The 56976-nt window shown below is 73.0% G+C and carries 50 protein-coding genes and 1 tRNA gene (2 of these 51 running past the window's edge); 31 read left to right on the plus strand and 20 right to left on the minus strand.

Translation table 11 applies throughout. From position 1 onward, the window contains the following. The 4 genes from hrpA to ACFPGP_RS14725 all read left to right on the plus strand — a co-directional run. Window positions 1-3327 carry the 3' portion of an ATP-dependent RNA helicase HrpA gene (gene hrpA, locus ACFPGP_RS14710; protein ID WP_378591528.1) on the plus strand. 573 nt of this gene lie to the left of the window's left edge, so the window shows 3327 of its 3900 coding nt (coding positions 574-3900); the start codon falls outside the window, past its left edge; the stop codon is at window positions 3325-3327. A gap of 45 nt (window positions 3328-3372) precedes the next feature. Then, window positions 3373-3978, plus strand: a complete 606-nt coding sequence (locus ACFPGP_RS14715; protein WP_378591390.1) for a hypothetical protein — start codon at window positions 3373-3375, stop codon at window positions 3976-3978. Between the two features lie 229 nt (window positions 3979-4207). Beyond that, complete coding sequence (locus ACFPGP_RS14720) at window positions 4208-4672, plus strand: type II toxin-antitoxin system PemK/MazF family toxin (protein ID WP_378591391.1); 465 nt, start codon at window positions 4208-4210, stop codon at window positions 4670-4672. A gap of 87 nt (window positions 4673-4759) precedes the next feature. Further along, window positions 4760-6172 (plus strand): ABC transporter substrate-binding protein, encoded by a 1413-nt coding sequence (locus ACFPGP_RS14725; protein WP_378591393.1) that lies wholly within the window; start codon window positions 4760-4762, stop codon window positions 6170-6172. Window positions 6173-6189: 17 nt separating this feature from the next. Here ACFPGP_RS14725 and ACFPGP_RS14730 read toward each other — a convergent pair whose 3' ends face one another. Further along, on the minus strand, window positions 6190-7590 hold the full coding sequence (locus tag ACFPGP_RS14730; protein ID WP_378591395.1) for an HRDC domain-containing protein: 1401 nt from the start codon (window positions 7588-7590) through the stop codon (window positions 6190-6192). A 4-nt stretch (window positions 7591-7594) separates the two neighbouring features. Next, window positions 7595-8230: a DUF3000 domain-containing protein gene (locus ACFPGP_RS14735; protein WP_378591396.1), complete on the minus strand. Its 636-nt coding sequence runs from the start codon at window positions 8228-8230 to the stop codon at window positions 7595-7597. Window positions 8231-8299: 69 nt separating this feature from the next. Here ACFPGP_RS14735 and hemE point away from each other — a divergent pair, with 69 nt between their 5' ends. Beyond that, window positions 8300-9364, plus strand: coding sequence for a uroporphyrinogen decarboxylase (gene hemE, locus ACFPGP_RS14740; protein ID WP_378591398.1), 1065 nt, complete (start codon window positions 8300-8302; stop codon window positions 9362-9364). Window positions 9365-9368: 4 nt separating this feature from the next. Here the strand turns inward: hemE and ACFPGP_RS14745 are convergent, their stop codons facing one another. Further along, on the minus strand, window positions 9369-10367 hold the full coding sequence (locus tag ACFPGP_RS14745; protein WP_378591399.1) for a DUF4349 domain-containing protein: 999 nt from the start codon (window positions 10365-10367) through the stop codon (window positions 9369-9371). 40 nt (window positions 10368-10407) lie between these two features. Further along, on the minus strand, window positions 10408-11196 hold the full coding sequence (locus ACFPGP_RS14750; RefSeq protein ID WP_378591400.1) for an NYN domain-containing protein: 789 nt from the start codon (window positions 11194-11196) through the stop codon (window positions 10408-10410). A gap of 46 nt (window positions 11197-11242) precedes the next feature. Between ACFPGP_RS14750 and hemG the strand changes: the two genes are divergently transcribed. Then, window positions 11243-12667, plus strand: a complete 1425-nt coding sequence (hemG, locus tag ACFPGP_RS14755; RefSeq protein ID WP_378591402.1) for a protoporphyrinogen oxidase — start codon at window positions 11243-11245, stop codon at window positions 12665-12667. Here hemG and ACFPGP_RS14760 read toward each other — a convergent pair. Beyond that, window positions 12634-13737 carry a serine hydrolase domain-containing protein gene (locus ACFPGP_RS14760; RefSeq protein WP_378591404.1) on the minus strand — a complete coding sequence of 368 codons (1104 nt, stop codon included), beginning with the start codon at window positions 13735-13737 and terminating at the stop codon, window positions 12634-12636. The two genes, hemG and ACFPGP_RS14760, sit on opposite strands and share 34 nt — an antisense overlap. Window positions 13738-13796: 59 nt before the next feature. Here ACFPGP_RS14760 and hemQ point away from each other — a divergent pair, with 59 nt between their 5' ends. Continuing rightward, on the plus strand, window positions 13797-14495 hold the full coding sequence (gene hemQ, locus ACFPGP_RS14765; protein ID WP_378591405.1) for a hydrogen peroxide-dependent heme synthase: 699 nt from the start codon (window positions 13797-13799) through the stop codon (window positions 14493-14495). Continuing rightward, complete coding sequence (locus tag ACFPGP_RS14770; protein WP_378591406.1) at window positions 14492-15130, plus strand: hypothetical protein; 639 nt, start codon at window positions 14492-14494, stop codon at window positions 15128-15130. Before hemQ ends, ACFPGP_RS14770 begins: the two co-directional genes overlap by 4 nt. A gap of 27 nt (window positions 15131-15157) precedes the next feature. On the opposite strand, the gene ACFPGP_RS14775 is transcribed toward ACFPGP_RS14770, so the two are convergent. After that, window positions 15158-16909: an FAD-binding oxidoreductase gene (locus ACFPGP_RS14775; protein ID WP_378591408.1), complete on the minus strand. Its 1752-nt coding sequence runs from the start codon at window positions 16907-16909 to the stop codon at window positions 15158-15160. 136 nt (window positions 16910-17045) lie between these two features. Here ACFPGP_RS14775 and ACFPGP_RS14780 point away from each other — a divergent pair, with 136 nt between their 5' ends. Beyond that, window positions 17046-18179: a helix-turn-helix transcriptional regulator gene (locus ACFPGP_RS14780; protein WP_378591409.1), complete on the plus strand. Its 1134-nt coding sequence runs from the start codon at window positions 17046-17048 to the stop codon at window positions 18177-18179. Between the two features lie 228 nt (window positions 18180-18407). Here the strand turns inward: ACFPGP_RS14780 and ACFPGP_RS14785 are convergent, their stop codons facing one another. Next, a complete protein-coding gene (locus ACFPGP_RS14785) occupies window positions 18408-22217 on the minus strand; it encodes a putative inorganic carbon transporter subunit DabA (RefSeq protein WP_378591411.1) in 3810 nt (1269 codons plus the stop codon). A gap of 86 nt (window positions 22218-22303) precedes the next feature. Here ACFPGP_RS14785 and ACFPGP_RS14790 point away from each other — a divergent pair, with 86 nt between their 5' ends. Continuing rightward, window positions 22304-22588: a helix-turn-helix transcriptional regulator gene (locus ACFPGP_RS14790; RefSeq protein ID WP_378591412.1), complete on the plus strand. Its 285-nt coding sequence runs from the start codon at window positions 22304-22306 to the stop codon at window positions 22586-22588. 161 nt (window positions 22589-22749) lie between these two features. Further along, window positions 22750-23370 carry a hypothetical protein gene (locus ACFPGP_RS14795; protein ID WP_378591414.1) on the plus strand — a complete coding sequence of 207 codons (621 nt, stop codon included), beginning with the start codon at window positions 22750-22752 and terminating at the stop codon, window positions 23368-23370. Window positions 23371-23427: 57 nt separating this feature from the next. Here the strand turns inward: ACFPGP_RS14795 and msrB are convergent, their stop codons facing one another. Beyond that, window positions 23428-23829 carry a peptide-methionine (R)-S-oxide reductase MsrB gene (gene msrB, locus ACFPGP_RS14800; RefSeq protein WP_378591415.1) on the minus strand — a complete coding sequence of 134 codons (402 nt, stop codon included), beginning with the start codon at window positions 23827-23829 and terminating at the stop codon, window positions 23428-23430. A gap of 136 nt (window positions 23830-23965) precedes the next feature. Between msrB and ACFPGP_RS14805 the strand changes: the two genes are divergently transcribed. From ACFPGP_RS14805 to ACFPGP_RS14815, 3 genes are read left to right on the plus strand one after another with little or no spacing between them, the layout of a single operon-like run. Next, window positions 23966-25051, plus strand: coding sequence for a ferredoxin reductase (locus ACFPGP_RS14805; protein ID WP_378591417.1), 1086 nt, complete (start codon window positions 23966-23968; stop codon window positions 25049-25051). A gap of 37 nt (window positions 25052-25088) precedes the next feature. Next, window positions 25089-26279, plus strand: coding sequence for a fatty acid desaturase family protein (locus ACFPGP_RS14810; RefSeq protein WP_378591418.1), 1191 nt, complete (start codon window positions 25089-25091; stop codon window positions 26277-26279). Next, window positions 26276-26605, plus strand: a complete 330-nt coding sequence (locus ACFPGP_RS14815) for a hypothetical protein (protein WP_378591419.1) — start codon at window positions 26276-26278, stop codon at window positions 26603-26605. The genes ACFPGP_RS14810 and ACFPGP_RS14815 overlap by 4 nt, the downstream gene beginning before the upstream one ends. A gap of 1 nt (window position 26606) precedes the next feature. Here the strand turns inward: ACFPGP_RS14815 and ACFPGP_RS14820 are convergent, their stop codons facing one another. After that, entirely contained in the window at window positions 26607-27647 is a 1041-nt protein-coding gene (locus tag ACFPGP_RS14820) for a zinc-binding dehydrogenase (RefSeq protein WP_378591421.1), read from the minus strand. 2 nt (window positions 27648-27649) lie between these two features. Beyond that, window positions 27650-28933 (minus strand): GNAT family N-acetyltransferase, encoded by a 1284-nt coding sequence (locus tag ACFPGP_RS14825; RefSeq protein WP_378591422.1) that lies wholly within the window; start codon window positions 28931-28933, stop codon window positions 27650-27652. An 81-nt stretch (window positions 28934-29014) separates the two neighbouring features. On the opposite strand from ACFPGP_RS14825, the gene ACFPGP_RS14830 reads away from it, so the two are divergent. Next, on the plus strand, window positions 29015-30100 hold the full coding sequence (locus ACFPGP_RS14830; protein ID WP_378591424.1) for a DNA polymerase domain-containing protein: 1086 nt from the start codon (window positions 29015-29017) through the stop codon (window positions 30098-30100). A 2-nt stretch (window positions 30101-30102) separates the two neighbouring features. Next, window positions 30103-30612, plus strand: a complete 510-nt coding sequence (locus ACFPGP_RS14835) for a mycothiol transferase (protein WP_378591425.1) — start codon at window positions 30103-30105, stop codon at window positions 30610-30612. Between the two features lie 10 nt (window positions 30613-30622). On the opposite strand, the gene ACFPGP_RS14840 is transcribed toward ACFPGP_RS14835, so the two are convergent. After that, window positions 30623-31174 carry a hypothetical protein gene (locus tag ACFPGP_RS14840; protein WP_378591427.1) on the minus strand — a complete coding sequence of 184 codons (552 nt, stop codon included), beginning with the start codon at window positions 31172-31174 and terminating at the stop codon, window positions 30623-30625. Continuing rightward, the gene (locus ACFPGP_RS14845; RefSeq protein ID WP_378591428.1) at window positions 31167-32291 is read right to left on the minus strand and encodes an ATP-dependent DNA ligase; all 1125 of its coding nucleotides are present in this window, start codon (window positions 32289-32291) and stop codon (window positions 31167-31169) included. Before ACFPGP_RS14845 ends, ACFPGP_RS14840 begins: the two co-directional genes overlap by 8 nt. Before the next feature lie 132 nt (window positions 32292-32423). On the opposite strand from ACFPGP_RS14845, the gene ACFPGP_RS14850 reads away from it, so the two are divergent. Both ACFPGP_RS14850 and ACFPGP_RS14855 read left to right on the plus strand, forming a co-directional pair. Beyond that, window positions 32424-33404, plus strand: a complete 981-nt coding sequence (locus ACFPGP_RS14850) for a sulfotransferase (RefSeq protein WP_378591429.1) — start codon at window positions 32424-32426, stop codon at window positions 33402-33404. 111 nt (window positions 33405-33515) lie between these two features. After that, a tRNA-Gln gene (locus tag ACFPGP_RS14855) sits at window positions 33516-33594 on the plus strand. Window positions 33595-33618: 24 nt separating this feature from the next. Here ACFPGP_RS14855 and ACFPGP_RS14860 read toward each other — a convergent pair. Next, window positions 33619-33792 (minus strand): hypothetical protein, encoded by a 174-nt coding sequence (locus tag ACFPGP_RS14860; protein ID WP_378591431.1) that lies wholly within the window; start codon window positions 33790-33792, stop codon window positions 33619-33621. A gap of 2013 nt (window positions 33793-35805) precedes the next feature. Here ACFPGP_RS14860 and glmU point away from each other — a divergent pair. Both glmU and ACFPGP_RS14870 read left to right on the plus strand, forming a co-directional pair. After that, window positions 35806-37338 carry a bifunctional UDP-N-acetylglucosamine diphosphorylase/glucosamine-1-phosphate N-acetyltransferase GlmU gene (gene glmU, locus ACFPGP_RS14865; RefSeq protein ID WP_378591432.1) on the plus strand — a complete coding sequence of 511 codons (1533 nt, stop codon included), beginning with the start codon at window positions 35806-35808 and terminating at the stop codon, window positions 37336-37338. A 34-nt stretch (window positions 37339-37372) separates the two neighbouring features. Continuing rightward, window positions 37373-38353 (plus strand): ribose-phosphate diphosphokinase, encoded by a 981-nt coding sequence (locus tag ACFPGP_RS14870; RefSeq protein ID WP_465263266.1) that lies wholly within the window; start codon window positions 37373-37375, stop codon window positions 38351-38353. 72 nt (window positions 38354-38425) lie between these two features. On the opposite strand, the gene ACFPGP_RS14875 is transcribed toward ACFPGP_RS14870, so the two are convergent. Then, window positions 38426-39952, minus strand: a complete 1527-nt coding sequence (locus ACFPGP_RS14875) for an APC family permease (RefSeq protein ID WP_378591435.1) — start codon at window positions 39950-39952, stop codon at window positions 38426-38428. A gap of 285 nt (window positions 39953-40237) precedes the next feature. Between ACFPGP_RS14875 and ACFPGP_RS14880 the strand changes: the two genes are divergently transcribed. From ACFPGP_RS14880 to ACFPGP_RS14905, 6 genes are all read left to right on the plus strand, one after another. Beyond that, on the plus strand, window positions 40238-41707 hold the full coding sequence (locus ACFPGP_RS14880; protein ID WP_378591436.1) for an aldehyde dehydrogenase: 1470 nt from the start codon (window positions 40238-40240) through the stop codon (window positions 41705-41707). 29 nt (window positions 41708-41736) lie between these two features. After that, on the plus strand, window positions 41737-42687 hold the full coding sequence (locus tag ACFPGP_RS14885) for a DODA-type extradiol aromatic ring-opening family dioxygenase (RefSeq protein ID WP_378591438.1): 951 nt from the start codon (window positions 41737-41739) through the stop codon (window positions 42685-42687). A 15-nt stretch (window positions 42688-42702) separates the two neighbouring features. Beyond that, window positions 42703-43563, plus strand: coding sequence for a fumarylacetoacetate hydrolase family protein (locus ACFPGP_RS14890; RefSeq protein ID WP_378591439.1), 861 nt, complete (start codon window positions 42703-42705; stop codon window positions 43561-43563). Window positions 43564-43583: 20 nt separating this feature from the next. Continuing rightward, the gene (locus tag ACFPGP_RS14895) at window positions 43584-44315 is read left to right on the plus strand and encodes a gamma-glutamyl-gamma-aminobutyrate hydrolase family protein (protein ID WP_378591441.1); all 732 of its coding nucleotides are present in this window, start codon (window positions 43584-43586) and stop codon (window positions 44313-44315) included. An 85-nt stretch (window positions 44316-44400) separates the two neighbouring features. Continuing rightward, the gene (locus tag ACFPGP_RS14900) at window positions 44401-44664 is read left to right on the plus strand and encodes a DUF2218 domain-containing protein (RefSeq protein WP_378591442.1); all 264 of its coding nucleotides are present in this window, start codon (window positions 44401-44403) and stop codon (window positions 44662-44664) included. Between the two features lie 13 nt (window positions 44665-44677). Beyond that, window positions 44678-45631, plus strand: coding sequence for a TIGR03619 family F420-dependent LLM class oxidoreductase (locus ACFPGP_RS14905; protein ID WP_378591444.1), 954 nt, complete (start codon window positions 44678-44680; stop codon window positions 45629-45631). Window positions 45632-45635: 4 nt separating this feature from the next. Here ACFPGP_RS14905 and ACFPGP_RS14910 read toward each other — a convergent pair whose 3' ends face one another. Both ACFPGP_RS14910 and ACFPGP_RS14915 read right to left on the minus strand, forming a co-directional pair. Next, window positions 45636-46133 (minus strand): MarR family winged helix-turn-helix transcriptional regulator, encoded by a 498-nt coding sequence (locus ACFPGP_RS14910; RefSeq protein ID WP_378591445.1) that lies wholly within the window; start codon window positions 46131-46133, stop codon window positions 45636-45638. Window positions 46134-46143: 10 nt separating this feature from the next. Then, window positions 46144-46950, minus strand: coding sequence for an acetoacetate decarboxylase family protein (locus ACFPGP_RS14915; protein WP_378591448.1), 807 nt, complete (start codon window positions 46948-46950; stop codon window positions 46144-46146). A 127-nt stretch (window positions 46951-47077) separates the two neighbouring features. On the opposite strand from ACFPGP_RS14915, the gene ACFPGP_RS14920 reads away from it, so the two are divergent. From ACFPGP_RS14920 to ACFPGP_RS14930, 3 genes are all read left to right on the plus strand, one after another. Then, window positions 47078-48430 carry a glutamine synthetase family protein gene (locus tag ACFPGP_RS14920; RefSeq protein WP_378591449.1) on the plus strand — a complete coding sequence of 451 codons (1353 nt, stop codon included), beginning with the start codon at window positions 47078-47080 and terminating at the stop codon, window positions 48428-48430. Window positions 48431-48471: 41 nt separating this feature from the next. Then, window positions 48472-49737, plus strand: a complete 1266-nt coding sequence (locus tag ACFPGP_RS14925; protein WP_378591451.1) for a cytochrome P450 — start codon at window positions 48472-48474, stop codon at window positions 49735-49737. Between the two features lie 116 nt (window positions 49738-49853). Next, the gene (locus ACFPGP_RS14930; RefSeq protein WP_378591452.1) at window positions 49854-50318 is read left to right on the plus strand and encodes a hypothetical protein; all 465 of its coding nucleotides are present in this window, start codon (window positions 49854-49856) and stop codon (window positions 50316-50318) included. A gap of 22 nt (window positions 50319-50340) precedes the next feature. Here ACFPGP_RS14930 and ACFPGP_RS14935 read toward each other — a convergent pair whose 3' ends face one another. Continuing rightward, complete coding sequence (locus ACFPGP_RS14935) at window positions 50341-51384, minus strand: Rieske 2Fe-2S domain-containing protein (protein ID WP_378591454.1); 1044 nt, start codon at window positions 51382-51384, stop codon at window positions 50341-50343. Window positions 51385-51398: 14 nt separating this feature from the next. Continuing rightward, the gene (locus ACFPGP_RS14940; protein WP_378591455.1) at window positions 51399-52364 is read right to left on the minus strand and encodes a PDR/VanB family oxidoreductase; all 966 of its coding nucleotides are present in this window, start codon (window positions 52362-52364) and stop codon (window positions 51399-51401) included. A 103-nt stretch (window positions 52365-52467) separates the two neighbouring features. Between ACFPGP_RS14940 and ACFPGP_RS14945 the strand changes: the two genes are divergently transcribed. Next, window positions 52468-53181 (plus strand): type 1 glutamine amidotransferase, encoded by a 714-nt coding sequence (locus ACFPGP_RS14945; protein ID WP_378591457.1) that lies wholly within the window; start codon window positions 52468-52470, stop codon window positions 53179-53181. Here the strand turns inward: ACFPGP_RS14945 and ACFPGP_RS14950 are convergent, their stop codons facing one another. Both ACFPGP_RS14950 and pepN read right to left on the minus strand, forming a co-directional pair. Continuing rightward, window positions 53182-53511, minus strand: coding sequence for a DMT family transporter (locus ACFPGP_RS14950; RefSeq protein WP_378591458.1), 330 nt, complete (start codon window positions 53509-53511; stop codon window positions 53182-53184). Window positions 53512-53690: 179 nt separating this feature from the next. Beyond that, entirely contained in the window at window positions 53691-56126 is a 2436-nt protein-coding gene (gene pepN / locus ACFPGP_RS14955; RefSeq protein WP_378591460.1) for an aminopeptidase N, read from the minus strand. A 225-nt stretch (window positions 56127-56351) separates the two neighbouring features. Here pepN and ACFPGP_RS14960 point away from each other — a divergent pair, with 225 nt between their 5' ends. After that, window positions 56352-56976, plus strand: partial view of a 50S ribosomal protein L25/general stress protein Ctc gene (locus ACFPGP_RS14960; RefSeq protein WP_378591461.1) — the 5' portion only. Its footprint extends 62 nt past the window's final position; the window shows 625 of its 687 coding nt (coding positions 1-625); it begins with the start codon at window positions 56352-56354; the stop codon falls past the right edge of the window.

Here is a 56976-nt window from a genome sequence, read left to right on the forward strand (position 1 = left end):
CCCGAGCGCTTCGCCCGCCACTTCGCCGACCGCCGCGGCCGCCCCGCGCCGATCATCGAGGTGTCCGGACGCACCTACCCGGTCGAGGTGCGCTACCGGCCGCTGATCGACCTGCCCGAGGAGGACGAGGAGGGCGAGGCGGTCGTCCGCGACCAGACCGAGGCGATCGTCGAGGCGGTCAAGGAGCTCTCGGCCGAGGGGTCGGGCGACATCCTGGTCTTCCTGCCGGGCGAGCGCGAGATCCGCGACACCGCCGAGGCGCTCGAGTCGGCGTACGGCCTCGACCGGGCGCACGGCGGCGGGCGGAGGTCGGTCGACCTCGAGGTGCTGCCGCTCTACTCGCGGCTCTCGGCCGCCGAGCAGCACCGGGTCTTCTCCCCCCACGGCGGGCGCCGCGTCGTGCTGGCCACCAACGTCGCCGAGACCTCGCTGACCGTCCCGGGCATCCGGTACGTCGTGGACACCGGCGTCGCGCGCATCTCGCGCTACTCGGTGCGCACCAAGGTGCAGCGGCTGCCGATCGAGCCGGTCAGCCAGGCCTCGGCCAACCAGCGCTCGGGCCGCTGCGGCCGCGTCGCCGCGGGCGTGGCGATCCGGCTCTACTCCGAGGAGGACTACCTCAGCCGCCCGGAGTTCACCGACCCGGAGATCCTGCGCACCAACCTCGCCAGCGTGATCCTCCAGATGGCCTCGCTGGGCCTCGGCGACCTCGCCCGGTTCCCCTTCGTCGAGCCGCCCGACCGCCGCAACGTGCAGGCCGGCCACCAGCTTCTCGAGGAGCTCGGCGCCCTCGGCCACGACGGCCGCCTGACCGCCACCGGGCGTCGCCTGGCCCGGCTGCCGATCGACCCGCGGCTGGCGCGGATGGTGCTCGAGGCCGAGCGGCGCGGCTGCGTGCGCGAGGTGATCGTGATCGCGGCCGCGCTGTCGTTGCAGGACCCGCGCGAGCGGCCGGCCGAGCAGAAGCCGCAGGCCGACCAGAAGCACGCGCGCTTCCGGGCCGAGGGCAGCGACTTCCTGACCTGGCTCAACCTGTGGCGCTACCTGCGCGAGCAGCAGCGCGAGCTCAGCGGCAGCGCCTTCCGCCGGATGTGCCGCGCGGAGTTCCTCAACTACCTCCGGGTCCGGGAGTGGCAGGACTTCGAGTCGCAGCTGCGCCAGGTGTGCAAGGAGATGCACGTCGAGGTCGGCCGGCCCGCCGACGTCCCGGACGCCGACGGCATCCACCAGAGCCTGCTGGCCGGGCTGCTCTCCCACGTCGGGATGCTGGAGGAGCGGGGCAAGAGCGCTCCCGGCGAGCGGCGCGGCCAGCGCGAGTACCTCGGCGCCCGCGGCGCCCGGTTCGCGATCTTCCCCGGCAGCGGCCTGCACCGGAAGAACCCGCCGTTCCTCATGGCCGGCGAGCTCGTCGAGACCAGTCGGCTCTGGGCGCGGCAGAACGCCGCGATCAGGCCCGAGTGGGCCGAGGAGGTCGGGGCCCACCTGGTGAAGCGCACCTACTCGGAGCCGCACTGGTCGCTCAAGCGGGCCGCGGTGATGGCCCACGAGCGGGTCACCCTGTACGGCGTCCCGCTGGTCGCGGACCGCCTGGTGCAGTTCGGCCGGATCGACCCGCCGCTGGCCCGCGAGCTCTTCATCCGGCACGCGCTGGTGTACGGCGAGTGGCGCAGCCGGCACCGGTTCCTCGAGACCAACCGCCGGCTGCTCGAGGAGGCCGAGGAGCTCGAGCACCGCGCCCGGCGCCGCGACATCGTGGTCGACGAGCACGCGCTCTTCGACTTCTACGACGCGCGCGTCGGCGCCGACGTGGTCAGCGGCGCGCACTTCGACCAGTGGTGGAAGCAGCAGCGCCACCGCACGCCCGACCTGCTCACCTTCGACCCGGAGATGCTCACCAACGCCGCGGCCGGCGAGATCCGCGAGGCCGACTACCCGACCGCGTGGCAGTCCGGCGACACCGGTCCGGGCGAGGGGCTGACCTTCCCGATCAGCTACCACTTCGAGCCGGGCTCGGCCGACGACGGCCTCACCATCGAGGTGCCGGTCGCCACGCTCAACCGGGTCGAGGCCGACGACTTCTCCTGGAACGTGCCCGGCCTGCGCGAGGAGCTGGTGACCAGCCTGATCCGCAGCCTGCCCAAGAACCTCCGGGTCAGCTTCGTCCCCGCACCCAACAAGGCCCGCGAGTTCCTGGCCGCCGTCCCGCCGGGGGAGGAGCCGCTGCTCGACGCGCTGGAGCGCTACCTGCGCTCGACCACCGGCGTCGTGGTGCCGCGCGAGGCCTGGGACTGGTCGAAGGTCCCTGAGCACCTGCGCCCCACCTACCGCGTGGTCGACGACGCCGGCCGGGAGCAGGCCCGGGGCAAGGACCTCGAGGCCCTCAAGGCGCCGCTGCGGCCGCGCTTCGAGCAGGCCATGGCCGACGTGGCCGCCGACAGCGGCCTGTCGCGCACGGGGGAGACCACGTGGGCCTTCGGCCGGCTCGAGGAGTCGTTCGTGCGCACCCGCGCCGGCACCGAGGTGCGCGGCCACCCGGCGCTCGACGACGAGGGCGAGACCGTCGGCCTGGTGGTGACCGGCACGACCGACGAGGCCGAGGCGCGGCACCGCCTCGGCGTGGCCCGGCTGCTGCTGCTGGCGCTCGACCGGACCGGGGACGACCCGACGCGCGCCGTGCTCGACTCCCTCACCAACGCCGAGAAGCTCGGCCTCGCCGGCTCGCCGTACGCCTCGGTGGGCGACCTCATCGCCGACTGCCGCCGCGCCGTGGCCCTCGCCGCCGTCGACGCCCGGCCACCGGTGCGCGACCCGGAGGCGTTCGACGCGCTGGTCGCCGCCGTGCGGACCGACCACGCGGCGCAGGTGCGCACCGTGCTCGGCGACGTGCTCGCGGTGCTCGCCGACTGGCGCACGGCCGAGCGCGCCCTGGCCGGACGCGCCGAGCTCGCCACCCTGCCGGCGCTGACCGACATGAAGGCGCAGGTCGACCGGCTCGTGCACCGGGGCTTCGTGGCCGAGGCCGGGCCGACCGTGCTGAGGCGGATCCCGGTGCACCTGCGGGCGGTCGTGCAGCGGCGTGCCCGTCTCGACGAGGGCGGCGCGGCGGTGGCCCGTGACCGGCAGCTGATGGCCCAGGTCGCCGACCTGCAGGAGGCCTACCTGCACGCCGTCGACGCGCTGCCTGCCGGCCGCCCGCCGGGCGCCGCGCTGCGGCGGCTGCGCTGGATGCTCGAGGAGTACCGGGTCTCGCTGTTCGCCCAGCAGCTCGGCACGGCGTACCCCGTCAGCGACCAGCGGCTGCGCAAGGTCCTCGCCGAGGCCACGTGATCCCGGCTCCCCGCTTCCCGGCCGACCGGCACGTAGCCTGACCGGGTGACCAGCGACGCTCCCCGGCCGCACCACCGGCCGATGACCCCGGGCGCCTCCTTCTTCGAGGCCGTCCTGGCCGAGAACGACCCCGCCCTGGTCAGCGAGGCCGCCGACCGCGCCGCCACCCTGCTGGTGCGCGGCGCCCGCGACAGCGGCGATGCCCAGGTGGCCGACCGGCTGGTGCACCTCGCGGAGTCCGAGGGCATCGAGACCATCGCCGAGGTGTGGTCGGGCTCGCCCGCCGACTCGCTGGCCGGCTGCCTGTGGCGCCTCTACCTGCTGCGCTCCTGGGTGTACGCCGACCCCGTCGGCGTGGCGCGCCAGTTCGAGGCCGGCCGCGCCGGGGCCCAGGTGGCCCGCGTGGTGGCGGGCGTCGCCGACCCGCCGGGCCCTGACGAGCTCCGGGCGATGGTCGACCAGGTGCTCGCCGGCATCGCCACCGGGGACTTCGCCGACGTGCTGTTCCGCGCCGCCGCGTTCGCGCGCGTCGTCGCCACCGGCCGCGCCTCGCTGCCCTCGCCCACCGAGGCCGAGGTCGCCCGGATGCTGGCGCTCGCCGAGCAGCTCGAGGCCGCCGGCCACCTCGAGCTCGGCGGCCACCTCGCCTGACCCGGCGAGCCCGTCGGAACGGGCGCGGCGTTCCTGTGGGTTTCGGCCTTGGGTCTGCCCTGCCGTCCCGTAGAATCGCCCGGGTGTGCCGGGCCGCGGCAGCCCCGGGTCCCAACATAAGCCGCTACGAGCGGCCACGCGCCGTGAGGCGCTCCCGGTCCGGCACACACCTTCTCTCCCCCCGGCTCACCCCGGGCCGGCGTCCGGTTCGAGCCGCTAGCCTCGCGCCATGCGCTACCTCCGCCGGACCCTCGCCGGCCTGCGGCCCCGTCGCCGGCGTGCCGCTGGTGCGGCCGAGGACCACCCGGCGACGGGGGGCGTCGACTACCGCCCGCGCGCCGACGGTCGTCCGGACCCGGGCGAGGTGGTGTGGGCGTGGGTGCCCTACGAGGAGGACGCCAGCCAGGGCAAGGACCGCCCGGTGCTCCTGCTCGCCGAGCGTGGCGACCGGCTGCTCGGGCTGATGCTCAGCAGCCAGGACCACGACCGCGATGCCGCCGACGAGGCGCGGTGGGGCCGGCACTGGATGGACGTCGGCGCCGGCGCCTGGGACCGCGAGCGACGTCCCAGCGAGGTGCGGCTCGACCGGTTGCTCGAGCTCGACCCCGCCGCCGTCCGCCGCGAGGGCGCGGCGCTGCCCCGGCCGGTGTTCGACGCTGTGATCCAGCGCGCACGCGAGTTCCACCGTCTGTGACGCGGCGGCTCGCGGTGGGTCGCCCCCGATAGGGTGGCGCCGGCGTCGAGCGTGAGGAGACCGGGACCGGTGCGGGGAGTGCGGGCAGTGAGACGTCGGCGGGCTGTCGCCGCGGCGTTGGCGACGCTGGTGGTGCTCGGGGTGACCACCGCGTGCGAGGCCGGCTCCGACGACCCGCCGCCGTCCCCCGACCCGCAGCCGTCGGCCTCCTCGGAGGCCAAGCTGACCGTGGCGGTCACCGGCACCGAGGACGAGATCGCGGCGTACACCTCCGTGATCGAGACCTTCGACTCGCTCTCCGACGACGCGGAGGTGTCGATCGAGAGCTACCCCACCGAGGCCGCCCTGATGGCGCGGCTCCGGCAGGGCGGGGCGGTGCCCGACGTCTTCCTGGCCTCGCGCGACGACCTCGCCTGGCTGCTCGAGCAGGGCGTCACCCAGCCGGTCGACCAGCTCCTCGACGAACGCGGGGTGGACTTCGGCGACGGCTACTCCCGCGACGGCCTGCAGGCCTTCAGCGTCGACAACTCGCTGCAGTGCATGCCCTACGCGATCTCGCCGATGGTCATGTACTACAACACCGACCTCGTCGACTTCGCGAAGATGGAGAAGCGCGGGCTGCCGGTGCCGAGCTCCGACCCGCCCCTGTCGTGGGGGTTCGACGTGTTCGCCGCCGCCGCCGAGTTCGCCAGCCGACCGGCGCGGGGCACCAAGGGCCTCTACGTCGACCCGACGCTGCGCGACCTGTCGCCCATGGTCTACTCCGGCGGCGGCCAGCTCTTCGACGACGACGCCGACCCCACCTCCCTCACCCTCGCGGACAGCAGCGAGTCGCTGGAGAGGTGGCTCGAGCTGCTGCGCAACCCCCAGCTCACGCTCACCCCCGAGCAGCTCCAGCGGCGCCCGGCCCTGGAGTGGTTCGAGCGCGGCAAGCTGGCGATGATCCCCGGCTACCGCGACTGGGTGCCCGAGCTGCGGCTCGTGCACGGCCTGCAGTTCGACACGATCGCCATGCCCGTGCTCGACACCTCGGCCACGGTCGGCGACGTGGTCGGGCTCTGCCTGTCCGCGGACGCCGCCAGTACTCCCGCCGCCGCTGACCTGATGGTGCACATGCTCTCGACCCCGTCGGTGCAGCGGGTCGCCCTCGAGGGCTACATCGTCCCGGCCAACCTCGAGGTCGCGCTCTCCGACGACTTCCTGCAGCCCGGCCGCCAGCCCGAGCACAGCGGGGTCTTCAACAGCGCCGTGCGCGCGATCGACTTCCCGCCCCTGATCTCCACCTGGGCACAGCTCGAGCGGCTCGTGGCCGGCGACCTGCAGGCGCTGATCGACGTGCCCGTGCTCGACGACCTCGCCGAGCGGCTGCAGGCGATCGACGAGAAGAGTCGCACCGTGCTCGACCCCGAGAGCGTCGAGCCGTCGGAGTCGGGGTCGGAGTCCGGCTCGCCCGGCAGCACCTCGGGCGACGGCCCGACCAGCGCCGCGACGACCGGCTAGCCAGCACGACGACCGGGCTACGGGGCCTCGGGTGCGTCGTCGTCGGGATCCTCGGCCAGGTCCTCGACGTCGGCCACGGCCTCGGTCCGGGCGTCGGCGACGGTCAGCGCGTCGGCCTCCAGCACCGCCGCCACGAGCAGGGGGCCGACCAGCTCGACCTGCCACGGCCGCGCGCCCAGCCCGGTCAGCAGCTCGGCCACCCCGGCCCCGAGAGCCTCCGGCTCGCGGGTGCGCGGGGGAGCCCAGAGCACCCGGCGCAGGGAGTCGGGGGTGAGCAGGTTCTCGGCCGGCACGCCGACGCGCTCGGACAGCGCGGACACCGCTGCCCGGGCCAGCGTGAGGCGCCGGGCCGCGACGGGATCCTTCTCCGCCCAGGCCCGGGCCACCGGCGGTCCGTCGGTGCGTGGGGAGCGGGTGGGCAGGTCGCGCTCGGGCATCTCGGCGACCCGGGTCAGCGCCGCCACCCAGCGGCTCGCGTAGCGCTCGGCGCCGCGGCCGTGGAAGCCGCGGGTGCCGAGCAGGGTCGCCTTGTCGAGGGGCCGGTCGTTGGCCCGGTCGCCGGACAGCACCGTGGCGGCGGTGATGATCGCCGAGTCGGGCAGGATCCGTCCGGGGGTCACGTCGCGGCGCTCGGCGATCTCGTCGCGGGTCTCCCACAGCTCGCGCACGGCGCCGAGGGCCCGGCGGCCGCGCACCTTGTGCAGTCCCGACGTACGGCGCCACGCGTCGACGCGCGGGGACGGGCGGAAGCTCCGCATGGCGTCGAACTCCTGCGCAGCCCACTCGGCCTTGCCGGCGGCCTCGAGCTCGGCCGCGAGGCACGCGCGCAGCTCGACCAGCACCTCCACGTCGAGCGCGGCGTACTCGAGCCACGGCTTGGGCAGCGGCCGGGTGGACCAGTCGACGGCGGAGTGCTCCTTGGCCAGGCGGGCGCCGAGCAGGGTCTCGACGAGCGTGGCGAGCCCGACCCGGGGATAGCCGAGCAGCCGCCCGGCGAGCTCGGTGTCGAAGAGCCGCGCGGGGGTCAGCCCGACCTCGGCGAGGCAGGGGAGGTCCTGGGTGGCGGCGTGCAGGATCCACTCGGCGTCGCCGATGGCCTCCTGCAGCGGCGCCATGGAGTCGAACGCGATCGGGTCGACGAGGTGGGTGCCGCTGCCCTCGCGCCGCAGCTGGATCAGGTAGGCGCGCGAGGAGTAGCGGTAGCCCGAGGCGCGCTCGGCGTCGATCGCCACGGGCCCCGTGCCCGCCGCGACGGCGGCGCAGACCTCGGCCAGCCCGGCCGCCGTCTCCACGACGTCGGGCAGCCCGTCGCGCAGCTCGAGCAGCGGCTTCGGGGGCGTCTCGACCTCGACCTCGGCCTCGGCGGCGTCGGCGGGCTCCGCGGGGTCGGGTGTGGTGGGCTCGTCGCTGGTGGTCACGGCCTCATCGCCCCGAGCCGCGCTGCCCGCGTCGGCTCGGCATCGCGGTCACACCTTCGGGCACCGGCGGCAGGCCGGCGGCGGTGCACAGCAGCTCGCCCCAGGCCTCGACGTGCGCGGCGATGTCGGGCACGGCCAGGGCGGCGTCCTCGTCGACGACGGGGGTCCATGACGCCCTGACCTCGATCTGCGCCGTGCCGGCCTCGTCGGCCATCCCGCCGAAGCTCTCGGTGGCCACCCGGGTGACGGTGCCCGACGCGGCGGTGAACGCCGCGCCGTGCGCGTCGAGGGCCTCGACCAGCCACGACCACGCCACCGCGGCCAGCATCGGGTCGGTGATCAGCTCGAGCTCGATCTCCGCTCGGGCGTAGCCGACGATGCGGAAGGTGCCGTTCCAGGCGTCGTTCCCGGCGGGGTCGTGCAGCAGGATGATCCGCCCGGTGCCGACATCGGTGTCGTCGACGGTGACGTCCGCGGACAGGGCGGCGGCGTGCGGTGCGATCCGTTGCGGGGCGGGCATCTCCTCGCACAGCACCTCGGGCCGCAGGCGGGCGGCGTGCAGGCGCGCCACGGCCTCGCGGAACTCCGGAGGGTGGGAGTCCGCGCCCGTCCCCGGGTGCGTCTCCTGACGGACCACCATGCCCCCACAGTAGGTCGCGCCGCTCCCGCCGATGTGCGAACACGCCGACCGACCTGCGACGCTTCGCCCATGGACAGCGGTTCGAGCGGCGCCCCGGCCGCGGGTGCTCTCCGCGACAGCGCGTTCCTCGCCGCGGCCCGCGGGGAGCGGCCCTCCCACACCCCGGTGTGGTTCATGCGCCAGGCCGGACGCTCGCTGCCCGAGTACCTGCGGGTCCGCGAGGGCGTCGGGATGCTCGAGTCGTGCATGGACCCCGAGCTGGTGGTGGAGATCACGATGCAGCCGGTCCGCCGGTACGGCGTGGACGCCGCCATCTTCTTCTCCGACATCGTGCTGCCCCTCAAGGCGGTCGGCGTCGACCTCGACATCAAGCCCGGGGTCGGCCCGGTGGTCGCCGACCCGGTGCGCACGCTCGAGGACGTCGCGGCGATCCCCGACCTCACCCCCGAGCACGTCCCGTTCATCACCGAGGCGGTGCGCGGCCTGGTCGGTGAGCTCGGCAGCACGCCGCTGATCGGCTTCGCCGGCGCGCCGTTCACGGTCGCCTCCTACCTCGTCGAGGGCGGCCCCTCCAAGGAGCACGCCCTCACCAAGGCGATGATGTTCGGCGCCCCCGACGTCTGGGACGCGCTGATGCGCAAGATCGCGGGCATCGCCGCCACCTACCTCGAGGTGCAGGTCGCGGCGGGTGCCTCCGCCGTCCAGCTCTTCGACTCGTGGGCCGGCGCGCTCACGCCGGCCGACTACGCCGCGTCGGTGATGCCCCACTCCGCGGCGGTGCTGGAGCGGGCGGGCGCGCTCGGCGTCCCGCGGATCCACTTCGGTGTCGGGACGAGCAACCTGCTGGGGCTGATGGGCGAGGCCGGCGCCGACGTCGTCGGTGTCGACTGGCGGATGCCGCTCGCCGACGCCGTCCCGCTGGTCGGCGACCGCGCGGTGCAGGGCAACCTCGACCCGACGCTGGTCTTCGCGCCCACCGAGGTGATGACCGCCCGTGCCGCGGAGGTGCTCGCGGCCGGGCGCGCGGCGAAGGGCCACGTCTTCAACCTCGGTCACGGCGTGATCCCCTCGACCGACCCCGACCAGCTCGCGCGGCTCACCGAGTTCGTCCAGGCCTGGCGCCCGCGCGACTGACCCCCTACGGGGCAGGCGCCGGGGTCTGCGCGGCGGCCCGGTGCCGGCGCTGGACGCTGCGGGTGACCAGCCAGACCGGCACGCCCACCAGCAGGAGCAGCACCAGGAACGGCAGCAGGGTGCCGACGGCCTCCGCGGCGCCGCTGGCGGCGGTGGTGAAGGCGTTCCAGCCGCGGGAGAGGCCGGCGACGAAGCCGCTGTCGTCGTCCGACTTCTTCGCCACCGGCTCCTGCTTGGTCCGCTCGAGGAAGATCGTGATCGTCGACAGCGTGGTCTGGTCGGCGAGGTAGGCCTGCTGCGACTTCAGCGAGTCGAGCTCGGCCTGGCGGCGGGTCAGCTCGGACTCGATCGCGACGATCGTCCGGATGCTCCGCGCCCGGGCCAGCAGCGCCTCGACCCGCTGCAGGCTCTCCTCCTGGGCACGCACGCGCACGTCGGTGTCGATCACCTGGGTGGTCACGTCCTCCGACGACCGCTTCGCGGTGCGCAGGCCGGCGACCTTCTCCAGCTCGTCCATGGCCGCGCCGAACTCCGCGCTCGGCACCCGCACCACGAGCCGCGACCGCACCATCGCGCCGTCGTCGTCGGTGTCGGACTGCTCGTCGGTCACCTCGCCGCGGTGCCCGTCGACGACCTGCTGGACGTCGAAGCGGGTCTCGTCGACGTCGTCGGACTCGTAGCTCACGGTTCCGGTGGAGATCACCGCCCGCGTCTGCACCGGCGGCCGGGCGGCCTCGCCCCCGCCGGACAACGTCGCGTCGCCGTCGGAGGAGAAGTCGTCGCTGCCGGCGGCAGCGGCCTCGCGCTGCCCCGACGCGGGTGCGGGCGCTCCACCCGCCACGTTGTCCTCCACGCTGGCCGCGGGAGCGTCCGCGGCGCCGGCGTCCTCCGAGCTGGACGCCTGGTCCGAGGACCCGGAGCAGGCGGCGGCCATCAGCAGGACGCCGAGGATCAGGGGGACGAGCGCCGACAGGCTGAGGCGGCGGGTGCGCGAGCTGGTCATGCGCATGGGACGGCGGGAGGCCGTCGCCGGTTCCCGCCGGTCAGGACCGCTGGGCCTCGGCCTTCTTCGCCGCCTTCTTGGTGGCCGACGTGCGGGACGTCTGCTTGGCGGGCTTCAGCCGCACCCGCATGGGGGCGCTCCCGGTCCCGCCCTTGACCTCGAGGTAGTCCTGCGCCTTGGCCAGGGTGCTCAGCTTCGCCGAACCGTAGTTGCGCGGGTCGAAGGAGGCGTTGACCTTGGCCAGGTAGTTGCCGACCGTCGACATCGAGGCCCAGCCGTCGTCGCCCGACGTCTGGTTCACCGCCCGGGTGAGCAGGCGGCGCAGGTCGGGCAGCGGCGGAGGGGCGGGCTCGTCGCTGCCCGCGTCGTCGTCGGACTCGGCCGGGCCGCTGCCGATCACCTCGAGGTAGATGAACGTGTCGCAGGCCGCGCGGAACGACTCCGGTGTCTTGCGCTGGCCGAGGCCGTAGACCGTCACCCCCGACTCGCGCAGGCGCGTCGCGAGCCGCGTGAAGTCGCTGTCGCTGGAGACGATCGCGAACGCGTCGAGCCGCCCGGTGTAGAGCAGGTCCATCGCGTCGATGATCAGCGCCGAGTCGGTGCTGTTCTTCCCGGTCGTGTAGGCGAACTGCTGCACCGGCTGGATCGCGTGCCGGTTGAGCTCGGCCTTCCACTTCACCAGGTTCTGCGTCGTCCAGTCGCCGTAGGCCCGCTTGACCGTGGGCACGCCGTACCGCGCGAGCTCCTCGAGGAGGGCGTCGGCGTGGCGGGCGGAGGTGTTGTCGGCGTCGATCAGGACGGCGAGGCGGGCGTCGGCTGGCTCTGGCACAGGCCCCATCATGGCGGACGCAGGGTCGTCGGCAAGGATGGGCGCCGTGAGCACCCCGGACCCGCGGCCGCGCGCCGTCGTCGTCGGCGGTGGCATCGGCGGCCTCGTCGCGGCGTACCTGCTGGGGGAGACCCACGACGTGCTGCTGCTGGAGGGGTCGGCGCAGGTCGGCGGGAAGCTCCGGCTCGGCGAGGTCGCCGGCCTGACCGTCGACGTGGGCGCCGAGGCCGTGCTCAACCGCCGGCCCGAGGGAGTGGCGCTCGCCCGCGAGCTCGGGCTCGACGTGGTGCACCCGGCCAGCACGGCCACGGCCGTCTGGAGCCGGGGCGAGCTGCGGCCGATGCCCCGCACGCTGATGGGGGTGCCGCTCGACGTCGACGCCCTCGAGGCCTCCGGCCTGGTCTCCGAGGCGGGCCTGGCCGCGGTGCGCGCCGAGCCCGGGCTCGACCTGGCTCCGCTGACCGGCGACGTGTCGGTCGGCGACCTGGTCGCGGCGCGCCTCGGGGACGAGGTCGTCGACCTGCTCGTCGAGCCGCTGCTCGGCGGGGTGTACGCCGGACATGCGCGGCTGCTGTCGGTGCGGGCGACCGTGCCGCAGCTGGCCGCGATGGCCGAGCGCGGCTCGCTGGTCGCCGGGGCCGCGGCGTTACCGACCTCGGACGTCCCCGTCTTCGCCTCGCTGGCCGGTGGCATGGGCCGGCTCCCCGGCGTGCTGGCCGCCTCGGGGCGGTTCGAGGTGCGCACCGGCGCGACCGTGCGCGGCCTGCGCCGCACGGCTGCCGGCTTCGAGCTCGTGGTCGGGCCGACCCCGAGCGAGGAGCTGCTGACCGCCGACGCCGTGGTGCTGGCCACCCCGGCGGCCCCCACCTCGCGGCTGCTCACCGACGTCGCCCCCCTGGCCTCCGCCGAACTGGCCGGCATCGAGCACGCCTCCTCCGCCGTGGTGACCTTCGCGGTGCGGGCGGCCGACGCCCCCGACCTCGCCGCCACCCCGCTCTCCGGATTCCTGGTGCCGCCGGTCGAGGGCCGGCGGATCAAGGCCTCGACGTTCTCCTTCTCCAAGTGGGCGTGGGTCCGCGAGCTGGGCCGGTCGGGCGGTGACGACGTGCTGGTCTTCCGCACCTCGCTGGGCCGGCACCGCGAGGAGGCATCGCTGCAGGCCTCCGACGAGGAGCTCGTCGCCTGGTCTCTGGCCGACCTGGCCGACGCCGTCGGGCTCACCGCCACCCCGCTCGACACCCACGTGCAGCGCTGGGGCGGCGGCCTGCCGCAGTACGCCGTCGGCCACCTCGACCTCGTCGAGCGCGTGCGCCACGAGGTGGGCACCGTGCCGGGCCTCGCGGTCTGCGGTGCGGCGTACGACGGCGTCGGCATCCCGGCGGTGATCGCCTCCGCCCGCCGCGCGGTCGAGCGGGTGAGCGCGGGGCGGTCCGGCGCTCAGCTCCCGCCGCGGCCCTCCAGCAACTCGTAGACGGCGTCGCCGCGCTCGTGGGAACCCAGCCCGCGGGTGACGTACGCCGCGGCGTACCCGCTGCGCAGCGACCACCAGGCCGAGCAGCCGCCCGCGCCGCCCATGCCGAGGTCGTCGTCGTCGCGCTGGAGGCCGAGCGTCCAGGTCACCTCGCGCCCGATCACGCGGTCGGTGCCGGTGGCCTGCGGGGCGAGGTACTCCCGGTGCAGGTCGGGTCCGAGCAGCCGCGCCACCGGCCCGCCGTCCGGCACCAGGTCGGCGTAGCAGCGGGCCAGCCCGCGGGCCGAGGCGTGCATCCCGATCGCCGGGAAGCTCGTCGTCCGCCAGCGCCGCGAGTTGAGCACCGCCGGGTCGAGCAGCCCGGGTGGGCGCGACAGCGCCGGGCCCCACCGTGGGTCGTCGAGGTAGCCGGCCGGCCAGTCCGCGGCCACGGGCACCACGTCCGCCACCCGCCCGAGGTCGGGTTCCCGCACCCGCAGGTGCGCGTCCCAGCCGTGGGCCGCCGCGATCGCGGCGAAGCGGTCGGCGAGGTCCTCGCCGGTCGCGGCGCGCACCAGCGCCGCGCACAGGTGGCCGTACGTGAGGGCGTGCTCCGCGACCGCCGTCCCCGGCTCGTGATCGGGCGCGGCGCCGGCGAGCAGCGCCGTCAGCCCGTCCTCGTCGTCGAAGGCCAGGTCCGCGGCCGCCTCCGGGAAGCACGGCAGCCCCGCCCGGTGCGACAGCAGGTGGCGCACCGTGGTGGCCTCCTTGCCGCGCACGCCGTACGCCGGCCACACCTCGGCGACCCGCTGGTCGAGCCCGAGCGCCCCCTCGGCGACGACCGACAGCACGGCCAGGGCGGCGAACGGCTTGGCCACCGAGTAGGTCATCACCAGCGTGTCGGGCGACCACGGGGAGCTGCCGTCGGTGGTCCCGACGCAGTGCTCCACGACCTCCTCGGCCCCGTCGGCACCGTCAGCCGCCCGCACCACGCACACCGCGCCGCCGGGCTCGCGGCCGTCGGCGGCGAGGTCGTCGAGCACCGCGGCCAGCTCGGCGGACAGCTCGGAGGCAGGGAGAGGACGGGCCACGGGCACAGACTAGGAGACCTCTCTCAGGTGGGCCTCAGGTCGACAGGCAGAATGGCAGCATGTCCAGCAAGGGAGCCAGGGCCCGCGAGATCAACGCGACCATCCGCTACACGATGTGGTCGGTGTTCCGTCTCGCGACACCGCTCGGCGAGGCCGACCGCACCACCGAGGCGACCGAGGTCGAGGAGCTCGTCGAGGCGCTCGACAAGGACGACGTGGTCGTCCGCGGGTTCTACGACGTCAGCGGGCTCCGGGCCGACGCCGACGTGATGGTGTGGTGGCACGCCGAGACCTCCGAGCAGCTCCAGGACGCCTACCACCGGCTCCGCCGCACGGCCTTCGGCAGCCGCCTCGAGCCGGTCTGGTCGCAGCTCGCGCTGCACCGGCCCGCGGAGTTCAACAAGAGCCACGTGCCGGCCTTCCTCTCCGACGAGGAGCCCAAGGCGCACGTCTGCGTCTACCCGTTCGTCCGCTCCTACGAGTGGTACCTGCTCGCGGACGACGAGCGCCGTGCGCTGCTCGCCGAGCACGGCCAGATGGCGCGCGACTACAAGGACGTCCGCGCCAACACGGTGGCCAGCTTCGCGCTCGGCGACTACGAGTGGATCCTCGCCTTCGAGGCCGACGAGCTCTACCGCATCGTCGACCTGATGCGGCACCTGCGCGGCTCCGGCGCCCGGCGCCACGTCCGCGAGGAGGTGCCGTTCTACACCGGCGCGCGCGCCTCGGTGGCCGACCTCGTGGACCGCCTCCCGTGACCCCCACCCGCCCGGCTGCCCTGCTGGCGGCGGCCGCCTTGGTGCTCGCACCCGTGCTCGCCGGCTGCTCCGACGGCGGCGACGAGCCGGCGGCCGTCTCCTCCTCGAGCTCGGCCCCGGTGAAGCCGACCGAGGCGCCCGTGCCCGACGGCACCGTGCGCACCGCCAGCCCGGTGGTCGTCGTCGACGTCGGCGACGGGCCCGTGATGTGTCCGGCCCGCGACGCGAAGGCCTCGAACACCTGCCAGCCGAGCATCCCGATCGAGGGCTGGGACTGGTCGGAGCAGCAGGACGTCAGCAAGGCGGCCGGCACCAAGGTCGGCCAGTACGTCGTGACCGGCACCTACGACGGCTCGACGTTCACCGCGGAGAAGTCGGTGCCGGCCTCGAAGGCGCCGACCGACGACGCGACCCACGCCGCGCCGCCGCCGCTGCGGCAGTACTCCGAGACCGACATCCTCGACATCGCCGACGACGTGTCGGGCCTGCCGGGCGTCACCGGCGTCGTGCCTCTCAAGGACGGCCAGGTGCTCGTCGACGTCGTGTACGACGACGGCACGCTCCAGGACTGGGCGAACACGACGTACGGCGAGAACGTCGTGGTCGTCTCCTCCACCCTCGTCGACGCCGGCTGACGCTGCCCGCCCCTGGTGGGCGACGGCTCAGCCCACCTCGTGGTTGGCGAGGAACAGGCGGCCGGGGTCGACGGTGTCGCGGACGGCGCGCAGCCGCTCCCACGTCTCGGGGGCGAAGCCCGACGCGGCCCGGCCGCCGTTGTCGGTGAAGTTGAGGAACCGACGCTCCTGCGCCCACGGCGACAGCGCGTCGACCAGCCGCTCGCCCGCGGCCAGGCCAGCGGTCGCTGCCTCCGGCGTGGGTGCCGGCGCGATCGCGAACACGGCGTACGCCCCGGGCAGGTGGTCCACGGCTCCGCCGCCGGGCGCCGGGGTGGCCAGCGCACCGCCGAGCTGGCGGAGCTCGGCGAACATCAGCCCGCTGGCCGTTCCGGGCCCCACCTGCGCCAGGAACGCGTCCACGGCCGTGTCGTCGAGCGAGGAGAGGACCGTGTGCTCGCTGACCGCGGGGACCGGCGCGGGCGGGTCCATGTGGACGGCGGTCAGGCCGGCGGCCGGCATCCGGGCGAAGGTGTCCATCTCCGGGGCCAGCGCGCGCAGGGGCGCGAGCAGCTCCGAGGCCCGGTCGTCGTCCTCCAGAACCGCGCCGTCGACGATCACCAGGTGCCGCCCGCTGAGGAACGGCGGCAGCTCGGGCAGCGGCGGGAAGCTCATCACGCGCAGCGACGTGGTCACGGTGTCCGGGACGTCGCGGGTCCAGGCCGCCCACGCCGGCACGACCTCCGGCGCGCGCTCGCGGTCCCACAGCAGCATCCCGCCGACGAGGTCGGTGACCGGGAGCAGGTCCATCTCGAGCGCGGTCGCCACGCCGAAGCTGCCGCCGCCACCGCGCACCGCCCAGAACACCTCGGCGTTCTCGTGGGCGTCGGCGCGCAGCAGGGTGCCGTCGGCGGTGACCAGCTCGACCGCCCGGAGGGAGCCCGAGCCCAGGCCGTGCTTCCTCGCATAGAACGAGAGCCCGCCGCCCAGCAGGTAGCCGGCCACGGCCACGTCGGGGGCGCTGCCGTGCAGCGCGGTCAGGCCGTACGGCGCGGCCGCGGCGACGACCTCGTGCCACTGGGTGCCGCCGACGACGCGCGCGGTCCGGTCGACGGCGTCGACGGAGACGCCCGTGAGCTCGGAGAGGCGGAGCAGCACGACGTCGTCCATCGGGACGCCGGCGAGGGGGCCGGCGCCGTGCCCGGTGCTCTGCGGGGCCACCCGGAGGCCGGCCGCACCAGCGGCGCGGACGACGTCGACGACCTGCTCGACGCTGCGGGGGACGGCGACGGCGGCCGGTCGCTGGTCGACGGCGAGGTTCCAGGGCAGGCGCAGCTCGTCGTACCCGGGGTCGCCCGGCAGGTGGACGTCGGGCAGGCCGCGCAGGGCGTCGGCGGAGTGGGTGGGGGTGGTGGTCATGGAGCGTCCTTCGTGGGTGTGCGTGCCGGTGGGGGCATCGGTGGGTGCAGGTGTCCCGAGGAGGGGCTGGAGGGCGAGGAGCATGCCGGGCACCCCGAGACCGGGGCGTTCCTCGACCTCGACGACCGGCCGGGCGCCGGTGGCGTCCAGCCGCTCGGTGAGCACGTCGACCACGTCGGCGAGGGCCGCCCGGTCGGTGGTCAGCACCCGGAGGCCCGCCAGGTCGGCGAGGCCGTGCGGTGCCAGCTGCTCCTCGAGGAGGCAGACGGCGAGGGCCAGCTGCGCGGCCGGGTCGTCCTCGTGGAGGAGGCGACCGGCCTCGTCCAGGGGCCCGACGGCCCCGTTGAGGGAGCCGTGGGGGGAGGAGGTGCTCGTGCTCACGGGCCCCAGCCTCCGGCGCGGAGCGCGCTGGCACCATCCCGAGCCCGTGGGGAGTTCGCGGGTGTCTGGACTGGTGGTCTGATCCACCCAGAAATGTGGGATGGCTGCACTTCCGGGTCTCTTCCAGACTGGTCGCGTGGCCACCCCTGCCCTGACCGCCGAACGGGTCCGCCGCGACGTCGAGGTCGTCGCGCGCGCCGGTCTCGACCTCGAGGACTTCCTCGCCGAGGCCGTCGAGTCGGTGCAGCGTGCGGTGCCCTGGGTCGGCGCCTGCATGGCCACCCACGACCCGGGCACGCTCATCCTCACCAGCGCCCGGAAGTTCGGCTACCTCCGGGGCCGCGACGGCCACGACCACGAGTTCGGGATCATCGAGTACGGCGACGTCGAGGCGACCGCCTTCACCGAGATGGCGCGCGCCGAGGTCCCGGCAGCCGGCGTCCACCTCGTGACGCACGGCGACGTCGAGCGCTCGGGCCGGATGAGCCGCTTCATGGTGCCGCGCTTCGGGTTCGGCGACGAGGCCCGCCTGGTCTTCCGCGACGGCCGCGACGTGTGGGGTGCGATGGCGCTGTTCCGCGGCCCCGACGACACGCCGTTCGACACCGCCGAGATCGACCTGCTGTCCTCCCTCTCACGCGACTTCGCCCTCGGTGTGCGGGCCGGCCTGCTCGCGCGGATGGCCGACGCCCGACCGGCGGCGGCACCGACCGGCCCGGCCGTCGTGATCGTCGGGGCGGATGACCAGGTCGTGCAGATCAGCCTCGGTGCGGAGCAGCGGATCGCCGAGCTCGCGGTCTCCGACGCCACCGGTGACCCGCTCAGCCCGCTCTCCGCCCTGGTCGGCGCGGCCCGCCGGTACGCCCGCGGGGAGACCGACGTGCTGCCGCGCAGCCGGGTGCGCGCGCAGAGCGGCGCGTGGCTGGTGCTGCACGCGTCGGTGCTGAGCGGCACCGGTGCGCGCGCCGGCGACGTGGTGCTCACCATCGAGGAGGCCCGGCCCCCGGAGATCGTGTCGCTGGTCGTCGCCGCCTTCGGCCTCACCCAGCGCGAGCGCGACGTCACCCAGCTCGTGCTCCAGGGCGTCGACACCAAGGAGATCGCCGCGACGCTGCACGTCTCGGCGTACACCGTGCAGGACCACCTCAAGTCGGTCTTCGACAAGGCGGGTGTCCGCAGCCGCCGTGAGCTGATCGCGCGGGTCTACTTCGACCAGTACCTGCCGCGCATGAACTCCGAGCTCACGCCGTCCGGCTGGTTCGGCGGCTGAGGAGCGCCTCGGGTCACGGGTTGCACCCGGGCAGCGACCCGGGTCGGCCGGGACGGCGTCCGGTCCGGCGGTGCGGGCGACGTCCCCGGTGAAGGTCCCGAACGCGTCGGTGTTCACCGCCGCGGTGTGCAGCACCAGCCCGCCGTGCCCACCCGGTGCCCGGGCCAGCACGTGCGTCTTGTCGTGCTTCGTCGCGACGACGGCCGAGCGGTGGCGGTCGCGCTCGTCTCAGACATGGGCGGGCGGGTCCTGGAGCGCGGGACTGGGGGCGGTGACGGGGCCGGCCGGCCGCCACTCGAGGTGGCGGTCGAGCTCGAGCAGCTGCGTCGACCCGGGCGGGAGCGCCAGCAGCTGCAGCCAGCCGTTGCCGACGGCCTGGTGCAGGGCGACGTGCCGCAGCACGATCTCCGCGACCGCCCCGGGGTCGGCCACCACCACGACGAGGTGGCGCGCCGGCAGGTGTCGCAGGGCGCCGGTGTCACCGGGGCCGCCCGTCGGGTCGGTGCTCGCGACGGCCTGCCACGGCAGGCCGCTGCGCAGGTCGCCGTGCGCACCGGTGATCACGCCGACGTCGCCGACGACGTTGTGGGTGGTCTTGTCCCCGGCGCCGAGGAGCTCGGGGGCACTCGCGGCGGCGTAGTACTGCGCGTTGATCCACTGGGTGACCAGCGCCGGGCCGGTGAGCACCTGCTCGAGGGCCGCGTGGTCGGGGTCGAGGTCCGCGTCGTAGGAGTGCAGGAACGCCGTGCCGCCGAGATCGAGGCTGCGGGTCAGCGAGCGGGGACCGACGACCAGCGCCAGGTTGCCAGCGAGACCCCACTCCGGCATGGGCTCCGACCAGTCCGCTGCCCGGTCCTCGACGGTCGACCGTCCTGCGGGCAGGAGCGCCCGGCGCTCGACTGCCGCTGCCCGGCCGGCCTCGCGGAGCTCGGCCTGCACCTCGACCAGGGCCGGAGGGCCCGTCACGCCCGCGGGGTCGAGGAGCGTCACGTCGTCGGTGGTGGTGTCGTGGAGCGCGGCCACGAACGTCGTCGTGTCGTCCACCGCAAGGTCCCGCTCCGCGAGTGCCTGACGGACGAGCGGGTCGTTGAGAGCCGCAGCGACGAGGGCGGCGTTGCGGGCGCCGGAGTGGCCCCCGCAGGCGCCGCAGTCGTACGCCGAGGCGAAGGCGTTGTTCTCGGTGCTCGAGGCGTGGCCCACCAGCACGACCCAGGGAGCCGTGCGGCCGGCGAGCCCGGTCGTGCGCACCAGCTGGTCGGCGACCTCGATCGCCACCGGGAGCGGCAACGGGGCCGCCGGGGTGGGGACCTGCGCCGGTGAGCCGACGACGCGGCGGCTGAGCCGTCGCCAGCGGGCGGGGGCCGCGGTGGCGGCGAGCGTCGCCGCCAGTGCCGGGATCCCGCTGGTCTCGGCCCAGCCGAACGCGGCCGCCGGGTGCTGACCGATCCGGCTGACGAGGGTGTGCACGGCCGCCCGCCAGGTCAGCGGCACGACAGCGTCGGCCGTCTCCACGGTCGGCCGGAGCAGGCCCGGGCACAGGTCCTCCGAGGTCCCGTCGGCAGCACGGTGCCGCAGTGCGGCGCCGAAGAAGCCGGCGTAGCCGAAGGTCTCGTGACCGGGGCGGGCCTCGACCGCGCGTCGCACCCGCTCCGAGCGGGCGTCCAGGCACCACACGGACTGGACCCGTGCCGGGGCGGGGTCCGACGGTCGTGCCGGAAGCCCGGCCGACCCGACGAGGCCGTGCAAGAGGCCGCGCCGGGCGCCCAGGTCGAGCGCGCGCTGCCAGACCGAGACCAGGTCCGGCGCCGAGGCGGTGTCCACCGAGGCCGGCGTGGCCGGGGCATGGGGCGCCGCGGCCGGTCCGTGCGCCTCCGCGACGACCACGTCGAGCGCCGTCCGCAGGGCCAGCAGCTGCAGCACCGGGGCCTGGTCGCCGTGCTCGCGGGCGCGCCACCGGGCGTGGGCAGCCCAACCCCGCCCGCTCGCGAGCTGGGAGGCGGCGTAGGTGTAGAAGTCCCGGCCGCCCGAGATTTCCTGCACCCTCGGCCAGAGCGCGGCGAGCGCCTGTGCCGGATCCTCCGGGAGCGAGCGGGCCAGGGCGCTGGCGCCCCGCACGCCCCAGGCGCGGTCGTGGGAACGGTGTGCCGCGCTCGCTCGCCAGAGCGTCCAGGGATCGGCGCCGTGCCCCCCGGGTCGCGGCGTGGTCGCCCAGGCCCGCGCCGTCCACGCCGCTGCCTGGAGGTCGAGGCGCCGGGCCGCGAGCGGGCCGGCCGCGTCGCAGGCCCGCACCCGCAACGGGGCGCCGTCGACGTCCTGCGTGGCCAGCCGCTGAGACCCGGTGACGAGGTCCTCGGGTGCGACGCCGGCCAGGGGGTCGGCCCCGCCCCGCTCCGGCGTCCGCTCCGCAAGCGCGCGGCGCAGGTCGGCGTCGGTGATCACCCCGCGGGCGTGCAGGTCCAGGAACGTCGCGAGCCGCGGTCGTGGGTCGCGTCCGTGCACCCGGCGCACGACCCCGGCGGCGTCCTCGACCGACATCTTCTCCAGCGGCGCCAGCGGGTTGCCGGCGACGAGCGAGGTCAACGGCCAGGCGGGCCCGATGGCGAGGGCGGAGAGGTCGGCCACCAGCCCCGCCTGCCGGACCGGCAGTCCACCGAGGCCCCCACCCTCCGCAGGGACGGGCGCCGGGCGCACGGATCCCCGGGCACGTGCGCCGGGAGGCAGGAGCGTGGCCGACACCACGGTGGCCACCGCGCCGGTGCTGTGCGGGTGGACGCGGGAGGCGAGCCACGCGACGACCACCACGGTGACGGCCGCCGACCCGACCACCAGCATCCCGGCCGGCGCGGGCCCGCCACCGAACCAGGGGTGCAGCTCGCGGTCGAGGAGACCGACCGCGAACAGGTACCCGACCGCGAGCGCGACCATGCCGCCGGCGAGGGCCGCACGCCGCCCGGGGCCGGTGCGCTCGAGACGCAGGGTCTCGCCGACGCCGACGGCGGCGACCGCCGCGACCAGTACGGCCGGGAAGGCCAGGGTGACGGGGACTCCGAGCGAGGCACCGACCGCGACGCCTGCGGCGGCGGTCACCAGGGCGGCCGTGAGCACGAGCGCCACGGCCGCCGGCCGGCGTGCCTCGCGCGTCCTCACCGGACGCACGCGCGCGGCCGCGCCACCGGCGCGCAGGAACAGCCACGCCTTCCAGCAGCCGTGCCCCAGGACGTGGAGCAGGGCGACGGCAGGGAGGGCCAGGCCGAGCTGGAGGGCGACGAGCCCCATCTGGGCCGTCGTCGAGGCGGCCAGCCGCCCCTTGACGTCGGTCCGCAGCCGCATCGCCAGCATCCCGGCCGCGACCGAGGCCAGCCCGGTGGCCACCAGGATCGCGAGCGCGAAGCCCTGGCTGACCACGGGCCACCACAGCAGGCACAGCATCGCGCCGCCGTTGACGATGCCTGCGTGCAGGAGAGCGGACACGGGCGAGGGCGCCTCGGCGGTCTCGGGCAGCCAGCGGTGCGCGGGCACCAGGGCCGACCGCACGACACACCCCGAGACCAGCAGGACCGCCACCATCGGCGTGCCGGCTCCGGCGGCGTCGACGACGACGGCGCCCCACACGGCGAGATCACCGAGCAGCAGCCTCCGGAGCACCAGCCCGGAGGCCCCGCGCGCTGCGGGGTCGTCCCGGTGGGCCACCAGGCCTGCGAGCGCGAGGCCGCTCACCGTCCACCCCACGGCCGCGGTCAGCAGGCTCGTCGCGGTGACCATGACCGCGAGCCCACCGACCGCGGCCACGAGCAGCACCGCGAAACGGCCCTGGCGGCGCTGACCGCGGAGGTTCGTCGCGGCGTACCAGGCCACCAGGCATCCCAGGACGCAGACGTAGCAGAGCAGCACCGCCCGCAGCCCGGCGGTGCTGCCCGGGAGCGGCCAGGAGGAGTCGCTCCACGAGAGCGCCTGGCCACCCGCCGCCAGGAGGAGCGCGACGACGGAGGTGACGGTCAGGGCGGCCAGCCCGCGGCGGGCGTGCACGAGAGGAGACATGCGAACAGTGAAGCAGGCGAAATATTACCTGTAAATAACTTCCTGTAAAAAATCTCCGGAGTGCGGGGGTGGCTACAGTGCTGGCCATGCCAGACGACGGAACCCGGGCCTGGACCTTTCTCAGCAACCACGGCCACGTGCTGGTGGCGCTGAGCCGGGACCCCGCCGCGAGGATCCGCGACATCGCCGACACGGTCGGCATCACCGAGCGGACCGCCCAGGGGATCCTGCGCGACCTGGAGGATGCCGGGTACGTCAGCAAGGACAAGGTGGGCCGCCGCAACCTCTACCGCCTGCACGTCGACCTCCACCTGCGGCACCCCGCCGAGACGGAGACCTCGGTGCGCGAGCTGCTGGCCGTCTTCGACTGAAGGCAGGCGGCTGACGGTGCTGGACGACGTCGGTGGCGACGCGGGCAGTCCGGTGCTCCTTGTTTGCGCCCGGGGCCGCCGGGTACGACGGGGCCGCTCCCTCCGCGGCCGACGACGGTCACGGCGGCCGTCGTGACCGTACCTACTCGGGAGGGAATCCCATGTTCCAGGCAACAGCACGACCCCTGGCCTTCGTCGTGGCGCTGGCCACGATCGTGGCGCTCGGGGTGACGGCACTCGGCAGCGCCGAGGCCGGCCAGCCCGCCGCCTCCAGCTCCGAGCGCGTCGTCGCGCACAACGGGAAGGGCTCGCTGACGTCGCGCATCGTCGGGGAGACCGGGAACGGGCGCACCGTGACCGGGAGCTTCAGCCCGATCGACTTCCGGCGCGACAACGGCAAGGTCAAGGTCCGGGGTCTGCTCGAGGGCGTCATCCACGACACCGACGGCAGCACGAGCACCTTCAGCGCCATGCGCACGCTGAAGGTGAAGCGGATCAACGGTCAGTCCGTGTCAACGGCCGGTGCAGGAGCCGTTGCCCGGGGTGCGACCTGCGACGTCCTCAACCTGGTGCTCGCGCCGCTCGACCTCGACCTGCTGGGCCTCCGTGTCCACCTCGACCGGGTCCGGCTGATCGTGGACGCGGTCGCCGGGGCGGGCAACCTGCTCGGCAACCTGCTCTGCGCGGTCGTCGGCCTCCTCGACGGCGGGCTCGGCGGCCAGCTCGGCCGGCTGGCACGCGTGCTCGACCGGATCCTCGCGGTCCTGCGGGCAGGACTCTGACGCCGTGGTCGCGGCGGGGCCGGCAGCGCCGGCAGCGCCGGCTCCGGCGCGGCCCGGTCAGCCCTCGCGCGGCTCGAGCGTGAGGCTGATCGAGTTGATGCAGTAGCGGTCGCCGGTGGGGGTGCCGAAGCCGTCGGGGAAGACGTGGCCCAGGTGCGAGCCGCAATTCGCGCAGCGGACCTCGACCCGCTTCATGCCGTGGCTGGTGTCCTCGATGTACTCGATGGTGTCGCTGATCGGCTGGTAGAAGCTCGGCCAGCCGCAGCCGGAGTGGAACTTGGTGTCGGACTCGAAGAGCGTGGCCCGGCAGGCCCGGCACCGGTAGACGCCGGTCGTCTCCGTGTCGGTGTACTCGCCGGTGAAGGCGCGCTCGGTGCCGGCCTGGCGCAGCACGGCGTACTCCTCGGGCGTGAGCTCCGCACGCCACTGCTCGTCGGTCTTCTCGACGCTGTAGGACATGCCCGCAACGGTAGCCAAGCGCACCAGCGGGCCGGGCGGCGCCGCGTGACGAATCGGTGACGTCTCCGTTGAGGTGAGTGGACATCTGTTCACTCAGTGCGGGTACCGGCCCGCACCGGCGTACCGAGGGGAGTCCATGACCGCCACCGCCCCGTGGGACCGCGTCCGTCGCGCCGGGTCCCGGCTGACCACCCCCCTGCACCCCGACGACTACCTCCGCCTGGTCAACCCGCTCTGGACGGCGCGCGAGCTGCGCGGCCGCGTGGAGCGGGTGGTCCGCGAGACCGACGACGCGGCGACGCTCGTGATCCGCCCGGGGTGGGGCTGGCGCTACGACCACCGCCCCGGGCAGTACGTCGGGATCGGCGTGCAGGTCGACGGCCGGTTCCAGTGGCGGTCCTACTCCGTCAGCTCACCGCCGCGACGCTCAGGGCGCACGATCGCGATCACGGTGCGGGCCATGCCCGAGGGCCTGCTCTCGGGGCACCTGGTCAACGGCCTCGAGCCCGGCACCATCGTGCGGCTGGCGCTGCCCGAGGGCGACTTCGTGCTGCCCGACCCGCCGCCGGCGCGGATGCTCTTCCTCGTCGGGGGCTCGGGCATCACACCGGTGATGGCGATGCTGCGCACGCTCGACCGTCGCGGCACCCTGCCCGACGTCGTCCTCCACTACTCCTCGCCGACGCCCGACCGGATGATCTTCCGCGACGAGCTCGCCGCGCTCGAGGAGAGGCACGAGGGCCTGGTCGTCGACCGACGCTTCACCGACGCCGACGGCGTCCTCGACCTCGCCGACGGCGGGGCCGGGCTGGAGCGGATCTGCCCCGACTGGCGCGAGCGCGAGACCTGGGCCTGTGGCCCCGGCCCGATGCTCGACGCCGTCGCCGCGCACTTCGGGGACGCCGGGCTGGAGGACCGCCTCCACCTCGAGCGCTTCTCCCTCGACCTCGGCGGTGACGGCGGAGAGGGCGGCACCCTCACCTTCCGCACCTCCGGAAAGACCGTCGAGGCCGACGGTGCCACCACCGTGCTCGAGGCCGGCGAGTCGGTCGGCGTCGGCATGCCCTACGGCTGCCGGATGGGCATCTGCCACACCTGCACGCTCACCCTCGTCGCAGGCAGGGTCCGCGACCTGCGCAACGGCGAGCAGTACGACCAGCCCCACGAGCAGGTGCAGACCTGCGTCACCGCCGCCGTGGGCGACTGCACCTTCGACATCTGACCACCGCCCGCAACCGGGCCCGCAACCAGGGAGAGACATGGCGATCAGCGACGTCCAGGAGTACCTGCACCTCACCGACGAGGAGGTCGAGCAGCTCGGCCGCGAGCTCGACGCGATCCGCGCCGAGGTCGAGGAGTCGCGCGGCGCCGCCGACGCGGCGTACATCAACCGGTTGATCACGATCCAGCGCGGGCTCGCCGCAGCGGGACGGGTCGCGCTCCTGGCCAGCAACAGGAGGCCGGCGTGGGCGCTCGGCACGTCGCTGCTGGCGCTGGCCAAGGTGCTCGAGAACATGGAGATCGGGCACAACGTCATGCACGGCCAGTGGGACTGGATGAACGACCCCGAGATCCACTCCAGCAACTGGGAGTGGGACACCGCGCAACCGGCAGAGCAGTGGAAGCACTCGCACAACTACGTGCACCACCAGTTCACCAACGTGCTCGGCCACGACAACGACATCGGCTACGGCATCCTGCGGATGGCGCGGGAGCAGAAGTGGTCGCCGGCCAACCTCGGGCAGCCCGTCTACAACGCGCTGCTGGCGTTCCTCTTCGAGTGGGGCGTCGCGCTGCACGACCTCGACCTCGAGCGCATCCGCAAGGGCGAGAAGGACCCGCAGGAGATGAAGCGGCAGCTGCGCCAGATCTGGCGCAAGGGCCGCAACCAGGTGCTCAAGGACTACGTCGTCTACCCGGCGCTCTCCGGGCGCCACTGGAAGAGCACGCTGACCGCCAACCTCACCGCCAACGTCGCGCGCAACCTGTGGTCCTACGTGATCATCTTCTGCGGCCACTTCCCCGACGGTGCGATGCACTTCACCGAGGAGGAGATCGAGGGCGAGACCCGCGCGGAGTGGTACCTGCGGCAGGTCCTCGGCGCCGCGAACTTCGAGGGCGGCCCGTTGCTGCACGTCCTGTCGGGCAACCTCGGCTTCCAGATCGAGCACCACCTCTTCCCCGACCTGCCGAGCAACCGCTACGCCGAGATCTCGGTGCGGGTGCAGGAGCTGTGCGCCAAGTACGACCTGCCCTACACCGTCGGCCCGCTCCACCGGCAGTACGGCCAGGCGCTGCGCACGATCCTCGAGCTCTCGCTGCCCAACCGGTTCACCGCGAGCGACCAACCGGAGCCGGGCGGCCCCACGCGCGACCGCAAGCGACGCGGGGACGACGAGCGCCCGCCGCGTCGTACCGAGCTCGGCGCCTGGTCGCGGCAGGCGTCGTGACCGCGGTCGTGACCACCGTGCCGTTCGCCTGGGCCGAAGGGCTCGACTCGCTCGACGGCCGCCGGGTCACGCAGTGCGCCCTGAGCCGGATCTGCGGTGCCTGCGGACGCCCGCTGGGCCGGCCCGTGGCGTTCGTCGGGACCGAGGCCGAGGTGGGCCGCAACGCCTTCCACGCGCCGCCGCTGCACCTCGGTTGCGCCCGCGAGCTGCAGGCCCGTCGGGACGACTGGCGGCTGGTGACGACTGCCGGCTTCGAGTTCGTCCGACCGGCGCGCGAGGACGCCGACCGGCGGCCGACCTTCCAGCCGAACTCGCGCCTGTCGTAGCTCAGCGAGCGGGGTCGACCATCGTCATGCCGGCCACGGTCGTCCGGTCGAACACGGGGAGCAGGGCCGCCGCCTCGTCGAGCCCCACGGTGCGCGCGACGAGGCGCTGCGGCTGCAGGACGCCGCGCTCGATGAGCGCGATCATCGCGGGGTAGTCCGCGGCCGCCATGCCGTGGCTGCCCAGCAGGTCGAGCTCCCAGCCGATCACCCGTGACATGGGCACCCGCGGGTGACCGTCGACCGGCGGCAGCAGCCCGACCTGGACGTGGCGACCGCGCCGGCGCAGGCTGAGGATCGCGTCGGCGCAGGTCTGCTCGGCGCCCACCGCGTCCACGGCGACGTGGCTGCCGCCGTGGGTGAGCTCGGCGACCGCGGTGGGGACGTCGACGCCGTCGGCGAGCAGGGTGTGCTCGGCGCCGAGCTCGGACGCGACGGCGAGGGCCTCCGGGTTGCGGTCGACCGCGACCACCCGGGCCCCCAGCGCCCGGGCGATCATCACCGCGCTGTGCCCGACGCCGCCGGCGCCGACCACGGTCACCCACTCGCCGTCGGTGACCCGGGCCCGGCCGACCAGCGCCCGGTACGCCGTCGCGAAGCGGCAGCCGAGGGCGGCCGCGGTCGTGATGTCGACCTGCTCGGGGACGGCGACGAGGTTGGTGTCGGCCGCGTGCAGCGCGACACGCTCGGCGAAGGATCCCCCGTGGGTGAAGCCCGGCTGCTGCTGGTCGGGGCAGACCTGGGCCTCTCCCGCCGCGCACCAGCGGCACCGGCCGCACCCGCAGACGAACGGGACCGTCACCCGATCGCCGACCTGCCACCGGGTGACCTCCGCGCCGACCTCGACCACCTCGCCGGCCAGCTCGTGGCCCGGCACGTGCGGGAACGTGATGTCGTCGTCGTGCCCCGCCCAGCCGTGCCAGTCGCTGCGGCACATCCCGGTGGCCAGCACCCCCACCACGACGCCGTCCACCGGAGCGACGGGCTCGGGCACCTCCCGGACCTCCGGCACCGCGCGGGCAGAGTCGACGACGACGGCGCGCACGGTCAGAAGCCCGTGGTGCAGTACGGCGCGGGGCCGGTGTCGGCCATCGCGGTGAAGGTCTCGACCGCAGCGGGGGAGCCACCCAGGCGCCGGGCGTCGTGCAGCGTGCGCACGCCGACGCCTCCGAGGTAGAGCGAGCCGAGCACGTCGGCGGTCATCCGCACGCCGGGCTCGTCGGTGCTGGGCACGACCCCGGCGGCACCGTCGCGCACCGTGACCCGCCAGCGGCCGTCGGCGTGGCCGAGCGCGTCGCTGACCTCGACGACCACGTCGCCGTCCGCCCCCCAGGGCCGGGCCTGCAGCGCGGCGGGCACGTCGAGCACCCGCAGCCAGAGCATGTCGTTGACCTTGGTCGTCGTGACCACGCGCGGGTCGGTGACCGCCCACTCCAGCGGCCACTCCGCCGGCGCGCGCCGCCAGCGGACCCGGTGCACGAGGTCGAGGTCGGCGACGAACCGCCACAGCCGGAGGTCGACGTCGGGGGAGAGCGCCAGCAGGTCGCGGAGCTCGAGGGTGGCGCGGTCGTCGGGCCAGCCGATGTGCTTGAACACCGCGTAGCCGTCGGGTCGCCCGTCGCGGTCGAGGTGCACGACCGCGCGCATCTTGGTGTCGGGGTGTCCCTCGAACCAGTCGTAGGTGCCGGTGAGGATCATGGAGTAGAAGCTCGGCCGGTCGAGCGCACCGCGCACGGTCTCGAGGTGGCGGGCGAAGACCTGCTGCATGCTCGGCCAGGCGACCTCGGGCTCGACCAGCTCCAGCGTGCCCTCGTCGGGCGGCGAGTGCAGCGCGAACCGGTGCCGGACGTCGACCTCGACCTCGCGCAGCCGGGTGGCCGGGCCGAAGCCGAAACGACCGTAGATGGTGCCCTCGGAGACCGTCAGCACCGCGAGCGGGAAGCCGGCCGCCGCCGCGTCGCGGAGGTCGTCGGTGATCAGCCGCCGCAGCAGCCCGCGGCGTCGGTGGGTCGGGGCGACGGTGATGTCGGAGATCATGTCGACGTCGAGCAGGCGGTCGCCGCCGACGTTGATCCGCCCGGCCCAGCTGGCGTACGTCGCGACCGGCGTGTCCGGGTCGGCGAGCCCGGTGGTCGCGGGCCAGGCGCCGCGCAGCACCGCGCCGTCCGCGCGGGTGTGGTGCAGCCACAGCTCGCGCCGCTGGTCGTCGAAGCGCTGCTGGTAGAAGCCGCGCGAGACCGCCTCGCCCCAGGCGACCAGCCGCCGGTGCTCGGGCCCCTCCTCGGCGTCGACGTCGACGGTGGCGAAGGTCAGGCCCGGGTGCTCGGTCACGGGACCGACTCTAGGCAGGCGCCGGCGGTGGCCGCGACGCGGTTTCGCGCTGGTGCCGGGCGTGCCGTCTAGGGTCGGGCCATGGCGAAGGCGAGCGCAGCCGAGGTCGAGGCGGGGGGACGCGCGGTCCGGGTGTCGAGCCCGGACCGGGTGGTCTACGAGGCGACCGACCGGACGCCCGAGGTGACCAAGCTGATGGTCGCGCAGTATGTCGCGTCGGTCGAGGACGGCCTGATGCGCGCGCTCCGCGACCGACCGACGGCGCTGGAGCGCTGGCCGAGCGGCGTGCGCGAGGGCATGAAGCTGGCGACCGGACCGCAGGACCGCGACGCCGACGCGTTCTACCAGAAGCGTGTGCCGAAGGGCGCCCCCGACTACCTCGAGACCGTGGAGGTCACCTTCCCGTCGGGCCGCACCGCCGAGGAGATCTGCCCGACCGAGATCGCCGTGCCGGTGTGGTGCGCGCACATGGGCACGATCGTCTTCCACCCCTGGCCGGTGCGCCGCACCGACGTCGACCACCCCGACGAGCTGCGGATCGACCTCGACCCCCAGCCCGGCACGACGTTCGCCGACGCGGTGCGCGTGGCCGGCGTGGCCCGCGAGCTGCTCGAGGAGCTCGGGCTCGTCGGCTTCCCGAAGACCTCCGGCAACCGCGGCGTCCACATCTACGTGCGGATCGAGCCGCGCTGGGAGTTCACCGACCTGCGCCACGCCGCGATCGGGTTCGGCCGCGAGCTCGAGCGTCGCGACGGCGGCGTGACGACCGCCTGGTGGAAGGAGGAGCGCGGGGAGCGGATCTTCGTCGACTACAACCAGAACAACCGCGACCGCACCATCGCCTCGGCCTACTCGTTGCGCCCGCTGCCCGGCGCCCCGGTCTCGACACCGGTCACCTGGGACGAGCTCGCCGGCCTCACCGACCCCCGCGAGCTCAACCTCTTCACGGTGCCCGACCGGGTCGCCGACGGCGACCCGTGGGCGGCGATCGACGACACGTCGTACTCCCTCGAGCCGCTGCTGCGGCTGTGGGAGGAGCTGCCCGGCGGCGAGCTGAACTTCCCGCCCGACTACCCCAAGATGCCGGGCGAGCCCCCGCGTGTGCAGCCGTCGAAGAAGGTGGCGGCCCACTGGGACGACGACGGCAACCGGATCGAGGGGACCTGACCATGAAGGACGACGAGCCCGACCACCACGCCGGCGACCTCTGGTCGGCGTACCTCGACCACTACCGGCGGCAGATCGCCGACGGCGTCCTCGGCCTCCCCGAGGCCGAGCGCCGGCGCAGCCGGCTGCCGTCCGGCTGGTCGCCGCTCGAGCTGCTCTCGCACTGCGTGCACATGGAGCAGCGCTGGTTCGTGTGGAGCTTCCTCGGCGAGGACGTCGGCGACCCGTGGGGCGACTGGGACATCGACGACCCGTGGCGCCGGCGGGGCGACGGGCGCTGGCAGGTGGCGGACGACGTGACCGCCGAGGCGCTGGCCGAGCGCCTCGAGGCGACGGGCCGGCGTACGGCGGAGGTGCTGGCCACCCACCGGCCCGACGAGCTCGCCCGGGCGGACCAGCGCTTCGACGGCGACCCGCCCACGCTCGAGTGGATCTGCTTCCACGTGCTCCAGGAGTACGCCCGGCACGCCGGGCACCTCGACATCGTGGTCGAGCTGGCGAGCAGCAGGTAGCTGACCGCCCTCAGACGCCGGTGACGCCCTCGCCGCCGCCCGCCTGCTCGTCGAAGCTCTCGTGCTCGAGCAGGTGGAGCACGGGGACGCCGATCTTGCGGCGGGCCTGGGAGGTCCAGTCGAGGTGGAAGAACTCGGAGACCACGTGCGGCTGGGTGAGGATGATCGCCTCGCGGCCGTCGACCTCCGCGACCTTCGCGGCCAGGGCGTCAATCGGGGGCTGGGAGACGACCTCGCCCTGCGCGTTCGCGCCAGCCTTGCGCAGCGCCTCCAGGGTGTGCGCGAGCTCGGCCTTCGAGCGGTCGACGCAGTCCTGCCGGACGGCGTCGAGGTCGACGTCGCGCATCGCCATCGACGGCGAGCCGAGCACCTCACCGGCGCCGAGCGAGCCCATCGCGGCCTCGACGCGGGCGGCGGCGTCCTCCATCGGGAGCAGGACGTGGTAGGTCACGGGTTCGTCGAGCCCCTCGTGCAGGCTGCGCACCTGGGCCGCGTCGGCGGCGGTGAGCTCCTGCTCGATCAGCAGGACGACGTCGTAGTCCTGGGGTTGCTCCTCAGGCATTGCTTCCTCCGCTCCGGGCGTCGACACCCAAGATCCTAGCGAGGTCGTAGCTCACCGGCTCCTCGAGCTGGTCGTAGCCGCACGACGTGGGGTCGCGGTCGGGTCGCCACCGCTTGAAGTGCGCCGTGTGCCGGAACCGCCGGCCCTCCATGTGGTCGTACTTGACCTCCAGCACGAGCTCGGGACGCAGGGGCGTGAACGACAGGTCCTTGCCCTGGCTCCACCGGCTCTGGGTGCCGGGCACCCGATCGGGGTTGGCGATCGCCCACTCCTGCCACTTCCCCCACGGGTGCTCCTCGATCGGGCAGACGAGCGGCTGCACCTCCTGCCACAGCTCGGCGCGGCGCTTCTCGGTGAACGACGCGCTGACACCGACGTGCTGCAGCTCCCCGTCGGCGTAGAGGCCGAGCAGGAAGCTGCCGAGCAGGGGTCGCTCCGGGGTCGACGTCTTGTGCTCGCGGTAGCCCGCGACGACGACGTCGGCGGTGCGCTCGTGCTTGATCTTGAGCATGGTCCGCGCGTTCTGCTGGTACGGCGCGCCCAGCGGCTTGGCGACGACGCCGTCGAGACCGGCGCCCTCGAACTCCGCGAACCACTGCTCGGCCACCGCCGGGTCGGTCGTGGTGCGGGTCAGGTAGCAGGGTCCGTCCAGCCCCGCGAGCGCCTCCTCGAGCGCGGCGCGGCGCTCGGCGAACGGCCGGTCGACGTAGGAGGCGTCCCCGAGCGCGAGCAGGTCGAAGGCGACGAAGCCGGCGGGCGTCTGCTCGGCCAGCAGGTCCACGCGCGACTTCGCCGGGTGGATCCGCTCCTGGAGCACCTCGAACTGCAGCCGCTGCGCCCCGTCGTCCGGTGTCTGGGCCACGAAGAGCTCGCCGTCGAGCACGCACCGCTGCGGCAGCTGCTCGCGCATCGCCGCGACCACCTCGGGGAAGTAGCGGGTGAGCGGCTTGGTGTTGCGGCTGGCCAGCTCGACCTCGTCGCCGTCCTTGAACACCAGGCAGCGGAAACCGTCCCACTTCGGCTCGAAGCTCAGCCCGCCGTGCTTCGCCGGGTCGGGGATCCCCGCGACCGACTTGGCGAGCATGGGCTGGACGGGCGGCATCACGGGCAGGTCCACCTCGCTCACGCTACCGGCCGCCCGCGGGGGCGGCGGCGTACCCCAGATGGGTGACTGCCCGGCACGCCGACCCCGGTGGGCCCGCCGGGGCGGGAGGATCGGGCGGAGCACACAGCCGGGCTGGAGGTCGACGTGGTGCACGCAGAGACGGTGACGGGCACGCCCCGCGAGGGCGGGGCGTCCGAGGCCGCGGTCGACGTCGTCTTCGTCGGCGGGATGCCGCGCAGCGGCTCGACGCTGCTCGACCTGCTGATCGGGCAGCTGCCCGGTCACTGCGACGTGGGCGAGCTGTTCTACCTCTGGCAGGGCGGCGTGAAGCGCGACCAGCGCTGCTCGTGCGGCGCCCTGTTCTCGGAGTGCGACTTCTGGATCCGCGTCGGCGAGCACGCCTTCGGCGGGTGGGACCGCGTCGACGTCGACGAGGTGCTGCGCCTGCAGGCGCAGGTCGACAGCACGGCGCGCCAGCTGGTGGGTCCGCTGGCGCGGCTCTCCCGTCGGCGTCGCGAGCGCACCGAGCGCTACCTCGAGCTGACCCGGGCGGTCTACCGGGCCGTCGCCGCGGTCTCGGGCGCCGGCATCGTGGTGGACTCGACCAAGCGCCCCTCGACCGCCGCGCTCCTGGCCCGCGACCCGGGCGTGCGGCTGCGGATCGTGCACATGGTCCGCGACCCGCGCGGGGTGCTGAACTCGTGGAGCCGCGAGGTGCCGCTGCCGGAGAACTCCGGCCCCCGCAGCCACCTCAAGAAGCGGCCCGCGCGCCAGATCCTGCGGCGCTGGTGGAGCGTCAACCTGATGATCGACCGCCTCGGCCGACGCGGCGTACCGCTGCTGCGCCTGCGCTACGAGGACATGGTGAGCGACCCGCGCGAGGCGATGCGCGCGGTGATGCGCCTCTCGGGCCGCGAGGCCACCGACGAGGACCTCGCCTTCATCGGTCCCGACGGCGTCGACCGCGCCGTCAGCCACACCCCGACCGGCGGCCGGGTGCGCTTCAGCACCGGCCCGATGCCGCTGCGCCTCGACGAGAAGTGGCGCACCGAGCTGCCCGCCTCGCGGCAACGCCTGACCGTGCTCGCCTGCGGCCCGCTGATGCGGCGCTACGGCTACCGCTGATCCCCTCGGTGTCCTCGGTCTCCTAGAGTCGGGCTGTCCGCACAGGACAAGCAATCCCCGGTTGGTCTGCCGGGCGGGACTGTCCCGCCAGGCGGGCCACCGGACAAGCAATCCCCGGTTGGTCTGCCGGCAGGGCCCGCCTGACTTTGAATCAGGACTAGCGACGTAGGTTCGACTCCTACCCGGGGAGCAAGCCTCACAGAGTCTGTGCAGGTCAGAGACGGCAGGGGTCTACCCGCTGCCAGTCCAGGCCCAGCACCTCGGAGCGCCGCATCCCGCACAGCGTGAGCCGCATCCCGGCCCGGAGCCACGGCTCGGCCGCGAACCGCTCGCCCTGGCCGTAGGTGTCCGCGTGCTTGCGGAAGCCTGAGAGTTCCGCCGGGCTCACCGGAGGGCGCTGGCCGCCTCCATCTCACATCTGGGACATAAGCCACTACCACGTCGAGCGCGGCTGCGGCAGTGTGCAGGTGACGCCCTGGAGAGCTCGCGTGCCGACCCGGAGGTGGTTACCGTGCGAGTCCACGCCCCCCAAGCCCTCACCATCACTGCCGTGGCCCTGGTCTCCGTTGCGAGTTCTCTGATCGGCTCGGTCGTGTCGTCAACAGCTGCCTCCGATGACGGCTGGACGCCAGCTGTCGCGCTGACCGGGGTCCAGTCCGCCTGGGGGGATGTGTTCTGGGAGCCTTCACCCTCGGTCGCGGTCACACCGCAAGGTGCTGCACGCGTGGTGTGGGCCGCTGGCCACTCCGTCAAGACGGCGACCCGACCACCCAGTGGGCCGTGGTACCGGTCCCGGACGCTGTTTCGCTCCTCGACCGCTTCCCCTTCCGGGCCTCAGGTTGCCGTAGACGCGCGCGGTACCACCGTGGTTGCGTGGGAGCAGGGCCACAGGGTCATGGCCATGCGGCGGTCACGCGGCGCCGACTGGACTGGTCCTGTTCGTGTCGCGCGCGTTCCTCCTCGCCATGCGATCGTGAGCCACCTCGATCTCGCGGTAGGGGCTGAGGGGACAGCGTTGGTCACCTTCTGGCGTGGACGGGTGGGACGCTGCCGCAGCTGCGTCGACGACTTCACGGTGAACAAGGTCAAGGCGGTCGCCGTCGTTCGGCCACCTTCTGCGACGTGGCGTCGGCCCTTCGCACTTGCCGGTCCCTTGCAGAGGGTCCACGGCTGGTGCAACCCATCTTTGGGGCCTGGTATGTACTGCTTGGTCCGCTCTCCGGTCGGGGTCGTGTACGGAGGCGGGAATGTCATGGTCGGTTGGTCACACCCCGGATACATGCAGAAGGGGCCGGCATACGTGCGCAGCAAGCCAGCAGGAGGCGCCTGGCGTGGTCGGGTCCGGCTGACGGCGGAGGGTCACGCGGTGTCATGGACACCTCAACTGGCGGCAACGACGTGGGGACAGGTCACCGCCGCGTGGCCTCGGACCAAGGGGGTCGCGAGCAGGACCAAGCCCGTCGGCAGGGCTTGGGGCCATGTGCAGACTGTCCGTCGTCGCGGTGAGTTGCTCGGGCTAGGCGTCGATGACACCGGGACCGCGACGGTTCTCTGCGCGGGGACAAAGAGCCAGGGGACCTTCACCATGTCGCGTCCGCGTTCGGGGTCCTGGCACGACCGGACCAGAATCGGTCCGCGTGGCTGGGGTGCCACGTTGGCTGTCAACCCGACGGGCGAAGCTGTCGCCGCTTGGCAGGCCGGGGGCCATGTCCTGGCCAGCTGGCGCAACTCGAGCACACCATGGCCGAGGGCAACCATCCTTGGTTCCAAGATGGGGCCCCTCATGAATGCCTCGATCGGACCAGACGACACCGCTGTTGTCGTGTGGTACCGCTACCGGGGAGACAACCAGAGTCGCGTGGTGCTGAAGGGCAACGTCTATCCGGGTCGGCGCTGATCCACGGGCTTCGGCTCGGTGTGTCTTCCCCAGCGTTCCCCTCGCTCCTGCCCGTGCGCTACTCGCGGGAAGTGGTCCAGGTCCAGCGTTGCTCAGAACTGGGCCGCTTCGCGGTGCAGCGGGTGAGCACACACTCACTGGGCCTGATGCGCACTGCTGCGTTCCACGCTCTCGAGCGATTGCACGGGGTCGCCTGGCGGCGTGACATCAACACGTTCTATCCGCCCTTGGGTGAATCATTGGCTGGGACCTCGGCTCTGGCTGAGGCCTGGGGCAGGACTCAAGAGCCAGTGCTCTCAGGACTGACGCATGCGCGCAGCTGCACGCCGCATGGCGCGGTTGTCGTGCCAGAGATCTCCACCCCAGGGCCGTGGGCGCACAGATAGGGTCGGTCGACAGAGGTAGTCCCCGCCGGAGGAACGGGCGAGTTCGGGTCAGGTCGGTCACTCTGTGGCGACTTTGCATCAGGACCAGCGACGTAGGTTCGACTCCTACCCGGGGAGCATGGTGAACGAGCTGACTGTCGTCGTCCTCGCTGCCGGCGGTGGCACCCGGATGAAGTCCAAGACCATGAAGGTGCTGCACCCGATCGGGGGGCGGACCATGGTCGGGCACGTGCTCGCCGCGGTGCAGGAGGTGGGCCCCGACCGGGTGGTGGCGGTGGTCGGCCACCAGCGCGACGAGGTGGGCGCGCACATCCGGTCGCTGGTGCCCGACGTCGTGCTCGCGGTGCAGGAGACCCAGGACGGCACCGGGCACGCCGTCCGGGTGGCCGTCGAGGCCGCCGGTACGACGAGCGGCACCGTGCTCGTCGCGGCGGGCGACACCCCGCTGCTGCGCGGCGAGAGCCTGCGCGCGTTCGCCGAGGACCACGCGGCGTCCGGGCGCGCGGTGAGCATCCTGACCGGTGTGGTGGCCGACCCCCACGGCTACGGCCGGATCGTGCGCGACCCGGACGGGCTCGTCGCCGCGATCGTCGAGGAGAAGGACGCCGACGACGAGCAGCGGGCGATCCGCGAGATCAACAGCGGCATCCTGGCCTTCGACGCGACGTTCCTCGTCGACGCACTGCCGCGCCTGACCAACGACAACGCCAAGGGCGAGTACTACCTGACCGACACCGTCGGGCTGGCCCGCACGGCCGGCCTCGCCGTCGGGGCGCACGTGCTCGACGACGTCCGCCAGACCGAGGGCGCCAACGACCGCGTCCAGCTCGCCGACCTCGGCCGCGAGCTCAACCGCCGGATCCTCGAGCGCTGGATGCGCGACGGCGTCACCGTGATGGACCCCGCGACGACCTGGGTCGACGCCGACGTGGTGCTCGCCCCCGACGTCACCCTGCTGCCCGGCACCCAGCTGCTCGGCGCCACCGTCGTCGCCGAGGACGCCGTGGTCGGCCCCGACACGACGCTGCAGGACTGCGAGGTCGGCGAGGGCGCCCGCGTCGTGCGCACCCACGCCCAGCTCGCGGTGATCGGCGCCGGCGCGAACGTCGGGCCCTTCTCCTACCTGCGCCCCGGCACCCGCCTCGGCGCGGGCGGCAAGATCGGCGCCTTCGTCGAGACCAAGAACGCCGACATCGGCGACGGCGCCAAGGTGCCGCACCTGTCCTACGTCGGGGACGCCGAGGTCGGCGAGGGCACCAACATCGGCGCGGGCACGATCGTGGCCAACTACGACGGCGTCGACAAGCACCGCACCACGGTCGGGCGCCACGCCCGCACCGGCGCCAACAACACCTTCGTCGCCCCGGTCACGATCGGGGACGGCGCCAGCACGGCGGGCGGCACGGTCGTGCGTCGCGACGTACCGCCGGGCGCGCTCGCGGTGTCGGCCGGGACGCAGCGCAACCTCGAGCACTGGGTGTTCGCCCGGCGGGCCGGGACCGCCCAGGCCGACGCGGCGGAGCGGGCCCTCGGGGCTGCTGGGGCCGCTGGGGCGGGGGAGTCCGGCGGTGGAACGTCCGGTGGACGAGATGTGTCTCACGGGGGTCGTGGCGGAGTTGGGCAGACCGACGACGGTGGTGGAGAATCCTGATCGGACCCGACCGGCGATCGAGGAGCCACCAACCGTGAGCGGAATGAAGCGGACCACCGAGAAGAACCTGATGGTCTTCAGCGGGAGGGCTCACCCGGTCCTCTCCGAGGAGGTCGCCCACCTGCTGGGGACCGGCCTGGTGCCGCAGTCGGCGTACGAGTTCGCGAACTCCGAGATCTACGTGCGCTACGAGGAGTCCGTGCGCGGCTGCGACGCGTTCGTGATCCAGAGCCACACCGCTCCGATCAACGAGTGGATCATGGAGCACCTGATCATGGTCGACGCCCTCAAGAGGGCCTCGGCCAAGCGGATCACCGTGGTCATGCCGTTCTACGGCTATGCCCGCCAGGACAAGAAGCACCGCGGCCGCGAGCCGATCTCGGCGCGCCTGATCGCCGACCTGTTCAAGACCGCCGGCGCCGACCGGCTGATCACCGTCGACCTGCACGCCGACCAGATCCAGGGCTTCTTCGACGGCCCCGTCGACCACCTGATGGCCCTGCCGATCCTGGCCGAGTACGTCCGCGAGAAGTACGGCGACCAGCCGCTCGCCGTGGTCTCGCCGGACGCCGGCCGGATCAAGGTCGCCGAGCGCTGGTCGGCCCGCCTCGGCGGCGCGCCGCTGGCGTTCATCCACAAGACCCGCAACATCGACCGGCCCAACGAGGTCAGCGCCAACCGCGTCGTGGGCCAGGTCGACGGCCGGATCTGCGTGCTGGTCGACGACATGATCGACACCGCCGGCACGATCGTCGCCGCGGCCGAGGCCCTGATGGCCGACGGCGCCGCCGGCGTGGTCATCGCCGCCACCCACGCGCTGCTCTCGGAGCCCGCCGTCGACCGGCTCAAGAACAGCGCCGCCACCGAGATCGTGGTCACCAACACGCTGCCGCTCAGCGACGACCGGCACTTCGACAAGCTCACCTGCCTGTCGATCGCGCCGCTGCTCGCCCGCGCGATCCGTGAGGTGTTCGAGGACGGGTCCGTGACCTCCATGTTCGACGGCCACGCCTGACACGCCCTGGTCCGAGATCACGCTGACCCGCCGGCTGGGCGTCGGCGGGTCAGCGTGGGGTTCCTGCACAGGTCAGGTGACGAGGTCCGCGACCGCGTCCTCGTTCTCGGTGCGGACCCGGAGCTTGCCCACGAGCATGCCGACGGCGAAGGTCACGAAGGGCAGGAGCACGAGCACCCAGCCTGTCGTGTTGAGGCCCCACGGCTCGGCCGTCGGGTCGACCCCCTCCTTCACCGTGCCGGCGAGGAGGGCGAAGCGGGAGGCCAGGAGCCACAGACCGACGGCGAGGCCGAGGATCGAGGCGAGCGGCGCGACGATCGAGGTGAAGATCGAGACGCCCTCCCGGTGCCGCGAGAAGAACGCGATCACTGCCACCGACACCAGGATCTCGACGAAGACGATGGCCAGCACGGCGAGCCCGGAGAACCAGTAGAAGAGGTTCAGGACCGGGTCCTTGTCACCGATCCAGAAGACCAGGATGACGACCAAGGTGATCACCGAGGTCGTGACGGTTCCCGTCCAGGGCGCCCCGCGGCCGTTGACGCGGTCGAGCGAGGACGGCAGCACGCCGGCGCGACCCATCGAGTAGAAGTAGCGGGCGGCCGAGTTCTGGAAGGCCAGGAGACCGGCGAAGAGCGAGGAGATCACCAGCCAGCTCATCAGGTCGACGATCCAGGATCCGACGTACTGGTCGGCCACGCCGAACAGCACCCCCGCCGGGTTGGCCAGGGGCGTGCCGTCGACGGTCGAGAGCTCGACCGTGCGGTCGATCACCGTGGAGGAGCCGAGGCCCGTCACGATCGCGAAGGCGGTGAAGCCGAAGATGACCGTGATCATGACGACGGCCAGGTAGGTCGCCCGCGGCACGGTGCGGTGGGCGTCCTTCGACTCCTCGCCGTAGATCGCCGTTGCCTCGAAGCCGATGTAGGACGCGAACGCGAAGGCCAGCGCGATGCCTGCCGTGCTCGCCAGGCCGCCGGCGAAGATGTTGGTCGGCGAGAACGACGCCGCGAGGTCGATCCCCTCGGGCGTGTCGCCCGAGAGGAGCACGGCGAAGGCAGTCACCACGAGGGACAGCAGCTCGATGGTCATCAGGACGCCCAGGAGCTTGGCGCCGATGTCCACCGAGAGCGCGGACAGGCCCGTCACCAGCGCCCACGAGATGAGCGTCCACAGCCACCAGGGCTGATCGATGCCGAACTTGTCGTTCATCTCGCTGGAGACGAGGGCACCGAAGAACCCGTAGATGGCCAGCTGGATGGACAGGTAGGCGACGAGTGAGGTGAACGCCGAGCCGACGCCCGGGACGATTCCCAGGCCCCGTCCGACGAAGGCGAAGAAGGCGCCCGTGTTCGTGACCTTGGTCGCCATCGCGGCGTACCCGACCGAGAAGAGGAGGAGGACGAGGCCGACGACGACGTACGCACCGGGGGCGGCGGCGCCGTTGCCGAGCACGATGGCGACCGGGACGGCACCGGTCATGCCCACGAGCGGGGCCGCGGCCGCGACCACGAAGAAGACGATGCCCAGGACGCCGAGTCGTCCGTGGTGCAGCGCGGTCTCCGGAGTCTCCTGCGGCGGGGGTTGGAGCTGGGTCATGGGGTCTCTCCACGAGGGCATGGCCGGGGGTGGCGTGGCAGGGGGACGACGAGGCCGTTAGGCCCCGAATGAAAAGCAGGGTGACGTGCACCACAGGTGGACGTCAAGGGTCTGAACAAGATATTTAGGGCCCGTACGACCGTCGTTGCCATCGTCCCGCAGGCTTTTCCCGACCCTTGACCGCTCGACGGCTTGCCCGTACGTTTGGGCCCGAACGACTTGAGCATTCCCGGGGTCACCGCCCCTTGACGCGCCCGTACCGCCCGGGTCGCACCGGAGGACCACATGCCGCAGCACACTGCCGACGTCGAGGGCGTGCCCGTCGACCTGCGCCACTGGATCGGCGGCCGCAGGGTTGCCTCGGACCGGACCTTCGCCGACGTCTCGCCGATCGACGAGGTCGAGCTGGCGCAGGTGGCCGCGGGAGGCGCCGCCGAGGTCGACCTGGCCGTGGCCGCTGCCCGGGACGCGTTTCCGGCATGGGCCGCGCTGCCGGTGGCGGAGCGCTCGGAGATCCTGCGCCGCGTGGCCGACGGTGTCGAGAAGCGCGTCGAGGACCTCTCCCGCGTGGAGACCCGCGACAACGGAGCGCTCATCCGCAGCCACCGACGCGGCGTGATGCCGCGGGTCGCGATGAACTTCCGCTACTTCGCCGACTACGCCGAGCAGAGGCTCGGTCACCCCGACATGGAGGTTCGCGGCCACCGCGAGCGCATCACCTACGACCCCGCGGGCGTCGTCGCGATCATCACGCCCTGGAACGCGCCGTTGATGCTGGCCACCTGGCGGATCGGGCCGGCGCTGGCGGCCGGGAACACCGTCGTCCTGAAGCCGCCGGAGTGGGCCCCGCTGACGGCGAGCCTGCTCGCCGACATCATGGCGGAGGCGGGCGTCCCCGCCGGTGTGTTCAACGTCGTGCAGGGCACCGGGCTGGAGGCGGGGGCGCCGCTCACCGCCCATCCGGGCATCAACCGGCTGGCGTTCACCGGCTCGGTGCCGACGGCAGGAGTCATCTCGAGGGCGGCGGCGCCGAACATCGTCCCGCTGTCCTACGAGCTCGGCGGCAAGTCGCCGCTGCTCGTGTTCGAGGACTGTGACCTCGACCTCGCCGTCGACCTCGCCGTCGAGCAGTTCGACAACGCCGGACAGGTCTGTCTCGGCGCGTTCCGCATCCTCGTGCAGGAGTCGATCGCCCAGGAGTTCACCGAGCGCGTGGTGGCCAAGGCCCGGACGATCGTCCAGGGCGACCCCCGCGACGAGGCCACGGACATCAGCGCGATGGTCTCCCGTGCGCACTTCGAACGCGTTCGTGGCTTCGTCGAGCGGGCCCTGGCCGACGGCGCCCGCGCGATCCTGGGCGGCGGTCCGAACGACGACCTCGGCGGCCTCTACTTCCGTCCGACGATCCTGGTCGACGCGACCCCGGGCTGCGAGATTCTCACCGAGGAGGTGTTCGGTCCGGTGCTGACCATCCAGACCTTCGCCGACGAGGCCGAGGGCGTCGCGATGGCCAACAACACCCGGTTCGGCCTCGCCGCCACCCTGGTCACGGGCGACCGCGAGCGGGCTGAGCGGGTCTCCGCCGCGCTGGACGCCGGCACCGTGTGGGTGAACTGCTTCTTCGTCCGCGACCTCGGCGCGCCCTTCGGCGGCAACGGGAAGTCGGGGATCGGCCGCGAGGGCGGTATCTGGTCGTTCGACTTCTACACCGACATCAAGAACTCCGTCTTCAGCCCCGACGGCTGGACGAGCTGACCACCTGACACCGGAAGGACCCCGAACCCATGGGTGAAGTCGTCGGCGCCGGAATCCTGGCGCACGTCCCGACCATCATGCTGCCCGAGGAGACCCGCCGCGCGCTGAACGGCGGACGCGACTTCTCACTCGGTCCGGCGCTCGAGCAGCTCCGCGCGGACGTCTTCGAGACTCTCGACTACGACACGGTGGTCGTGCTCGACTCCCACTGGTTCACGACCGTTGAGTTCGTGGTGACCGCGCAGGACCGTCGGGCCGGTCTCTTCACCGCCGAGGAGCTGCCGCGCGGCATGTGCCGCATCCCCTACGACTGGCGTGGCGACCCCGAGCTGGCCTGGAAGATGGACGAGCTCGACCGGCAGCACTCCACGTGGGTCACGGCGATCGACGACCCGTACCTGCCCATGTACTACGCCACGCTCAACTTGTGGAAGTTCCTCGGCGAGGGCCTCGACAAGCGGTGGGTCTCGGTGAGCGTCGCCCAGACCGGTGACATGCAGGACTTCCTCCGCGCCGGCCGGGTGCTCGGTGACGCCATCGCCGGCACCGACCGCAGGGTGTTGCTGGTCGCCTCCGGAGCGTTGTCCCACACGTTCTGGAAGCTGCGCCAGCTGCGCGACCACGAGAGCGCCGACCTCGGCAGCATCCGCACGCCCGAGGCCCGCGCGGCCGACGAGGAGCGCATCGGGTGGTTCAAGGCCGGGGACCACAAACGGGTCCTGGAGACCATGCCGGAGTTCATGCCGTTCCGCCCGGAGTCGATGTTCGCGCACTACCTGATGATGATCGGCGCTCTGGGCGAGGAGGCCTGCACCGCCGCCGCGCGGCAGTACGGCGAGTACGAGAACTCGATCGGCACCGGCCAGGTCCACCTCTGGTTCGACCGGCCGGCTGACGGCTTCCCGCGGCCGAAGCCCACCCCCGTCGACCCCGACTACGTCCGCCAGACAGGCGGCCCCGACCTGCCGGCCGCCGGCTGAAGCCCGAGGACACCGATGACCCTGCGCGAGACCCGGCGCATCCTGCTCGACGGCAACCCGGTCGACGTCGTTCGTCGCGGCGAGGAGCTGGTCGCGGGCGACGGCCGCACCGTGCCGATCCCCGACGCGACGCACCTGCCCCCGGTGACGCCCTCGAAGATCGTGTGCGTGCACCTGAACTACATCTCCCGGGTGGAGGAGATGATGACGACGCTCCCGCCGGCCCCGACCTACTTCCACAAGCCGGTGTCGGCGCTCAACTCCCACGACGCGGCCGTCGTCCGTCCGGAGGGGTGCCAGTGGCTCAACTACGAGGGCGAGATCGCCATCGTGATCGGTCGCACCTGCCGCAACATCGCCCCGTCCGAGGCCGGTGACTACATCCGCGGGTTCGCGGTGGCCAACGACTACGGCCTCCACGACTTCCGCGACACCGACTCCGGGTCGATGTTGCGCGTCAAGGGGGCGGACACGTTGTGTCCCGTGGGGCCGGGGGTCGTCGAGGGCTGGGACTTCCGAGGCAAGGCCATCCGCACACTCGTCAACGGCAAGGTCCGCCAGGACGGCAACACCGACGAGATGGAGTGGGACATGCACTACCTCGTCGCCGACATCGCCCGGACGATCACGCTCCAGCCCGGCGACCTCCTGCTCTCCGGGACGCCCGCGATCTCGCGGACCGTGTACCCCGGCGACGTGGTCGAGGTCGAGGTCGAGGGGCTCGGCACCCTCCGCAACCACATCGTCTCCGGTCCCACGCCCATCCGCAGCGACGTCGGTGCGCAGCCCACGGAGTCCGAGGAGGTGCTCTCGACCGCCCAGGGTGGTGACTGGGAGTTCCGCGGGATCCGCAAGCCGCTGCCGCCGTCGCACTGACCGACGGGCGAGGGGACGCCGTGACGTCAGGGGTCGGTCGCCGGCCGCGGATCGCGGTCCCGGCGCGGTTCTCGGAGCGTGCGTCGGCGCTTCGGTACGCCGCCGAGGTGACGTCGCGGAACCTCGTCGAGGCGGTCTGGGCAGCAGGCGGTGAGCCGCTGGTGATGCACCCCCACGCGCCGGGCGGCGAGGCGGACCACGTGGAGGTCGCCGGGCGACTGGAGATGGCCGACGGCGTCCTGCTGCCCGGCGGTGGCGACCTCGCGGGCCGCTGGACCGGCCAGCCCGAGCACCCCACCCTGTACGACGTCGACGTGGAGCAGGACGCCTTCGACCTCGCGGTCGCGCGGGTCTGCCTCGAGCGCGGGATCCCGCTGCTGGCGATCTGCCGCGGCCTGCAGGTCGTCAACGCTGCACGCGGGGGCACGGTCGTGCAGGACATGGACCACGCCTACGGCGAGATGCGACACCACCGCCACCACCGCCACCACATCGAGGTCGAACCGGGATCCCTGCTGGGTCAGGTGGTCGGCCTGAAGGTCGAGGCGTCGTGCTACCACCACCAGTGCCTGGCCGAGCTCGGCAGTGGGCTGCACGTCGTGGCGCGGGCAGAGGAGGGGGTGATCGAGGCCGTCGAGCTCGGGGGATCCCCGGGCTGGTTCCTCGGCGTCCAGTGGCACCCCGAGGACACCTGGGCGGACGACCCCCAGCAGCTCGCGCTGTTCCGCGCCCTGGTCGACGCCTCCCGATGATCTCCAGGACGTCAGCCTCGCTCGGCGCGAGCTCGTCGCCACCACCTCCAGAGAAGGACCTCTCATGCAGGCTCGTCACGGATCCATGGTCACAACGCGGCCGGAGCGTTACGCCAGGCAGCTGGCCGGCCACTGGTCGGGCAAGGCCGAGGTGACGGTCGACTCCGGCGTCACGTCGATCGCCTTCGACGGCGGAAGCACCGCGGTGCCCCGGCCGGCCAGCGGCTGCCTGGAGGTCGTCGCGTCCGTGCCCGAGGGGGGCGATGTCGAGCGCTTCCGGCAGCTCGTCGCTGACCACCTGGCGCGCTTCGGCCGGCGCGACGGGCTCACCGTCACGTGGTCGGACTGAGCGGATCCGTCCCGTGACCGACGTCCGCCTGCTCCTGGTGCTGACCGAGAACGAGGCACTCACCGGCACCCACGACCCCCGCGCCCTGGTGGAGATGGCCGTCGAGGCCGAGGCACACGGCATCGACGGCGTCATGCTCAGCGAGCACGTCGTCCTCGGCCGCGACTCGGGCGCGGCCGGCGAGATGGCCAATCCCCGCGACTACGCCGCGCCCGGCAACCAGTCGCCGGACTACCCGTGGCCCAACAGTCTGGTCGTGATGTCCGCGATCGCCCAGGCCACCGAACGGCTGAGGATCGTGGCCGGCGCCGTCATCGCGCCACTGCGCCATCCGCTCCTGCTGGCCAAGGAGCTCGGCACCCTCGACCTGCTCTCCCGCGGCCGCCTCGTCGTCCTGCCGACGGTCAGCTGGAGCCGCGACGAGTACGCCGCGCTCGGCGTGCCGTTCACCGAACGGGGCAAGATCCTCGACGAGCAGCTCGACATCCTGGCCAAGGCCTGGGGTCCCTTCCCGATCCGGCACGAGGGTCGGTACTTCTCCTTCGACGACGTGTGGCTCGAGCCCGGCGCCTACACACCCCAGGGGCCTCCCATCTGGCTCGGCGGACAGGGAATGCATCCTCCGCTGATCAGGCGTCTGGTCCGCCACGGGCGAGGGTTGAACCCGTTCGGTCCGCTCACCGACGGGGACCTGGCAGTGCTCGCGTCCGCGATGCGGGGGGCGGGACGTGACCTCGATGAGCTGGAGCTCGTGGGTGGCATCCGCGGGACGTTCCGCTCGAGCGACGACCTCGCCGACCTCGGCGACGCGCTCTCCTCCCTGCCCGGGCAGCTGCGCCGTGGCTTCACGACGATCTGCTTCAAGCCCGCCATGTTCGTCCGTGACCGGGCTGGCCTTCCAGCCTTCTACGACGAGCTCACCGACCGGGTCGCTCGCATGGCCTCCACCACGGGTCGGGAGAGCTGACCGCTCACAGCCGTTCGGTCGTCTCCACGATCTTGCGCAGGAGGTTGGTGAGCAGCGTCATCTGACGAGGGGAGAGGTCCGCGACGATCTTCGACTCGATGGCGTTGAACTCCGGGTACAGCCGCTCCATCAGCGTGATGCCGGACGGCGTCAGCTCGAGGTTCACCAGCCGACGGTCGACCGTGCTCGGGATCCGCTCGACGAGACCGCGCGTCGTGAGCGTCTTGGCGACGCCGGTCAGCGTCGCCTTGCTGATGCCCACCGACTCGGCCACGTCGCGCGTCTCCATGGACTCCCAGATCCACAGGGTCCACATCACGAGGAAGCCGGTCCAGGTCAGGTCGTGGGGGCGCAGCACCTCGTTGGTCAGGTGCGTCCGGACGGCGTTCGAGGCCCGGAACATGCTGGACAGGGCGTGGGCGGAGGCGAAGTCGAGGGGCAGGTGCTCCACCCGGTCGCGGGTGGCGCGCTCGGCCTCCTCCAGCGTGTGCTTGTCCGGCATGGCGCAGAGCCTAGAGGCTGCCTCCCGAGAGGTGGGCAAGGGAACGCCCTCCGTTCCACTCGACGCCCACCTGGCGGAAGTACCCACCGATGACCTCGTCCACCTCCAGACGGGCGAGCTCCTCGGTGGGTGCCTCGAACAGCCTCAGCTCGGCGTCGCCGCGCCAGGCCTGACCTCCCTGGAACGCGCTGGCCCCCGACTCGATCAGCTCGGCGTAGGCGTCTCCCTGACCGGCGATGTCGGGGTAGACGCGATGGTGGGCCATCGGGTGGCCGTTGACGAAGCCGTTGGTGTCGGACTCCTCGCGGAGCGTCACGACCGCCTCGGCGAGCCGACGATCGGCCGCGGCGAGCGTGGCGCCGAACCTGCCGCCGGGGCCGATCTGCGGCGACGCCTGTGGGAACGCGTGCGGCCGGGTCTGCCACATCTGGCCCAGCTTCTTGGGGTAGCCCTGGTGCATGCCGCGCGCGATCGCGAAGTCCTTGTCGACCCAGATGTAGACGCAGCGGGAGTAGGTGCGGCCCTCGAACGAGCAGCGGACCACCACGAAGGCCTCCTTGTACTGCGACCGCACCGGGTCGAGCAGCTCCTCGCGGCTCGACGAGCACGACTGCCAGTCGGCCCAGATCAGCGCCACCGCGCCGGGGTCCTCGGCCGCGAGCTCCAGCGGAGCGGGCAGCAGCTCGGCGACACGGTCCGGGTCCGTGCGGTACTCCACCGTGAGCAGGTCGCCCGAGTAGTACCACGGCGGTGACGGGATCAGGGACGCCGCCCCCGAGGCCGTGCGGGGGAAGAAGAAGCCGTTCATCTGGGTCATGCGGGAGCTCCTGGCGGCAGATCGTTTGGCTCCGTACGGTAGCGCCTGCCCGGTGCGAAAGGAACCCTTGTCGTGGTCTGCATCACTCTGTATTGTTCGGAGCCAAACGATCCCCGGGAGAGCACACGTGGCGCACTTCGACACCACTGGCCTGGAGCCTGCCCAGGAACAGCTGACTGCCGACGGCATCGACGTCGTACGGCTCGGATACGCGGACATCATCGGCACCGACCGCGGTCGTGACGTCCTCGTCAACCGCTTCGCCCGCACCGTCGGCGCGGGCGTCGCCTTCTGCCGGTCGGTGTACGGCACGACGCCCCGCGGCGGGGTGGTCGACATCGACGGTGGCCTGTCCGACGGGCTGCCGGACATCCAGGCCTTCCCCGACCTGGCCACCCTCCAGGCGGTGCCGTGGGAGCCCGGCGTCGCACACTGCATCGCGGACCTCTACAACCCCGACGGCACCCCGTCGCAGGAGAGCCCGCGGTACGTGCTGCGCCAGGTGTGCGAGAAGTACGCCGAGCTCGGCTACCGCCCGGTCGTCGGCCCGGAGCTGGAGTTCTACCTGCTCGAGGAGAGCCCGACGTCCGACTCTGGCTGGAAGCGGTACGGCGAGGGCACCGGCAACGTCTACACCTCCGGGCTCAAGGGCGACCCACAGAACGTGCTGCTCAGTGCGCTCCGGCTCCTCGGCAACTACGGCCTCGAGGTCATCTCCGCCAACCACGAGTTCTCCTCGGGCCAGTTCGAGATCAACCTCTGGCACGGCGAGGCGCTCGACGCCGCCGACCGCGCGCACCGCTTCAAGATCGCGGTCAAGGAGCTCGCCCGCCAGCAGGGACACCTCGCGACGTTCATGCCCAAGCCCTTCAACGACGAGGGAGGCTCGGGCTACCACCTGCACTTCTCGATCTGGTCGGAGGAGGAGCAGGCGCTCTTCGACGACCCCGACGGCGCCGACGGCCTGTCCGACCTGCTCCGTCACGCCGTCGGCGGCATCCTCGAGCACGCGCCGGCGCTCGCCGCGGTGTCGAACCCGACCATCAACTCCTACAAGCGCTTCGGCCCCGACACGCTGGCGCCGTGGCTCATCGACTGGGGCATGGACAACCGCTCCGCGATGGTGCGGATCCCGCCCGAGCGCGGCCGGGCCTCACGCATGGAGCTGCGCCTCGGTGACGCCAGCGCCAACTCCTACCTCGCCATCGCCGGGATGCTCGCTGCCGCGCTGCTGGGCATCCAGAACAAGACCGAGGCGCCAGAGCCGCTCGTCGGCTACGGGTACGACGTGTCCCGCTCCGCGAAGCTGCCGCAGACCCTGGGCCAGGCCCTCGACGCGCTCGAGGCCGACACGGAGTTCGCCGCACTGCTCGGGGAGCCATTCGTGAAGACGTTCCTGTCCTACAAGCGCGACGAGATCGAGCGCTTCAACACGTGGATCACCGACTGGGAGTTCCACGAGTACACGTACCACATCTGAGCCACCGACCCTCCGGCTCGCCGGTCCCACGAGGAGGAACCGTGACCCGTCCTGACCCTGTACCCCTGTCCGAGGTCGACCTCTCCGACATCGACGGCTTCGCGGACCTGCGCGGGTTCGCCCAGCTCGACACCCTCCGTGCCGAGGACCCCGTGCACTGGAACCCCGAGCCGTCACCCAACCACGGGTTCTGGGCGATCACCCGGTACGACGACATCTGGACCGTCGACAAGGACTCCGACACCTTCACCTCCGAGAAGTTCGTCAACCTCGAGGAGCTCGACGACGCGCTCCTCGACAAGCGGCGCTCGCTGCTCGAGACCGACGGGGCGCGCCACCAGGCGATGCGCCGGCTGATCCAGCGGGAGTTCACGCCCCGCAACCTCATGAAGAACTACGAGGGCTTCCTGCGCCAGCTGACCCGCAACACCATCGACACGGCGTTCGAGGAGTCGGAGTTCGACTTCGTCGAGAAGATCAGCGCCGACTTCCCGATCCAGGTCCTCGCGCGGCTGCTCGACGTACCGCCGGAGGACACGCCCCAGCTGATCGCCTGGGGCAACGAGTTCGTCGGCAACACCGACCCCGACTTCACCGACCACCGCGCCGACCTCCCTGACAGCGAGGAGTACAAGCACCTGCCGTTCCGCACCCCCACGGTGCTGGAGGTCTGGGACTACGGCAACGCGCTCAAGGAGGCGCGCACCGGAGGCGACGGCACCGACCTGGTGAGCATCCTCGCCAACCGGTTGCCCGACGACGGTGTCCCGCTCTCGCCGCTCGACTTCAACCACTACTTCACGCTGCTGGTGATCGCCGGCAACGAGACCACCCGCCACGCCATCAGCAACGCCATGCTCGCCCTGATGCAGCAGCCCGACCAGCTGCGGCTCCTCCAGGAGCAGCCCGGGCTCGTCCCCAACGCCGTCGAGGAGCTGCTGCGTTGGGCCTCGCCCGTGTACCACTTCCGGCGCACCGCGACGCGCGACGTGGAGCTCGGCGGCAAGGAGATCAAGGAGGGCGACAAGGTCGTCATGTGGTTCGCTTCGGGCAACCGCGACGAGTCGGTCTTCCCCGATCCCTGGAAGCTCGACGTCACCCGTCAGAACGTCGACCACATGACGTTCGGCAAGGGCAGCCCGCACCTGTGCCTGGGCAACAACCTCGCGCGCATGGAGATCCGGCTGATGTTCGAGGAGCTGCTGCCGCGGCTCAAGGAGATCGAGCTGACCGGCGACGTCCGTCGCATCCGCTCCAACTTCGTCAACGGCATCAAGGCCTTCCCGGTCCGCGTCGTCCCGGCCTAGGCGTGCAGGCGGCCTGGTCTGCACCGCTCGGAAATTGACCACCGTGCGGCATGCCACGAGCGGCCGGACGGGTGCACCCTGACAGGTGCGGGGAGCCCGTCAGTGGAGGAGGCCGCATGAACGCGACCAGCAGCAGTGCCGATGCCGAGGTCCGCCGAGATGGGCGACCCGGGTGGCGACGCAGGACCGCGACCGCCGTCGTCGTGGCCGGGATCGTTGCCGCTGGGTCCGGTGCGCTGGCGCCTGCGGCCTCGGCGGGCGGTGGAGAGCTCGCCGGCACGTGGACGTCGACGGACCTCGACGGCAGCCACCAGACCTTGCGCATCAGGGGCGCCGGGGCACCCGTCTACGCGATGACCCTGCGTGACGACTTCACCACGGGCGTCTGTGGTGGTCCGCCGGCGAAGCTCGTCGGGCACGGCGTGACGGTCGAGGACGGGGTGTCGATGACCGGCACGCTGGTGTGCGTGCGCGGAGGCAACCCGTTGCCGCGGGAGAGGATCAGCTCCTTCTTTGCGTACGACGGGGCGAGCGACACGCTGACCGATCCCTCCGGAGTCGTCTGGGAGCGCGCCGGCTGACCGGCGCTGCCCGGGCGGCGCCTCAGCGGCGCCCGGACTCGTCCTCGACCATCCGACGGACGATGCGCCGCACCTGGGTGACTGCGGCGTCGGCGGTCGTCGCCACCTCGGCCCGGGGGCCCTCCTCGTCGAGGATCGCCTGCATCTGCTCGAGGACGGCTCGCACGCGGGCGTAGTACGCCGCCAGCATCGGCTGCAGCGTGCCGGTGGCGGCGGCGCTCGAGGCGAAGTTCCGGCTGACGCGCCAGATGTGCTGCGTGGTACGTCGTGACGTAGGCGTCAGCGCGTGGGTGAACACGAAGGTGTGCGCCCCGTCGCGATCGCCGTACCCGTTGACGAGAACCGACCAGCGGTCGACCCAGAGGCCGGGGGAGACGAAGGCGCCCTCCTCGTGCTGCTCGTGGGTGGCGTCCTCCGGCAGCTCGAGGACCTGGGCGTGCCACGGCGCCAGGCGGCTGGCGGGGAAGTGGCGTGAGAAGGTCACCGTGGTCTCGCTGACCTGCACCTCCAGGGGCGGGGGTGGCCCGTCGTCGAGCACCGGGGGAGCGATCGCCGGGTCGAGCTGTACCACGTGGGTGATGTCGGCGAAGTTGTCGCGCAGCAGTGAGGCCGCGGCGGCAGTGGTCTGGGCGTCGCCGAACGTTGTCCACTCGGGCGACCGCAGCCAGGAGGTGTCGGGCGGTGGCCGGAGGCCGGACAGGCGGGGCTCGCCGCCCCAGGCCCAGACGAAGGTGCCGTCCTCGTGCACGGGGAACGAGCGCACCGCGGCGCCGAACGGCACGTTCTCCTGCGTCGGCACCGCGACACAGCGGCCGTCCGGGGCGTAGCCGAAGCCCGTGTAGCCGGAGTAGATGTCGTCGCCCTCGAGCCGTCCGTCACTGAGAGGGACCGGCCGGTGGGCGCAGCGGTCCTCGAGCACCACCGCGGAGCCGCCCGTCGTCCGGTAGAGGACGACGCGGTGGCCCAGGAGCCGGCGGGCGAGCGGGGCGCGGCCGACCTCCTCGGAGGTGGCCACGGCGTACCAGGCGTTGAGCGGCACGTCGGTGCCGGCACGGGAGACGTCCATTGCTCCTCCTCCCCTCACGCGTCCAGCACCAGGCGCGTGCTGCGGGCGCGTGAGACGCAGACCATCATGCACTCATTGGCTTCCTGCTCCTCCTCGTCGAGCACCGAGTCGCGGTGGTCGACCTCGCCCTCGAGGACGATCTGCTCGCAGGTACCGCAGATGCCTTCGAGGCAGGAGCCGAGCACGCTGACGCCGGCGTTCCGCATGGCGTCGAAGACCGTCGTCTCCGCGGGCACCTGCAGCGTGATCCCCGAGCGCTGGAGCACGAGCTCGAAGTCGGAGTTGTCGCCGTCCTCGCGCGGCTTGGCCGAGAAGCGCTCGAGATGGAGTGCGTGGGCGGGCCAGCTCGTGCACCGCTCCTCGACCGCGGCCAGCAGGGGCTCCGGCCCGCAGCAGTACACGAGCGTGTCGTCGGCGGGCGTGCCGAGGATGGTCCCGAGATCGAGGACGCCCGCCTCCTCCTGGGGGACGAGGTGCACGCGGTCGCCGTACTTCTCGAGGTGGTCGGTGAAGGCCATCGACGCGCGGCTGCGACCGCCGTAGTGCAGCTGCCAGTCGGCGCCCGCCGCCTCGGCCTCCTCGATCATCGGCAGGATCGGCGTGATCCCGATGCCACCGGCGAGGAAGACGTAGCCCTTCGACGCCACCAGCGGGAAGTGGTTGCGGGGGCCCCGGATCGTGAGCCGGCTGCCCTCGCCCAGCGCGTGGACCGCGGCCGAGCCCCCACGGGAGTCCGGGGTCAGCAGCACGGCGACCTGGTAGGTGTCGCTCGCCGCGGGGCTGCTGCACAGGGAGTACTGGCGCACGAGGTCCGCGCCCAGGAGGAGGTCGATGTGCGCCCCGGGCGTCCACGGCGGCAGGTGGCCCGAGGCCGGGTCCGTCAAGGTCAGCAGGGAGACGCCCTCGGCAGGGTGGTCGATCCGGGAGACCGTCACCTCGGTCTCGAACTCGCTCATCAGCGTGGCGGCAGGCTGGGTCATGTCGTGTCCGCTCGGTGCAGTGGCCAGGGGCTCGGCATTGAATCGTTCGGACCCGAACAGTAGCCTTGGCGCGGGTCCCCCGTAAAGAGTTGAGGAGCTACTCGTGCGCGCTCTCGTCATCCAGCACGACCACGTGTCGCCTCCCGGGGCCGTCGGCCGGAGGCTCGAGGAGTGCGGCGTCGAGATCGTGTTCCACGAGGTGGTCCCCGAGGCGCGTCACTTCACGCCCGACGTGCGCACGGTCTTCCCGGACGTCGCCGGTTTCGACCTGGTCGTGGCCATGGGTGCGCCGTGGTCGGTGTACGACGAGGAACGCATCGGGTCCTGGGTGTCGGACGAGCTCGACCTGCTGCGCCACGCCGACGCGAGCGGTGTGCCGGTGCTCGGGATCTGCTTCGGCGGCCAGCTGGTCGCCGCGGCGCACGGGGGAGCCGTCGTACCGGCCGAGCGGGCGGAGATCGGATGGGCACCTGTCCGGACCGACGACCCGTCACTCGTCGGCGAGGGGCCGTGGTTCCAGTGGCACATGGACCGGTGGGACCTGCCCGGGGGTGCCCGCGAGATCGCCCGCAACGACGCGTCGTCCCAGGCGTTCGTGCTGCGCCGCAACCTGGCCGTGCAGTTCCATCCCGAGCTCGACGCGGCGATGCTGGACCTCTGGTTGACCAACGGCGGTGCGCAGGTCGCGCGCGCACACGGACGCGACCCCGACGAGCTCCTGGCGGAGACCGTCGAGCGGGAGCAGGCCGGACGGACGCGCGCCGCTGCTCTCGTCGACGGCTTCCTCGACCGCGTCTCGGAGCTCACCGGGCACTGATCAGGACGCGCCGGCCCCCAGCTGGATCGCGGCGACGCCGCCGACGACGAGGCCGATGCCGACGACCTGCAGCGGCGCGAGGTGCTCGCCGAAGACAACCGACCCGAGCACCGCGATCAGCGCGACGCCGATCGCCGACCAGATCGTGTAGGCGACCGCGACCGGGATGCCGCGGTTGAGCACCATCGCGAGCAGGACGAACGACATCGCGTAGCCCGCGACCACCACGACGCTGGGCACCAGGCGGCTGAAGCCGTCGGACGCCTTGAGCGCCAGCGTGCCCGTCACCTCGGAGACGATCGCCAGCCCCAGCAGCAGGTAGACGTTCACCGGTCCTCCCTCCGGACGCACGGCGGTGCGGCGTACGCCATGCACAGCCTCTCAGCCGGTGAGCTGCGCCGCGAGCCCCGCGACCACCGGACCTCTTTGTCCGCTTTCGGACGGATATTTCGGTCCGACGAGGACCAATTCACGGGTTGACCCGCGAATTGCCCCCTCCCCGGGGCCTCTCAGCGCCCCGCGACCAGGTCGTCGTAGCGGTCCTGCCAGTGGCGGCGGAGCAGGGTGGGGAGGTCGTCGCGGTCGAGGGCGCGGGCGAGGGCGTCGCGGTCGGCGTCCGAGAGCGGTACGGCGGGGAAGGTGCGGCCGAGCACGTGGGTGTAGGCCTGCCCGCGGGCGGCGGCGACAGCCGGGGCCTCGTCGAGGTAGCGCTGGAGGTAGGGGCCGACGAGCTCGAGCTGCTCGGGGTTCCAGAAGCCCTCGTTGAGCGCGGTGTACTCGCGGTTGGAGACGTCCGGGTCCTCGAGCATCCGCGCCCACGCCTCGGCCTTGGCCGAGGCGTGCGGCCGCGCGGCCAGCGCCCGCAGCGCCCCGAGCTCGCCGACGATGGTGCCGTCGCCGACCCGCTCGGCCTCGATCGCCGCGGCGTCGAGCGCGCCGAGGCCGGCGAGCCGGTGCAGCGCCAGCCAGCGCAGGGTGCCGTCGACCGCGACGCCGGTGTGGGTCTCGCGGTCGACCAGCCAGCGCTCGAGCAGCGCGGTGTCGGGCGTGGTCGACGCGAGGGCGCGGGTCAGCGCGAGCGCGACCTCGGGGTCGGGCTCGGAGGCCAGCCCGCTCTCGCAGGCCGCTGCGAGCTGCGCGAGCGCGGCGGGCACGTCGGGGGGCGCGACGTGGCGGGGGACCAGGCGCGCACGGCACCAGGCCAGCACCGCCTCGACAACGGCCGCGCGCGGCTCGCGCGCGAGGTTGCGGGTGACCAGGCCGAGGAAGTCGGACGAGCCCAGCTCGCCCTCGGCGACCAGGTCGAACGCCGTGCTCCACAGCACCGCGCGGGCGGTGTCGTCGGGCAGCGAGGCGAGGTCGCGCACCACGGCCGCCCACGACTGCTCGTCGAGGCGCACCCGCGCGTAGGTCTCGCCACCGGCGTTGGGCACCAGCACCGGCGCGTCGGGCAGCCGCACCGGCTGGGGGCTGGCCGGCACGTCGACCAGCGCGCTGTCGAGCGGCGCCAGCGTGTCGTCGTACGTCGAGACGCGGACGCGGTGCGGGCGGCTGCCCTCGTTGACGAGGTAGGGCCCCTGCTCGTCGCGGAGGACGCGGAGGGTGTCGAAGCCGGTGGTGCGCAGCCACGCCTCGACCCAGCCGCGCACGTCGCGGTCGGTCGCAGCGTCGAGCGCGGCCACGAAGTCGGCGAGCGTCGCGTTGCCGTGGCGGTGGGTGGAGAGGTAGGTGTTCACGCCGGCGAGGAACGGCTCGTCGCCCAGCCAGGTCACCAGCTGCCGCAGCACGCTGTTGCCCTTGGCGTAGGAGATCGCGTCGAAGTTGCCCGCCGCGACGTCGACGTCGGTGACGTCCTCGGTGATCGCCGCGACCGGATGGGTCGAGCGGCGCTGGTCCGCGGCGTACGCGCCGGGCTTGCGACCGACCGTGAAGTCGACGAAGGCGCCGTCGACGCCCGCGGCGTCCTCGGAGACCCGGAAGCCCATGTAGTCGGCGAACGACTCCTGGAGCCAGGTGTCCTCCCACCAGGTCATCGTCACCAGGTCGCCGAACCACATGTGGGCCATCTCGTGCGCGATCACCATCGCCCGGGAGCGCCGCTCGCCCTCGGTCATCCGGCCCAGCGGCAGCATCTCGTCGCGGTAGGTGACGCAGCCCGGGGTCTCCATCGCGCCCCAGTTCTGGCCGGGCACCATCGCCTGGTCGTAGGAGTCGTAGGCGAAGGGCTCGTCGAAGATCCGGGCGTAGTGGTCGAAGCAGGCCTCGGTGATCCGCCGCAGCTCGTCGGCGTCGCGCTCGAGGGCCGGCGCCAGGGACTGCCGGGCGTGCCAGCCGAAGGGCCGCCCGGCGTGCGCCCAGCGCACCGAGGCCCACGGCCCGGCGCACATCACGAACATCGCGGGGGGCAGCGGTGGCGTGGTGGCGAAGGTCCAGGTCCCGCCCGCGTCGCCGTCGGGCACCGCGGTGGGTGCGCCGTTGGCGAGCACGGTCCAGCCGGCGGGTGCGGCCACCGACAGGGTCACCGGCGCCTTGAGGTCGTTCTGGTCGAAGCAGGGGAGGACCTTCTGCGTCACGTCCATGCCGCAGTACGCCGACACGTAGCGCTCGCCGTCGGCCGGGTCGGTGAAGGTGTGCATGCCGTCGCCGTCGGTCACGTAGGGCACCCGGGCCTCGACGACGACCTCGTTGGTCGCCGCCAGCCCGTCGAGCGCGATCCGCCGGCCGTCGTACGACGCGGGGGCGCCGTCGACGGTCACGTCGCGGGCGTGCGCGAGCTCGAGGAAGGTGCCGGCGCCGGGCTCGGCGCACGCGAAGCGCACCACCGCCCGCACGGCGTACTCCGACGTGGCGGAGCCCGCGGCGTCGGCGAGGTCGAGGTGGACGTCGTAGGAGACGTTGCTGAGCAGGGCGGCCCGCGCGCGGGCCTCGGCGAGGGTGAGCGGCACCCGCGGCACGCTACCCCGGCGGGTGCGGGGCTCCGGAGCGCCGGGCGCCGATTCGCCGCCTCCGGCGCGCCGCGGCTAGGATCGTGGGCTGATGCCTCGGCGAGGGAGCACCGCTCCGTGATCGACAGGGCTGGCGACACCTCCGGTGCGCCGCGCTGACCCGGTCGCGCGGCGCCCGTGCTGTCTCCGGGGCCCCCACCTGTTCCGCAGCCAGAGGAGACGCACATGTCCGCCCCCGAGAAGATCGTCGCCGAGACCCGCACCGAGTTCGGCAAGGGTGCGGCCCGCCGCATCCGCCGCCAGGACAAGGTGCCGGCCGTCATCTACAGCCACGGCTCCGACCCGCTCCACATCACCCTGCCGGGCCACGACACGATGATGGCGCTCAAGCACGGCGGCACCAACGCGCTGCTCGAGCTCGAGATCGACGGCAAGCTGCAGCTCGGCCTGACCAAGCAGGTGCAGGTCGACCCGATCACCCGCAACCTGGAGCACATCGACTTCGTCGAGGTGAAGAAGGGCGAGAAGGTCACCGTCGACATCTCCATCCAGCTCGTCGGCGAGGCCGTCCGCGACGCCCTCGTGGTCGTCGAGAACACCACCGTGTCGGTCGAGGCCGAGGCGACCCACATCCCCGAGTCGATCGAGGTCGACATCGAGGGCGCCGAGGTCGGCACCCAGATCCACGCCTCCGACCTCAAGCTCCCCTCGGGCAGCTCGCTGCTCACCGATGCCGAGATGCTGATCGTGAACATCACCAACGCGCCCACCGCCGAGGAGGTCGAGGCCGAGCTGGAGGAGGCCGAGGCCGAGGCCGGCATCGAGCGCGACGAGTCCGTCGCCGAGGCCG

Source organism: Nocardioides taihuensis (genome assembly GCF_042657275.1).
Lineage (GTDB): Bacteria > Actinomycetota > Actinomycetes > Propionibacteriales > Nocardioidaceae > Nocardioides > Nocardioides taihuensis.

What these genes read in the sequence shown, in the direction of transcription:
- ACFPGP_RS14720 (WP_378591391.1), top strand. Translation starts at nt 4,208, where the DNA reads ATGCGCTACCTCCGCCGGACCCTCGCCGGCCTGCGGCCCCGTCGCCGG.
- ACFPGP_RS14735 (WP_378591396.1), bottom strand. Translation starts at nt 8,230, where the DNA reads ATGGTGGTCCGTCAGGAGACGCACCCGGGGACGGGCGCGGACTCCCAC.
- hemE (WP_378591398.1), top strand. Translation starts at nt 8,300, where the DNA reads ATGGACAGCGGTTCGAGCGGCGCCCCGGCCGCGGGTGCTCTCCGCGAC.
- ACFPGP_RS14745 (WP_378591399.1), bottom strand. Translation starts at nt 10,367, where the DNA reads ATGACCAGCTCGCGCACCCGCCGCCTCAGCCTGTCGGCGCTCGTCCCC.
- hemQ (WP_378591405.1), top strand. Translation starts at nt 13,797, where the DNA reads ATGTCCAGCAAGGGAGCCAGGGCCCGCGAGATCAACGCGACCATCCGC.
- ACFPGP_RS14785 (WP_378591411.1), bottom strand. Translation starts at nt 22,217, where the DNA reads ATGTCTCCTCTCGTGCACGCCCGCCGCGGGCTGGCCGCCCTGACCGTC.
- ACFPGP_RS14790 (WP_378591412.1), top strand. Translation starts at nt 22,304, where the DNA reads ATGCCAGACGACGGAACCCGGGCCTGGACCTTTCTCAGCAACCACGGC.
- ACFPGP_RS14795 (WP_378591414.1), top strand. Translation starts at nt 22,750, where the DNA reads ATGTTCCAGGCAACAGCACGACCCCTGGCCTTCGTCGTGGCGCTGGCC.
- msrB (WP_378591415.1), bottom strand. Translation starts at nt 23,829, where the DNA reads ATGTCCTACAGCGTCGAGAAGACCGACGAGCAGTGGCGTGCGGAGCTC.
- ACFPGP_RS14805 (WP_378591417.1), top strand. Translation starts at nt 23,966, where the DNA reads ATGACCGCCACCGCCCCGTGGGACCGCGTCCGTCGCGCCGGGTCCCGG.
- ACFPGP_RS14810 (WP_378591418.1), top strand. Translation starts at nt 25,089, where the DNA reads ATGGCGATCAGCGACGTCCAGGAGTACCTGCACCTCACCGACGAGGAG.
- ACFPGP_RS14830 (WP_378591424.1), top strand. Translation starts at nt 29,015, where the DNA reads ATGGCGAAGGCGAGCGCAGCCGAGGTCGAGGCGGGGGGACGCGCGGTC.
- ACFPGP_RS14835 (WP_378591425.1), top strand. Translation starts at nt 30,103, where the DNA reads ATGAAGGACGACGAGCCCGACCACCACGCCGGCGACCTCTGGTCGGCG.
- ACFPGP_RS14840 (WP_378591427.1), bottom strand. Translation starts at nt 31,174, where the DNA reads ATGCCTGAGGAGCAACCCCAGGACTACGACGTCGTCCTGCTGATCGAG.
- glmU (WP_378591432.1), top strand. Translation starts at nt 35,806, where the DNA reads ATGGTGAACGAGCTGACTGTCGTCGTCCTCGCTGCCGGCGGTGGCACC.
- ACFPGP_RS14875 (WP_378591435.1), bottom strand. Translation starts at nt 39,952, where the DNA reads ATGACCCAGCTCCAACCCCCGCCGCAGGAGACTCCGGAGACCGCGCTG.
- ACFPGP_RS14880 (WP_378591436.1), top strand. Translation starts at nt 40,238, where the DNA reads ATGCCGCAGCACACTGCCGACGTCGAGGGCGTGCCCGTCGACCTGCGC.
- ACFPGP_RS14885 (WP_378591438.1), top strand. Translation starts at nt 41,737, where the DNA reads ATGGGTGAAGTCGTCGGCGCCGGAATCCTGGCGCACGTCCCGACCATC.
- ACFPGP_RS14890 (WP_378591439.1), top strand. Translation starts at nt 42,703, where the DNA reads ATGACCCTGCGCGAGACCCGGCGCATCCTGCTCGACGGCAACCCGGTC.
- ACFPGP_RS14900 (WP_378591442.1), top strand. Translation starts at nt 44,401, where the DNA reads ATGGTCACAACGCGGCCGGAGCGTTACGCCAGGCAGCTGGCCGGCCAC.
- ACFPGP_RS14910 (WP_378591445.1), bottom strand. Translation starts at nt 46,133, where the DNA reads ATGCCGGACAAGCACACGCTGGAGGAGGCCGAGCGCGCCACCCGCGAC.
- ACFPGP_RS14915 (WP_378591448.1), bottom strand. Translation starts at nt 46,950, where the DNA reads ATGACCCAGATGAACGGCTTCTTCTTCCCCCGCACGGCCTCGGGGGCG.
- ACFPGP_RS14930 (WP_378591452.1), top strand. Translation starts at nt 49,854, where the DNA reads ATGAACGCGACCAGCAGCAGTGCCGATGCCGAGGTCCGCCGAGATGGG.
- ACFPGP_RS14935 (WP_378591454.1), bottom strand. Translation starts at nt 51,384, where the DNA reads ATGGACGTCTCCCGTGCCGGCACCGACGTGCCGCTCAACGCCTGGTAC.
- ACFPGP_RS14940 (WP_378591455.1), bottom strand. Translation starts at nt 52,364, where the DNA reads ATGACCCAGCCTGCCGCCACGCTGATGAGCGAGTTCGAGACCGAGGTG.